Source organism: Pseudomonas extremorientalis (assembly GCF_024584605.1).
Taxonomy (GTDB): Bacteria; Pseudomonadota; Gammaproteobacteria; order Pseudomonadales; family Pseudomonadaceae; genus Aquipseudomonas; species Aquipseudomonas extremorientalis.
This window is the reverse complement of record NZ_CP089519.1, coordinates 5,613,365-5,668,611: the sequence shown is the minus strand read 5'-3', so window position 1 is coordinate 5,668,611 and position 55,247 is coordinate 5,613,365. Positions and strand designations below refer to the sequence as shown.

The 55,247-nt window shown below is 61.4% G+C and carries 60 protein-coding genes (3 of these 60 only partly in view); 35 read left to right on the top strand and 25 right to left on the bottom strand.

Annotated features, from left to right (window positions below; translation table 11 throughout):
- Position 1, top strand: a 1-nt sliver of a protein-coding gene (nrdR, locus tag LUU92_RS25680; RefSeq protein WP_010206843.1) for a transcriptional regulator NrdR. It extends 464 nt beyond the left edge of the window; only 1 of the gene's 465 nt is visible here; its start codon lies beyond the left edge, outside the window; only part of the stop codon is in view: it crosses the left edge, with 1 base visible at position 1.
- Positions 1 to 1,134: the 3' portion of a bifunctional diaminohydroxyphosphoribosylaminopyrimidine deaminase/5-amino-6-(5-phosphoribosylamino)uracil reductase RibD gene (ribD, locus tag LUU92_RS25675; protein ID WP_071489858.1), read on the top strand. Its footprint begins 3 nt before the window's first position; 1,134 of the gene's 1,137 nt are visible here — the last part of the coding sequence; the start codon falls outside the window, past its left edge; its stop codon occupies positions 1,132 to 1,134. The genes nrdR and ribD overlap by 4 nt, the downstream gene beginning before the upstream one ends.
- A gap of 47 nt (positions 1,135 to 1,181) precedes the next feature.
- Positions 1,182 to 1,844: a riboflavin synthase gene (locus LUU92_RS25670; protein ID WP_071489859.1), complete on the top strand. Its 663-nt coding sequence runs from the start codon at positions 1,182 to 1,184 to the stop codon at positions 1,842 to 1,844.
- Positions 1,845 to 1,859: 15 nt separating this feature from the next.
- The gene (gene ribBA / locus LUU92_RS25665) at positions 1,860 to 2,951 is read left to right on the top strand and encodes a bifunctional 3,4-dihydroxy-2-butanone-4-phosphate synthase/GTP cyclohydrolase II (RefSeq protein WP_092250569.1); all 1,092 of its coding nucleotides are present in this window, start codon (positions 1,860 to 1,862) and stop codon (positions 2,949 to 2,951) included.
- 90 nt (positions 2,952 to 3,041) lie between these two features.
- Positions 3,042 to 3,518 (top strand): 6,7-dimethyl-8-ribityllumazine synthase, encoded by a 477-nt coding sequence (gene ribH, locus LUU92_RS25660; protein ID WP_003176356.1) that lies wholly within the window; start codon positions 3,042 to 3,044, stop codon positions 3,516 to 3,518.
- The gene (gene nusB / locus LUU92_RS25655; RefSeq protein ID WP_010206836.1) at positions 3,515 to 4,015 is read left to right on the top strand and encodes a transcription antitermination factor NusB; all 501 of its coding nucleotides are present in this window, start codon (positions 3,515 to 3,517) and stop codon (positions 4,013 to 4,015) included. Before ribH ends, nusB begins: the two co-directional genes overlap by 4 nt.
- Positions 4,016 to 4,033: 18 nt before the next feature.
- Positions 4,034 to 4,999: a thiamine-phosphate kinase gene (gene thiL / locus LUU92_RS25650; RefSeq protein WP_257102825.1), complete on the top strand. Its 966-nt coding sequence runs from the start codon at positions 4,034 to 4,036 to the stop codon at positions 4,997 to 4,999.
- Positions 5,000 to 5,065: 66 nt separating this feature from the next.
- The gene (locus LUU92_RS25645; RefSeq protein WP_257102824.1) at positions 5,066 to 5,785 is read left to right on the top strand and encodes a substrate-binding periplasmic protein; all 720 of its coding nucleotides are present in this window, start codon (positions 5,066 to 5,068) and stop codon (positions 5,783 to 5,785) included.
- Between the two features lie 129 nt (positions 5,786 to 5,914).
- A complete protein-coding gene (gene ribA, locus LUU92_RS25640; protein ID WP_016978544.1) occupies positions 5,915 to 6,532 on the top strand; it encodes a GTP cyclohydrolase II in 618 nt (205 codons plus the stop codon).
- Positions 6,529 to 6,948, top strand: coding sequence for a nuclear FMR1 interacting 1 family protein (locus LUU92_RS25635; RefSeq protein WP_071493707.1), 420 nt, complete (start codon positions 6,529 to 6,531; stop codon positions 6,946 to 6,948). Before ribA ends, LUU92_RS25635 begins: the two co-directional genes overlap by 4 nt.
- On the top strand, positions 6,945 to 7,727 hold the full coding sequence (locus LUU92_RS25630; protein WP_071489864.1) for a cobalamin-binding protein: 783 nt from the start codon (positions 6,945 to 6,947) through the stop codon (positions 7,725 to 7,727). Before LUU92_RS25635 ends, LUU92_RS25630 begins: the two co-directional genes overlap by 4 nt.
- Here the strand turns inward: LUU92_RS25630 and LUU92_RS25625 are convergent.
- From LUU92_RS25625 to LUU92_RS25600, 6 genes are all read right to left on the bottom strand, one after another.
- The gene (locus LUU92_RS25625; RefSeq protein WP_257102823.1) at positions 7,724 to 9,613 is read right to left on the bottom strand and encodes a TonB-dependent receptor domain-containing protein; all 1,890 of its coding nucleotides are present in this window, start codon (positions 9,611 to 9,613) and stop codon (positions 7,724 to 7,726) included. The two genes, LUU92_RS25630 and LUU92_RS25625, sit on opposite strands and share 4 nt — an antisense overlap.
- 79 nt (positions 9,614 to 9,692) lie before the next feature.
- Positions 9,693 to 11,591 (bottom strand): 1-deoxy-D-xylulose-5-phosphate synthase, encoded by a 1,899-nt coding sequence (gene dxs / locus LUU92_RS25620; protein WP_257102822.1) that lies wholly within the window; start codon positions 11,589 to 11,591, stop codon positions 9,693 to 9,695.
- A gap of 110 nt (positions 11,592 to 11,701) precedes the next feature.
- A complete protein-coding gene (ispA, locus tag LUU92_RS25615; protein ID WP_222540492.1) occupies positions 11,702 to 12,589 on the bottom strand; it encodes a (2E,6E)-farnesyl diphosphate synthase in 888 nt (295 codons plus the stop codon).
- Complete coding sequence (locus LUU92_RS25610) at positions 12,586 to 12,828, bottom strand: exodeoxyribonuclease VII small subunit (RefSeq protein WP_003176346.1); 243 nt, start codon at positions 12,826 to 12,828, stop codon at positions 12,586 to 12,588. Before LUU92_RS25610 ends, ispA begins: the two co-directional genes overlap by 4 nt.
- A gap of 158 nt (positions 12,829 to 12,986) precedes the next feature.
- Positions 12,987 to 13,364, bottom strand: coding sequence for a MerR family transcriptional regulator (locus LUU92_RS25605; RefSeq protein ID WP_071489868.1), 378 nt, complete (start codon positions 13,362 to 13,364; stop codon positions 12,987 to 12,989).
- Positions 13,303 to 13,947: an NAD(P)H-dependent oxidoreductase gene (locus tag LUU92_RS25600; RefSeq protein ID WP_071489869.1), complete on the bottom strand. Its 645-nt coding sequence runs from the start codon at positions 13,945 to 13,947 to the stop codon at positions 13,303 to 13,305. The genes LUU92_RS25605 and LUU92_RS25600 overlap by 62 nt, the downstream gene beginning before the upstream one ends.
- A gap of 186 nt (positions 13,948 to 14,133) precedes the next feature.
- Between LUU92_RS25600 and LUU92_RS25595 the strand changes: the two genes are divergently transcribed.
- Positions 14,134 to 15,165, top strand: a complete 1,032-nt coding sequence (locus LUU92_RS25595) for a PDDEXK nuclease domain-containing protein (protein ID WP_071489870.1) — start codon at positions 14,134 to 14,136, stop codon at positions 15,163 to 15,165.
- A gap of 15 nt (positions 15,166 to 15,180) precedes the next feature.
- Here the strand turns inward: LUU92_RS25595 and LUU92_RS25590 are convergent, their stop codons facing one another.
- The 3 genes from LUU92_RS25590 to ycaC (LUU92_RS25580) all read right to left on the bottom strand — a co-directional run bounded on the left by LUU92_RS25590 (position 15,181) and on the right by ycaC (LUU92_RS25580) (position 16,993).
- Positions 15,181 to 15,615, bottom strand: a complete 435-nt coding sequence (locus LUU92_RS25590; RefSeq protein ID WP_071489871.1) for a hypothetical protein — start codon at positions 15,613 to 15,615, stop codon at positions 15,181 to 15,183.
- A 29-nt stretch (positions 15,616 to 15,644) separates the two neighbouring features.
- Positions 15,645 to 16,211: a hypothetical protein gene (locus tag LUU92_RS25585; protein ID WP_071489872.1), complete on the bottom strand. Its 567-nt coding sequence runs from the start codon at positions 16,209 to 16,211 to the stop codon at positions 15,645 to 15,647.
- A gap of 149 nt (positions 16,212 to 16,360) precedes the next feature.
- Entirely contained in the window at positions 16,361 to 16,993 is a 633-nt protein-coding gene (ycaC, locus tag LUU92_RS25580; protein ID WP_257102821.1) for an isochorismate family cysteine hydrolase YcaC, read from the bottom strand.
- A 208-nt stretch (positions 16,994 to 17,201) separates the two neighbouring features.
- Between ycaC (LUU92_RS25580) and LUU92_RS25575 the strand changes: the two genes are divergently transcribed.
- Both LUU92_RS25575 and LUU92_RS25570 read left to right on the top strand, forming a co-directional pair.
- The gene (locus LUU92_RS25575) at positions 17,202 to 17,966 is read left to right on the top strand and encodes a type IV toxin-antitoxin system AbiEi family antitoxin (RefSeq protein ID WP_093514304.1); all 765 of its coding nucleotides are present in this window, start codon (positions 17,202 to 17,204) and stop codon (positions 17,964 to 17,966) included.
- Complete coding sequence (locus tag LUU92_RS25570) at positions 17,956 to 18,888, top strand: nucleotidyl transferase AbiEii/AbiGii toxin family protein (protein ID WP_257102820.1); 933 nt, start codon at positions 17,956 to 17,958, stop codon at positions 18,886 to 18,888. The genes LUU92_RS25575 and LUU92_RS25570 overlap by 11 nt, the downstream gene beginning before the upstream one ends.
- A 66-nt stretch (positions 18,889 to 18,954) precedes the next feature.
- Here LUU92_RS25570 and ycaC (LUU92_RS25565) read toward each other — a convergent pair whose 3' ends face one another.
- The 10 genes from ycaC (LUU92_RS25565) to exaC all read right to left on the bottom strand — a co-directional run bounded on the left by ycaC (LUU92_RS25565) (position 18,955) and on the right by exaC (position 29,399).
- Positions 18,955 to 19,587, bottom strand: a complete 633-nt coding sequence (ycaC, locus tag LUU92_RS25565; protein WP_257102819.1) for an isochorismate family cysteine hydrolase YcaC — start codon at positions 19,585 to 19,587, stop codon at positions 18,955 to 18,957.
- A gap of 498 nt (positions 19,588 to 20,085) precedes the next feature.
- Positions 20,086 to 20,862, bottom strand: a complete 777-nt coding sequence (locus tag LUU92_RS25560; RefSeq protein WP_071489874.1) for a LexA family transcriptional regulator — start codon at positions 20,860 to 20,862, stop codon at positions 20,086 to 20,088.
- 214 nt (positions 20,863 to 21,076) lie between these two features.
- Positions 21,077 to 21,604, bottom strand: coding sequence for an inorganic diphosphatase (ppa, locus tag LUU92_RS25555; RefSeq protein ID WP_003219382.1), 528 nt, complete (start codon positions 21,602 to 21,604; stop codon positions 21,077 to 21,079).
- A 109-nt stretch (positions 21,605 to 21,713) separates the two neighbouring features.
- Entirely contained in the window at positions 21,714 to 22,529 is an 816-nt protein-coding gene (locus LUU92_RS25550) for a M90 family metallopeptidase (protein WP_222540491.1), read from the bottom strand.
- Between the two features lie 6 nt (positions 22,530 to 22,535).
- Positions 22,536 to 23,192, bottom strand: coding sequence for a DedA family protein (locus tag LUU92_RS25545; RefSeq protein ID WP_028618093.1), 657 nt, complete (start codon positions 23,190 to 23,192; stop codon positions 22,536 to 22,538).
- Positions 23,193 to 23,498: 306 nt separating this feature from the next.
- Positions 23,499 to 23,957 (bottom strand): GNAT family N-acetyltransferase, encoded by a 459-nt coding sequence (locus LUU92_RS25540; protein ID WP_017528964.1) that lies wholly within the window; start codon positions 23,955 to 23,957, stop codon positions 23,499 to 23,501.
- 92 nt (positions 23,958 to 24,049) lie between these two features.
- Positions 24,050 to 24,883: an ethanolamine ammonia-lyase subunit EutC gene (gene eutC, locus LUU92_RS25535; RefSeq protein WP_257102818.1), complete on the bottom strand. Its 834-nt coding sequence runs from the start codon at positions 24,881 to 24,883 to the stop codon at positions 24,050 to 24,052.
- Positions 24,880 to 26,274: an ethanolamine ammonia-lyase subunit EutB gene (locus tag LUU92_RS25530; protein ID WP_257102817.1), complete on the bottom strand. Its 1,395-nt coding sequence runs from the start codon at positions 26,272 to 26,274 to the stop codon at positions 24,880 to 24,882. The genes eutC and LUU92_RS25530 overlap by 4 nt, the downstream gene beginning before the upstream one ends.
- A gap of 52 nt (positions 26,275 to 26,326) precedes the next feature.
- Complete coding sequence (eat, locus tag LUU92_RS25525) at positions 26,327 to 27,760, bottom strand: ethanolamine permease (RefSeq protein ID WP_257102816.1); 1,434 nt, start codon at positions 27,758 to 27,760, stop codon at positions 26,327 to 26,329.
- 118 nt (positions 27,761 to 27,878) lie between these two features.
- Positions 27,879 to 29,399 carry an acetaldehyde dehydrogenase ExaC gene (exaC, locus tag LUU92_RS25520; protein WP_257102815.1) on the bottom strand — a complete coding sequence of 507 codons (1,521 nt, stop codon included), beginning with the start codon at positions 29,397 to 29,399 and terminating at the stop codon, positions 27,879 to 27,881.
- A gap of 272 nt (positions 29,400 to 29,671) precedes the next feature.
- Between exaC and LUU92_RS25515 the strand changes: the two genes are divergently transcribed.
- From LUU92_RS25515 to LUU92_RS25495, 5 genes are all read left to right on the top strand, one after another.
- Positions 29,672 to 31,588, top strand: a complete 1,917-nt coding sequence (locus LUU92_RS25515) for a sigma-54-dependent Fis family transcriptional regulator (RefSeq protein WP_257102814.1) — start codon at positions 29,672 to 29,674, stop codon at positions 31,586 to 31,588.
- A gap of 490 nt (positions 31,589 to 32,078) precedes the next feature.
- A complete protein-coding gene (locus LUU92_RS25510; RefSeq protein WP_257102813.1) occupies positions 32,079 to 32,816 on the top strand; it encodes a hypothetical protein in 738 nt (245 codons plus the stop codon).
- 97 nt (positions 32,817 to 32,913) lie between these two features.
- Entirely contained in the window at positions 32,914 to 34,263 is a 1,350-nt protein-coding gene (mpl, locus tag LUU92_RS25505; RefSeq protein WP_257102812.1) for a UDP-N-acetylmuramate:L-alanyl-gamma-D-glutamyl-meso-diaminopimelate ligase, read from the top strand.
- Positions 34,260 to 34,889, top strand: a complete 630-nt coding sequence (gene ubiX, locus LUU92_RS25500; protein WP_028618086.1) for a flavin prenyltransferase UbiX — start codon at positions 34,260 to 34,262, stop codon at positions 34,887 to 34,889. Before mpl ends, ubiX begins: the two co-directional genes overlap by 4 nt.
- Positions 34,882 to 35,166, top strand: coding sequence for a YceK/YidQ family lipoprotein (locus LUU92_RS25495; RefSeq protein ID WP_071489882.1), 285 nt, complete (start codon positions 34,882 to 34,884; stop codon positions 35,164 to 35,166). The genes ubiX and LUU92_RS25495 overlap by 8 nt, the downstream gene beginning before the upstream one ends.
- A gap of 52 nt (positions 35,167 to 35,218) precedes the next feature.
- Here the strand turns inward: LUU92_RS25495 and LUU92_RS25490 are convergent, their stop codons facing one another.
- The 3 genes from LUU92_RS25490 to LUU92_RS25480 all read right to left on the bottom strand — a co-directional run bounded on the left by LUU92_RS25490 (position 35,219) and on the right by LUU92_RS25480 (position 38,169).
- A complete protein-coding gene (locus LUU92_RS25490) occupies positions 35,219 to 35,860 on the bottom strand; it encodes an oxidoreductase (RefSeq protein ID WP_071489883.1) in 642 nt (213 codons plus the stop codon).
- 29 nt (positions 35,861 to 35,889) lie between these two features.
- Positions 35,890 to 37,608, bottom strand: coding sequence for a C13 family peptidase (locus tag LUU92_RS25485; RefSeq protein ID WP_257102811.1), 1,719 nt, complete (start codon positions 37,606 to 37,608; stop codon positions 35,890 to 35,892).
- Between the two features lie 105 nt (positions 37,609 to 37,713).
- Positions 37,714 to 38,169, bottom strand: a complete 456-nt coding sequence (locus tag LUU92_RS25480; RefSeq protein WP_071489885.1) for a MaoC family dehydratase — start codon at positions 38,167 to 38,169, stop codon at positions 37,714 to 37,716.
- 163 nt (positions 38,170 to 38,332) lie between these two features.
- Here LUU92_RS25480 and LUU92_RS25475 point away from each other — a divergent pair, with 163 nt between their 5' ends.
- The 3 genes from LUU92_RS25475 to LUU92_RS25465 are packed head-to-tail and all read left to right on the top strand — an operon-like array spanning position 38,333 to position 40,011.
- Positions 38,333 to 38,686 carry a CidA/LrgA family protein gene (locus tag LUU92_RS25475; RefSeq protein WP_015886074.1) on the top strand — a complete coding sequence of 118 codons (354 nt, stop codon included), beginning with the start codon at positions 38,333 to 38,335 and terminating at the stop codon, positions 38,684 to 38,686.
- Complete coding sequence (locus LUU92_RS25470) at positions 38,683 to 39,399, top strand: LrgB family protein (RefSeq protein ID WP_058427779.1); 717 nt, start codon at positions 38,683 to 38,685, stop codon at positions 39,397 to 39,399. Before LUU92_RS25475 ends, LUU92_RS25470 begins: the two co-directional genes overlap by 4 nt.
- Positions 39,400 to 39,420: 21 nt before the next feature.
- Positions 39,421 to 40,011, top strand: coding sequence for an LON peptidase substrate-binding domain-containing protein (locus tag LUU92_RS25465; protein WP_058427778.1), 591 nt, complete (start codon positions 39,421 to 39,423; stop codon positions 40,009 to 40,011).
- Here the strand turns inward: LUU92_RS25465 and LUU92_RS25460 are convergent.
- Both LUU92_RS25460 and LUU92_RS25455 read right to left on the bottom strand, forming a co-directional pair.
- A complete protein-coding gene (locus LUU92_RS25460) occupies positions 40,008 to 41,324 on the bottom strand; it encodes a bifunctional DedA family/phosphatase PAP2 family protein (protein ID WP_071489886.1) in 1,317 nt (438 codons plus the stop codon). The two genes, LUU92_RS25465 and LUU92_RS25460, sit on opposite strands and share 4 nt — an antisense overlap.
- A 16-nt stretch (positions 41,325 to 41,340) precedes the next feature.
- Entirely contained in the window at positions 41,341 to 42,024 is a 684-nt protein-coding gene (locus LUU92_RS25455) for a DNA-3-methyladenine glycosylase (RefSeq protein ID WP_071490027.1), read from the bottom strand.
- A 174-nt stretch (positions 42,025 to 42,198) separates the two neighbouring features.
- Between LUU92_RS25455 and LUU92_RS25450 the strand changes: the two genes are divergently transcribed.
- From LUU92_RS25450 to LUU92_RS25390, 13 genes are all read left to right on the top strand, one after another.
- On the top strand, positions 42,199 to 43,464 hold the full coding sequence (locus LUU92_RS25450; protein WP_257102810.1) for a glutamate-5-semialdehyde dehydrogenase: 1,266 nt from the start codon (positions 42,199 to 42,201) through the stop codon (positions 43,462 to 43,464).
- The gene (gene nadD, locus LUU92_RS25445; protein ID WP_071489888.1) at positions 43,464 to 44,108 is read left to right on the top strand and encodes a nicotinate-nucleotide adenylyltransferase; all 645 of its coding nucleotides are present in this window, start codon (positions 43,464 to 43,466) and stop codon (positions 44,106 to 44,108) included. Before LUU92_RS25450 ends, nadD begins: the two co-directional genes overlap by 1 nt.
- A gap of 69 nt (positions 44,109 to 44,177) precedes the next feature.
- Entirely contained in the window at positions 44,178 to 44,672 is a 495-nt protein-coding gene (gene rsfS / locus LUU92_RS25440) for a ribosome silencing factor (RefSeq protein WP_003176298.1), read from the top strand.
- Between the two features lie 9 nt (positions 44,673 to 44,681).
- The gene (rlmH, locus tag LUU92_RS25435; RefSeq protein ID WP_003176297.1) at positions 44,682 to 45,149 is read left to right on the top strand and encodes a 23S rRNA (pseudouridine(1915)-N(3))-methyltransferase RlmH; all 468 of its coding nucleotides are present in this window, start codon (positions 44,682 to 44,684) and stop codon (positions 45,147 to 45,149) included.
- 15 nt (positions 45,150 to 45,164) lie between these two features.
- Entirely contained in the window at positions 45,165 to 47,063 is a 1,899-nt protein-coding gene (gene mrdA, locus LUU92_RS25430; protein ID WP_071489890.1) for a penicillin-binding protein 2, read from the top strand.
- A 31-nt stretch (positions 47,064 to 47,094) separates the two neighbouring features.
- Positions 47,095 to 48,198: a rod shape-determining protein RodA gene (rodA, locus tag LUU92_RS25425; protein WP_042570827.1), complete on the top strand. Its 1,104-nt coding sequence runs from the start codon at positions 47,095 to 47,097 to the stop codon at positions 48,196 to 48,198.
- 17 nt (positions 48,199 to 48,215) lie between these two features.
- Positions 48,216 to 49,226 (top strand): lytic murein transglycosylase B, encoded by a 1,011-nt coding sequence (mltB, locus tag LUU92_RS25420; protein ID WP_071489891.1) that lies wholly within the window; start codon positions 48,216 to 48,218, stop codon positions 49,224 to 49,226.
- Positions 49,226 to 50,224, top strand: coding sequence for a septal ring lytic transglycosylase RlpA family protein (locus tag LUU92_RS25415; protein WP_071489892.1), 999 nt, complete (start codon positions 49,226 to 49,228; stop codon positions 50,222 to 50,224). The genes mltB and LUU92_RS25415 overlap by 1 nt, the downstream gene beginning before the upstream one ends.
- A 179-nt stretch (positions 50,225 to 50,403) precedes the next feature.
- A complete protein-coding gene (locus LUU92_RS25410; RefSeq protein ID WP_071489893.1) occupies positions 50,404 to 51,561 on the top strand; it encodes a D-alanyl-D-alanine carboxypeptidase family protein in 1,158 nt (385 codons plus the stop codon).
- 84 nt (positions 51,562 to 51,645) lie between these two features.
- Positions 51,646 to 51,927, top strand: a complete 282-nt coding sequence (locus LUU92_RS25405) for a DUF493 domain-containing protein (protein ID WP_071489894.1) — start codon at positions 51,646 to 51,648, stop codon at positions 51,925 to 51,927.
- A complete protein-coding gene (gene lipB, locus LUU92_RS25400) occupies positions 51,927 to 52,574 on the top strand; it encodes a lipoyl(octanoyl) transferase LipB (protein ID WP_071489895.1) in 648 nt (215 codons plus the stop codon). The genes LUU92_RS25405 and lipB overlap by 1 nt, the downstream gene beginning before the upstream one ends.
- Positions 52,575 to 52,600: 26 nt before the next feature.
- Positions 52,601 to 53,602 carry a lipoyl synthase gene (lipA, locus tag LUU92_RS25395; RefSeq protein WP_162276411.1) on the top strand — a complete coding sequence of 334 codons (1,002 nt, stop codon included), beginning with the start codon at positions 52,601 to 52,603 and terminating at the stop codon, positions 53,600 to 53,602.
- 148 nt (positions 53,603 to 53,750) lie between these two features.
- On the top strand, positions 53,751 to 54,671 hold the full coding sequence (locus tag LUU92_RS25390) for a S66 peptidase family protein (protein WP_257102809.1): 921 nt from the start codon (positions 53,751 to 53,753) through the stop codon (positions 54,669 to 54,671).
- Positions 54,672 to 54,782: 111 nt separating this feature from the next.
- Here the strand turns inward: LUU92_RS25390 and LUU92_RS25385 are convergent, their stop codons facing one another.
- On the bottom strand, positions 54,783 to 55,247 hold the 3' end of the coding sequence (locus LUU92_RS25385; RefSeq protein WP_071489898.1) for a lytic murein transglycosylase. The gene runs 861 nt beyond the window's last position; the window shows 465 of its 1,326 coding nt (coding positions 862–1,326); its start codon lies off the right edge, out of view; its stop codon occupies positions 54,783 to 54,785.

Genomic DNA, 55,247 nt, shown 5'->3' with positions numbered 1-55,247 from the left:
AACCCACCGTCTGCCGAACAAGCGGTGCTCGACGCCCATTACATGGCCCGCGCCTTGGAACTCGCGCGCAAAGGCTTGTACACCACCCATCCCAACCCGCGTGTAGGTTGTGTGATCGTGCGCGATGGGCAGGTTGTCGGCGAAGGCTGGCATGAGCGCACCGGCGAACCCCATGCCGAACCCAACGCCCTGCGTGCCGCCGGTGACAAGGCCCGTGGCGCCACGGTGTACGTAACCCTCGAGCCGTGCAGCCACCATGGGCGCACACCGCCCTGCGCCGATGCCCTGGTTACGGCCGGTGTCGCCCGTGTCGTGGCCGGCATGCAGGACCCTAACCCCGAAGTGGCCGGGCGCGGCATGCAGCGTCTGGCGCAAGCCGGGATCGAGGTCTTGAGTGGCGTGCTGGAAGCCCAGGCCCGCGCGTTGAATCCGGGATTCCTCAAGCGCATGGAGCACGGCCTGCCCTTCGTGCGGGTCAAGCTGGCGATGAGCCTGGACGGCCGCACTGCCATGGCCAGCGGCGAAAGCCAATGGATCACCGGCCCTGCGGCCCGCGCCGCCGTGCAGCGCCTGCGCGCCGAGGCCAGTGTGGTGCTGACCGGCGCCGACACGGTGTTGGCCGACGGCGCCCGCCTGACCGTGCGCGCCGCCGAACTCGGCCTGGACGAAGCCACCACTGCGCTGGCCATGTCGCGCCCGCCGTTGCGCGTGCTGATCGATGGCCGTTTGCGCGTGCCGCTCAACGCACCGTTCTTCAAGGCCGGGCCGGCGCTGGTCATCACCTGCGTGACCCCGGAAAACCAGTTTCCCCGTGGCCCCGAGTGCCTGGTGGTGCCCGGCGTCGATGGCCAGGTCGACCTGCGTTCGGCGCTGGTCGCCTTGGCCGCCCGTGGCGTCAACGAAGTGTTGGTAGAGGCAGGCCCAAGCCTGGCGGGGGCCTTTGCCCAGCAAGGCCTCGTAGATGAGTACGTGATATTCGTCGCCGGCAAGTTCCTGGGCTCCGCCGCCCGACCTTTGCTGGACTGGCCGCTTGAGAAACTGGCCGATGCCCCCCAACTCAAGATCACTGAAATGCGCGCTGTAGGCGACGACTGGCGAGTCACTGCCATCCCGCTTCCACCCGCGAGCGTATAATTCTGACCGGGCGCTCAAGTGCCCGTCCCGTTTTCCAGGAGAAGGCCATGTTCACCGGCATTATCGAATCCATCGGCAGCATCCGCGCCATGACCCCCAAAGGCGGCGACGTGCGCCTGCTGGTTGAAACCGGCAAGCTGGACCTGGGCGACGTCAAGCTGGGCGACAGCATCGCCGTCAGCGGCGTGTGCCTCACCGTCATCGACCTGCCGGGCAACGGCTTTGCCGCCGATGTCAGCCGGGAAACCCTGGACTGCACCGCGATGAACGACCTCAAGGCCGGCAGCCCGGTGAACCTGGAAAAAGCCCTGACCCCGACCACCCGCCTCGGCGGTCACCTGGTCAGCGGCCACGTCGACGGCGTCGGCGAAGTGGTAGCGCGCAGCGAAAACGCGCGTGCCGTGGAATTCCGCATCCGCGCGCCCAAAGAGCTGGCCAAGTACATCGCCCACAAAGGCTCGATCACCGTCGATGGCACCAGCCTCACCGTGAACGCCGTGAACGGCGCCGAATTTGAACTGACCATCATTCCCCACACCCTCAGCGAAACCATCATGGCGTCTTACCAGCCAGGTCGCCGGGTGAACCTGGAAGTGGACTTGCTTGCCCGTTACCTGGAGCGCCTGTTGTTGGGCGAAAAGGCCGCAGAGCCTGCAACCGGGAACATCACCGAAAGTTTTCTGGCCGCTAACGGCTACCTGAAATCCTGACCAAGGGGGTGCCGCGTGGCGCTCAATAGCATCGAAGAACTGGTTGAAGACATCCGCCAAGGCAAGATGGTCATCCTGATGGATGACGAAGACCGCGAGAACGAAGGCGACATCATCATGGCCGCCGAGGCCTGCAAGCCTGAGCACATCAACTTCATGGCCAAGTACGCCCGTGGATTGATCTGCATGCCCATGAGCCGCGAGCGCTGCGAGTTGCTCAAGCTGCCGTTGATGGCGCCGCGCAATGGCTCGGGTTTTGGCACCAAGTTCACTGTATCGATCGAGGCCACTACCGGCGTCACCACCGGCATTTCCGCCGCCGACCGCGCCCGCACCGTGCAAGCCGCTGCTGCCAAGGACGCCAAGGCCGAAGACATCGTCAGTCCCGGCCACATCTTCCCGCTGATGGCCCAGCCGGGTGGCACCCTGGCCCGTGCCGGCCACACCGAAGCCGCCTGCGACCTGGCGCGCATGGCCGGTTTCGAGCCCTGCGGCGTGATCTGCGAAGTGATGAACGACGACGGCACCATGGCCCGTCGTGCTGAACTCGAAGCCTTTGCCGCCGAACACAACATCAAGGTGGGCACCATTGCCGACCTGATTCACTACCGCATGATCCACGAACGTACCGTTCAGCGGATTGCCGAGCAGCCACTGGACAGCGAACTGGGCCAATTCAATTTGGTGACCTACCGTGATTCCGTGGAAGGCGACGTGCACATGGCGCTGACCCTGGGCACCATTTGCGCCGAAGAGCCGACCCTGGTGCGTGTGCACAACATGGACCCATTGCGCGACCTGCTGATGGTCAAGCAACCGGGTCGCTGGAGCCTGCGCGCTGCCATGGCTGCCGTCTCCGAGGCCGGCAGCGGTGTGGTGCTGCTGCTCGGTCACCCGCTGGATGGCGATGTGCTGCTGGCGCATATCCGCGAAACGGCGGACCACACGCCGGTGAAAAAACCGACCACCTACAGCATCGTCGGGGCCGGTTCGCAGATCCTGCGTGACCTGGGCGTGCGCAAAATGCGCCTGATGAGCGCACCGATGAAATTTAATGCGATATCCGGTTTCGACCTGGAAGTAGTAGAATACGTGCCCTCCGAATAAAGGCCGGCGATTTTCGCCCCTTGTTCGCGGTTCAAATATCACTAAGGGACGCGTCATACACGCGTCCCGGCTCTTTAAGAGATTTGTCGAATGACCCTGAAGACCATCGAAGGTACCTTCATCGCCCCCAAAGGCCGCTATGCCCTGGTGGTTGGCCGCTTCAACAGCTTCGTGGTTGAAAGCCTGGTAAGCGGTGCCGTTGACGCCCTGGTTCGCCACGGTGTGAGCGAAAGCGACATCACCATCATCCGTGCCCCTGGCGCCTTCGAAATTCCACTGGTTGCGCAGAAAGTTGCTCAACAGGGTGAATACGCGGCGATCATCGCCCTGGGCGCGGTCATTCGTGGCGGCACGCCGCACTTCGAATACGTGGCTGGCGAATGCACCAAGGGCCTGGCCCAGGTGTCCATGGAGTTCGGCGTACCGGTTGCGTTCGGCGTGCTGACCGTGGATTCCATCGAGCAAGCCATCGAGCGTTCCGGCACCAAGGCCGGTAACAAAGGCGCTGAAGCGGCCCTGTCCGCCCTGGAAATGGTCAGCCTGCTGTCGCAGTTGGAGGCCAAGTGATTTCCGACGAGAGCGACAACTTCAACCCGCGCGAGCCACGTCCAGCCGATGCTGGCAAGCCTTCGAAGAACGAGAAGCGTCGCGCTGCTCGTCAGTTGGCGACCCAGGCGCTGTATCAGCGTCACCTGGCGGGCGCGTCGTTGAACGAGATCGAAGCACAGTTTCGCGTCGACAACGATTTCACCTTTGCCGACCTGCCGTATTTCCACGACATCCTGCACGGTGTGCACGCGCACCTGACCGAGATCGACACCGCCCTGGCGCCTTGCCTGGACCTGACCATCGAAGAGCTGGACCCGGTTGAGCTGTGCGTGATGCGCCTGTCGGCCTGGGAACTGCTGTATCGCGTCGACGTGCCGTACCGCGTGGTGATCAACGAAGGTATCGAACTGGCGAAAGTCTACGGTTCGACCGACGGCCACAAGTTCGTCAACGGCGTACTCGACAAGCTGGCGCCGCGCCTGCGTGAAGCCGAAGTGAAGGCGTACAAGCGCTGAATCGCGCTTGAAACCTGAATGGGCGAGTTTGAGCTGATCCGCAACTACTTCGCCGCCGCGCCTTGTGCGCAGGGCGGCGAAGGCATTGCTCTGGGGATCGGCGATGACTGCGCCTTGCTGGCGCTTCCCGCTGGGGAGCAATTGGCAATCTCCACCGATACCTTGGTCGCCGGGGTGCATTTTGCCGACCCCTGTGACCCGTTCCTGCTGGGGCAGCGCTCGTTGGCCGTGGCGGTGAGCGACCTGGCGGCCATGGGCGCCAACCCCCTCGCATTTACCCTTGCCCTGACCACACCAACCGTCGATGCCGATTGGCTGCAACGCTATGCCCAGGGGTTGAACCTCATGGCGCAAAACTGTGGCGTGGGTCTGGTGGGCGGCGATACCACCCGTGGCCCCCTGAGTTTGACGCTGACCGTGTTCGGCCGCGTGCCGGCCGGGCAAGCCTTGACCCGCAGCGGTGCACAGCCGGGTGACCTGCTGTGTGTCGGCGGCGAGCTGGGCAATGCCGCCGGCGCCTTGCCGTTGGTATTGGGCCAGCGCAGCGCCGACGCAGCCATCGCCGAGCCGTTGCTCGCTCATTACTGGTCGCCCCGACCGCAGTTGGCCCTGGGTCTGGCGCTGCGTGGCAAGGCTACGTCTGCGATGGATATTTCCGACGGGCTCCTGGCCGATTGCGGGCATATCGCGATGGCGTCAAAGGTCAGCCTGTTGATCGAACGCGAGCGGTTGCCAATGTCCCAGGCACTGTTGGCGTTTGTCGGCGATGATGACGCGCGCGTGGCAGCCCTGAGTGGGGGCGACGACTATGTGCTGGTGTTCACCCTGCCACCTGTCGAACTGGCGCCGTTGCTGGCCGATGGCTGGCCGATCCATGTGATCGGCCGGGTCGACGCGGGGCAGGGCGTCACGTTGCTCGATGGCCGCGGGCAGGACATCACCCCGGCCATCCGTGGTTATCAGCATTTTCGCGAGACACCCTGAATCGGCAAGCTGCGCTACCCTTCGTAGCGTTATCACGGATGCAAGGCCCTGTAGGAGGTCGTCACCATGGATGTGCGCCGTTGGCTGCTGATCGCGCTGTGTGTCTTCACAGCGGTGGTCCAGGCGCAGGACGTGCCCGGCAAGGTCATGCTGGCGAGTGAGGAATGGAGCGACTACACCAACAAAGACGGCACGGGCCTGGCCTGGGACGTACTGCGTCAGGTCTTCGAGCCGGCCGGCATCAACTTGCAGACCCGTTCCGTGCCCTACACGCGCTCGGTCGGCCTGGCCCAGCGCGGCGAGGTGGATGGTTGGGTCGGTTCCTACCGCAATGAAGCCGAAGGTGTGTTGTACCCCCACTGGAACTTCGATTCCGACCACATCTACGCCCTGGGGCTGGCCAGCCTACCGACGCCCACCGTAGCCACGCTGGGTAACTACCGCCTGGCCTGGGTGCGCGGCTACAAGTACGAGGAGTACTTGCCCAATGTGCGCCGTTTCAACCAGGTGGAGCGTCGCGATGGCATTTTGGCAATGCTGCTACACGGCCGTGCGGACTTCTACATTGATGCGTTGGCCGAGGCCAAGTACGTGCTCAGTCAGGCGGATGATCCCTCGAAGTTCACGCTGACGCCGATTGCCGAACTGCCGTTGTACATCGGGTTTGCCGATAACGAGCGGGGCCGGGGCTTGATGGCTGTCTTTGACCAGCGCATGGCGGCCCTGGTGAAAAGCGGTGAGTTAAAGCCGATATTCGAGCGCTGGAAACAACCCTATCCGTTCTGACGTGCATAGAACCAGGTCGAAGGCCAATCGAACCTATTGATCTTTATCAGCGATAATTCAGCTTAAGCGTCTGTAGGAACCTGCTGTTACAATGGCCGCCTCTGTAAAAACTGAAATCAGGAGCACACGGTGCCCGTCGTTTTCGTCGCCGCTTCCAAGCTGCCTACCCCTTTTGCCACGTTCACCATGAACGGCTTTCTCGAAGAAGCCACCGGGCGCGAGCACGTCGTGCTCAGCCTGGGCGATATCGCCGATGGCGCACCGGTGCTTGGCCGGGTGCACTCCGAATGCCTGACCGGTGATGCGTTGTTCAGCCAGCGTTGCGACTGTGGTTCGCAACTGGAGGCCGCCATGCGCGCGATCGCCCGTGAAGGCCGTGGTGTGCTGTTGTACCTGCGCCAGGAAGGCCGTGGCATTGGCCTGATGAACAAGATCCGCGCCTACGAGTTGCAAGATGGCGGTGCCGATACCGTCGAGGCCAACGAGCGCCTGGGCTTTGCCGCCGACCAGCGTGACTACGCGATCTGCCTGCCGATGCTCGAGCACCTGGGCGTCAAATCCCTGCGCCTGATGACCAATAACCCGCGCAAGGTCAAAGCCTTGACCGAGATGGGCATCACTGTGGCCGAGCGTGTGCCGCTGCACACCGGGCACAACCCGCACAACAAACTCTACCTGGCCACCAAGGCCAGCAAGCTCGACCACATGATGGGCAACGAGCACCAGGGCGAGGTCGACCGCGCGTGACCCGAGGCCAGGTGAAACGGCGACTGTCCTTCAATTGGTGGCAGTACCTGGCCCTGGCGCTGCTCCCCCTGTTTGTGCTCAACCTGGTGTTCGGCCAGGCCGAATCCCTGCTGCCGGTGCTGGCCATGCCGTTCTTCATTGCCGGCGTGGCCTCGATGTTCCTCAGCCTGCGCTACTTCAACGGCTATAAACACGCGTTGATTGCCACCTCCAAAGCCCTCGATACCCCCGAAGAACCGGCTGCCTGGATCACCCTGGCGGCGCGTCGGCGCACGGCATTGCTGGTTGCTGCCGTACCGGCCTGGATCGGGGCGTTGTCGGTCTTCGTCGGGTTGGAAGCGGTGCCACTGTTTCTGTTGGCGCTGTCGACCGTGGTGCTGTTCTACCTCTACCGCATTCCCCGTCAACTGGGATGATTCGCCACTGGCTGGCCGTGTTGCTGGTATTCAGTGCCCAGGCGCTGGCGGCCGAGCGAGTGGTGAGCCTGGCGCCGTCCCTGTCTGAAATCGTGGTCGAACTGGGCGCAGCCGATGTGCTGGTGGGCGTGCTCGACGGCGGCGAACGCCCGGCGGCCTTGGCGCAAGTGCCGTCAGTGGGGCATTACGGTCAGTTGGACATGGAGCGCCTGATCAGCCTCAAGCCCGACCTGATCCTGCTCTGGCCCGGCAGCGTCGGCCCGGCCCAGCGTGAGCAATTGCAGCGCCTGAATATCCCGGTGTACGTCGCCGAACCCCATAGTCTTGAACAGCTCACCACCCAGGTCCAGGCCATTGCCGAGCAATTGGGCCGCGCTGACGCGGGTCGAGAGTTGGCCGCGCAGTTGCGCCAACGCCTGGCCGAGCTGCGACAGCGCTATCAGCGCGCCGAGCCATTGCGCGTGTTTTACCAGGTATGGAATAAGCCGCTGTTCACCGTGGGTGGCGGGCAGATCATCAGCGATGCGTTAAGGGTGTGCGGCGCGCGCAATGTATTTGATGACCTCAAGCTGCCGGCGCCGCAGGTGAGCATCGAATCAGTGTTGCAGCGTGACCCCGAGATGATTCTGGTGGGCGACCAGGCGCAGAAGGAGGCCTGGAAGGTCTGGCCGACGATGGCTGAGCGGGTGCGACGGGTGCCGGATAAAGGCCTGGAGCGGCCCAGCGGGCAGATGCTGGAAGCCGTAGCCCGATTGTGTGAGGTAATCGCGCCCCGCTAGAGGTCCGGCGTCCAGGTCACGCCAACCATCAGCGCCCGGCCTTCTTCCCGGTAGCCATATTGCTGGCCTTGGTACTGATACAGCGCCCGGCTGTAGGCCTTGTCCAGCAAGTTATCGAGCTTCATGCTCAGCGTGACTTCACGGTTCAGCGTCCAACTGGCGCGCAGCCCGAGCAATCCATAGCCAGCCAACGGTTGCTGGTTCTTCGCGTCGTCGTAGCTGCTGCTGACCGCTTGCCAACTGGCGCCGACGCCGAATTGGTCGAATTGGCGATCCAGGTCCAGGCTCACGGTGCGCCTGGCGCGACGCGCCAGCGTACGTCCGGAATCGCGGTCTCGTGGATCAATCAATGCCAGTCCCAGGCTGCCTTGCCAGCCGAACAGCTCTTGCTTGAGCGCGGCTTCGAAGCCGTTGATGCGCGCCGAACTGACGTTTTGCGGGCCGTCGCTGCCGAACACGATCGCATCCTGGATATCGGTGCGGTACAGCGAAGCTTCCAGGCGGCTGGTGTCGCTGAGTTGGCTACGCCATTGCACTTCGTAGCTTTTCGAGGTTTCGGGCTTCAGGTTTGGGTTGCTGTTCTTGAAGCCGTATTCGTCCGGGTAATACAGGTCATTGAACGTCGGGGCGCGGAAGCCCTCGCTGTAGCTCAGCAGCAGGTCGTTGTCCGGGTTGACTGGCAACGTGAGCGTGCCGCTCCAGCTGTTCTGCCCGCCAAACTGCTGGTTCTGGTCACGCCGCAGGCCCAGCTCGGTGGAAAACCATTCGCCATGGAAGCGATGCTGCACAAAGGCCGCGCGGTTCCAGCGACTGTTTTCGGTGAGGGTGGTGGAGCCGTGGAAGCGGTCCTCGTACCAGTCACCGCCGAGAATCAGGCTGTTCTGCTCATTCAGTGTCAGGTCGTTCTGCCAGTTGACCGAGTCGCGGTAAGTGTTGAACACACTGAAGTCATCACTGAGGGTGTCGCGCTTGGTGTCGCGGTTCTCGCTATGGCCCAGCTCCAGGCGCGATTGCCAGCGCTCGTTGAGCGTGGCGTCGACATAGCCGCTGGCGCTACTCAGGGTGTAGTCGGTGTAGGGCTTTTGCCCCACCGTTTGCCCGGTGGCGACGTCGTAGCGGCCAAAGCTGTTGTCGTACTCCGACTTGCCGCGGTTATCTAACAGGTTGAACCCCGCCTCCAGCGCATCGCTGAAGGAATGGCTGAGGTTCAGGCTGAGGGACTGGTTGCGGTAGGCGTCATGATCGCCATCGCTGGGGAATGAGGTGTGCGTCGAGTTGATGCCGGCGGTCTCATCCAGGCTCGCGCCTAGGTTGAAGCGCGTGTATTCATCGCCACCGGACAGGCCGAGGCTGCGCTCCCAGGTCTTGTTGCTGCCAAACCCGAGCTTCAGACGCGGTTGCAGGCCTTGCCCGGCATTGCGCCGGGTAAACACCTGGATCACCCCGCCAATCGCATCGCTGCCGTAGATTACCGAACGTGAACCGCGCAGCACTTCCACCCGTTCGATCTGGTCGACGTTCAGGTATTGCAAGCCGCTGTCGCCGGAGGTGCTATTGGCAATGCGCTGGCCGTCCACCAACACCAGGCTTTGTGCGGATTTGGTGCCACGGATATAAATTCCCGGCAGGCTGCCGCGACCACCGGTAGGCGCTACCTGCACGCCGGGTACGCGGCTGATCAGGTCAGTGAGGCTGGTGGGTTGCAGGCGGTCGATGTCGTCGCGGGTGAACACGGTGTTGGCGGCGCTGCTGTCGTTGCGCGCCTGGACCTGGCGGTTGGCGCTGATGACCACGTTGGGAAGTTTCAGTGCGTCGTCGCGGGTGTCGGCGAGTAGTTCCGGGGAGGTCAGCAGTAACAGAGGCAAGGTGAGACTAAGATGTTTCATCGGCTGTCCATGGCATTTGAAGGTGCCGCAAATCAAATGTGGAAGGGGGCAAGCCCCCTCCCACATGTTGATCCGGTTTCTACAGGCCCAGCAGTGCCATGCGCTCGCGCACCGATGCCTCAATGCCGGCCTCATCCAACCCACACTCGGCCAGCATCTGCGCCGGCTTGGCGTGTTCGACATACACATCCGGCAAGCCCAGGTGCAGCACCGACTTGAGGATATTCTCCCGCGCCAGGAACTCGCTGACCGCCGCACCGGCGCCACCCATTATTGCGTTTTCTTCGACGGTCACCAGCAGCTCATGGTTGCCGGCAATCTCGTGTACCAAGGCTTCGTCCAACGGTTTGACGAAACGCATGTCGACCACGGTGGCGTCGATCTTCTCGGCGACTTTCAGCGCTTCGGCCAATTGCACGCCGAACACCAGGAAAGCGGTCTTGCTGCCTTGGCGACGCACGATGCCCTTGCCGATCTCGATAGGCTCCAGGTCCTTTTCGATCACCGCATTCGGGCCATTGCCGCGCGGGTAACGTACGGCGGCCGGGCCGTTATACAGGTGGCCGGTGCTGAGCATCTTGCGCAGTTCGTTTTCATCACTTGGCGTCATCACCAGCATGCCGGGGATGCAACGCAGGTAGGACAGGTCGAAGCTGCCGGCGTGGGTCGGGCCGTCTTCGCCCACCAGGCCAGCGCGGTCGATGGCGAACAGTACGTCGAGGTTCTGCACTGCCACGTCATGCACCAACTGGTCGTAGCCACGCTGCAGGAACGTGGAGTAGATCGCTACTACTGGCTTGGCGCCTTCGCAGGCCATGCCGGCGGCAAACGTGACCGCGTGCTGCTCGGCAATTGCCACGTCGAAGTAGCGCAGCGGGAAACGCTCGCTGAACGCCACCAGGTCGGAGCCTTCCTTCATCGCCGGGGTAATGCCCACCAAGCGCGGGTCGGCGGTGGCCATGTCGCACAGCCATTCGCCGAACACACCGGAGTACTTCGGCCCGCTGGCCTTTTTCGGCGCGGCGGCAGGAGCGTCCAGGGGTTCCAGCTTGGTGATGGCGTGATAGCCAATCGGGTCGACTTCCGCCGGGGCGAAGCCTTTGCCTTTCTTGGTGACGATATGCAGGAACTGCGGGCCCTTGAGGTCACGCATGTTGCGCAGCGTGGCGATCAGGGTCGGCAGGTCGTGACCATCGATGGGGCCGATGTAATTCCAGCCCAGCTCTTCGAACAGCGTGCCGGGCACCAGCATGCCCTTGGCATACTCTTCGGTGCGCCGGGCAATTTCCCACGCGCCGGGCAGGCGCGAGAGCACCTTCTTGCTGCCTTCACGCATGCTCGCATACGTGCGGCTGGAGAGGATCTTGGCCAGGTAATTGGACAGGCCACCGACGTTGCGCGAGATCGACATATCGTTGTCGTTGAGGATCACCAGCATATTGGCGTCCACTTCCGGTGCATGGTTGAGCGCTTCGAACGCCATGCCGGCGGTCAGCGCGCCATCACCGATCACCGCGATCGCCTTGCGGTCGCTGCCTTGCAGGCGGGCGGCAATCGCCATGCCCAGCGCGGCACTGATGGAGGTGCTGGAGTGGCCGACGCCGAAGGTGTCGTACTCGCTCTCGGCGCGGCGCGGGAAGGCGGCAATGCCGTCCTTCTGGCGCAGGGTGCCCATTTGCTCGCGGCGGCCCGTGAGGATTTTATGCGGGTACGCCTGATGGCCCACGTCCCACACCAGCCGGTCGTCCGGGGTGTCGAACACGTAATGCAGGGCGATGGTCAGCTCGATGACGCCCAGGCCGGCACCAAAATGCCCACCGGTCTGGCCGACCGTGTAGAGCAATTCCAGGCGCAACTCATCTGCCAGGGTTTCCAGCTCGGCTTCACCGAGTCGACGCAGGCCGGCCGGCGTGACAGCACGGTCGAGCAGGGGCGTGGACGGGCGCTTGCGGGGAATCTCTTGAAACGTCGTGGGCATCAGGCGAATCGTTATAGGTATAGAAGAGGCGGCAGTTTACCTCAAGCATCGCAAACTGCCCACGCGGAGCGCCGAACTTGGCCGATATGCGGCCGCAAAGGCCGCCGTTATCAGTGCCGACGTTCGACGATATACCGCGCCAGGTCACGCAGTGGCTCGGCCGCCGCGTCGAAAGGTCGCAGGGCATCCAGGGCCTGGTCGCGCAGTTCCAGGGCATAGGCCTTGGCGGCTTGCAGCCCGAGCAGCGCAGGATAAGTCGGTTTGTCCCGAGCGATATCGGCGCCTTGGCGTTTGCCCAGGGTGGCCGTGTCACTTTCTACGTCGAGAATGTCGTCCTGCACCTGGAATGCCAGGCCAATGGCCCGCGCGTAGGTCTTCAGCGAGGCCAACTGAGCGGCTTCGGCCCGCCCGCTGGCAAGTGCTCCCAGGTGTACGGCGGCCTCGATCAGGGCACCGGTCTTGTGGCGGTGCATGTATTCCAGCGCCTGTTGATCAAGCTTCTGGCCGACCGAGCCGAGGTCGATGGCCTGGCCGCCGACCATGCCGGCCGGGCCTGCCGCCATCGCCAGGGCGGTGACCATGCGCAAGCGGATCTCGGCATTCACGCTGCTCAATGCCGGGTCCAGCAGTGCGCTGAACGCCAGGCTTTGCAGGCCATCACCGGCGAGGATCGCGCAGGCTTCATCGAAGGCTTTGTGGGTGGTGGGCTGGCCGCGACGCAAATCGTCGTCGTCCATCGCCGGCAAATCGTCATGCACCAGGGAGTAGGCGTGGATCAACTCCACCGCACAGGCCGCGCCGTTGGCCTGTTCGGCGGCTGCGCCCAAGGCTTCGCACGCTGCATAGGCCAGCAACGGACGCACGCGCTTGCCGCCATTCATCACGCTGTAGCGCATGGCTTCATAAAGACGCTTGAGTTCGGGGCTTGGCGCAACAAACAAGGGTTCCAACGCCGCATTGACCCGGGCTTGGCTACTGGCCTGATACGCGTCGATCATTCGGGCTGTTCCGCATCGAAAGGTTCTTCGGCCAACTCCCCGTCCCGTTCCAGCAACACCTGCACCTTCTGCTCCGCCTGCGCCAACGCGCTCTGGCAGTCACGGGTCAGGCCGATGCCTTGCTCAAACGCCGTCAGCGAGTCTTCCAGCGACAACTCGCCGTTCTCCAGCCGCTCGACCAGGGTTTGCAGGTCGGCGAGGGATTGTTCGAAATCGAGTGCAACTTTTTTGCGGGCCATGGCGGCTATTCCGGTAGACGGTAAACCGGCGGGACACTAGCAGACATGGGGATTCTGGGCAAATAAGCGGGGGAGGGTGTTCAGGCGGTGAGCCGAATAAGCGCCCTATTCGGCTCATCAAATGAGCCGTATACCCATTTTATTCGGCTCACCGCCGGTCAGGATCTTTGCGCCATTGACGAGCATTGTTCTTGTGATGTTTTCAACTGTGCTTCAAATGTCTGCAATCCCACGTGCATTTCCTGTAGCGCGGCAATTTTCAGGGCTAGTTCCTGCTTCTTGTCTGCGATTGCCTGGTCCGCCCGCTCCCAGGGCAATACATCGCCTACGTGACCTGCAAGAATCTCCTGCAACTCCTTGAGCTTGAACCCCAATTGCTGCGCGCACTTGATAAACATCAGCAGCTCAACGTTCTGCGCCGAATAGACCCGGTATTGGCCCTGACGCCGCGGTTCTGGCAGCAGTCCGATCGCCTCATAGTGACGAATCGCCTTGATGGTCGTGCCCGACAACTGCGCGGCTTTGCCGATGTACATGAAAACTCCTTTTTTCCGTTAAAGCGCCGGCCTGTTTCAGCCATTTATCCCGCTGCGCCGCAGTGGAGCCCAGCACCGGCCCGAACAGCAGCGTGTTTGCAGTCTTGACACCACAAAGCCCCAGCGTGGTCTTGCGCATCTGGTGAATGCCCGGCATGCGATAGAACCAACGGTAATACCATGGCGGCGTGTCCAGGGTCACCAGTAGATGTGCCGTTCGGCCGTGGAGCAGTTTGTCAGGAAAAGCCTTGCCCGCTCGGTATTTAAAGGCAAAACCGGGTAGGAAGATTCGGTCGATAAAGCCCTTCATCAACGCCGGGATGCCACCCCACCAGATCGGGAAGACAAATGTCAGGTGAGTGGCCCAGAGGATGTCGGATTGCGCGCTGAGCAGGTCGGGCTCCAGCGGCTGAATCTGGGTGTAACCGTGATGAAGGACGGGGTCGAAAGCCAGGTCGCCCAAGCGTACGACACGTACTTCATGGCCGGCGGTTTTTGCCGCCTGGATGTAGGTATCGGCCAGGGCTGAACAAAAGCTGGAGGCGGAAGGATGGCCGAGGATCACCAGGGTACGCGGGGTCATGGGGAGGTCCTGAACAGGGTGTTCCAGGGTAAAGGCTGCTGTATAGGGGAGAGTCAAGTCAGTAGTCCGCAATGGCCAGCAGGACGTTTCTGTGGTTATTGAAGGGGCCTTCCTGGAACGACCTTCGCCCCTTGTGACCGTCAATGCGCCTGACTAGCCTGCCTCAAACCTCCAGAGTGACATGGCATGAGCGAACCCTGTATCGGCTTGACCGCACCACCAGCGGGCTACAGTGACTGGCTGACCGACCTGAAAGGCCGTATTCATGCGGCGCAACAGCGCGCAACACTGGCGGTGAATCGGGAATTGGTGCTGCTCTATTGGCAGATTGGCCACGACATTTTGACCCGCCAGGCGGAGCAGGGTTGGGGCAGCAAAGTCATTGATCGACTTGCCCAGGATTTGCGTGCGGCCTTTCCCCGAATGAAGGGTTTTTCGCCGCGAAATCTCAAGTACATGCGTGCTTTTGCCGAGGCGTGGCCAGATGCTGAATTTGTGCAAGAGGTGCTTGCACAATTGCCCTGGTATCACCATTTGGCATTACTGGACAAACTCCCCGGCCCCGAAACCCGCCGCTGGTACATAGCCCAGGCGATAGAGAACAACTGGTCGCGTAACTCGCTGGTGATGCACATCGAAAACCGCTTGTTGGAGCGCAGTGGCAAGGCGGTCAGCAACTTCGAGACCCACCTGCCCAAACCGCAATCCGACCTGGCGCGTGAGTCGCTGAAAGACCCTTACCGTTTTGACTTCCTCAGCCTGGCCCTGGACGCGCAGGAGCGCGACATAGAAAACGCCTTGATCAAGCACGTCACCGACTTTTTGTTGGAGTTGGGCGCCGGTTTCGCCTTTGTCGGCCAGCAAGTACTGCTGGATGTCGGAGGCGATGAGTTCTTTGTCGACCTGCTGTTCTATCACGTGAAGCTACGCTGCTACGTGGTCATCGAACTGAAAGCCGGCAAGTTCAAACCCGAGCATCTGGGGAAACTGAGCTTTTATCTGGCTGCCGTCGATGCCCAGCTTAAACATCCACAAGACGGGCCCACCATCGGCCTGCTGTTGTGCAAGAGCAAGAACGAAGTCGTCGCCGAATATGCGTTGCGCGATAACAATCGGCCGATTGGTGTAGCGGAATATCAACTGGTTGAGTCGTTGCCCGCAGAGCTACGAACCAGCCTGCCAAGCATCGAGCAGATCGAGCGGGAGCTGGCGGGTTAAAACCGACTGATAGCCTCAAAACCCCGGCGGAATGTACCCCGGCACAAATGGCACATTCAGGCACTTGCCATGCAGGATCCGGCCATCCTCAATCCTGAACAGCACGATCTTCTTCGTCTTATCCACCGTGGCTTCCAGCTTGCAATCCGAACTGTGCCCGACCTGCTGGTAATACTCGGTGTACACCATCCCGTTCCCGGTGTGATTCATTGAAGTCCCGGCGGCTTCAGTGGTCGTCCATGAAGAGGATTTGTGCCAGGTCATCACCACCTGCGTGTCGCCATTGGGCGCATTCTGCTTCTTCATCGAGTCGGGCTTGCCGAACAAATCCAACGCCTCTTGCACGTCCCGGCCTTCCCAGCGCGATTGTGCAATAAGGTGGCACCCGTTGATAAACAGCACGGCGGGCAACCAAAGCCCAGCCAGCAACAGCCTTGTCCATTTAGGCATGGTGAATCCTTCTTGTAGGTGAGTGTTGCTCAGCGCTTGTTGCCCAGCATGTCGTCGAGGTCATCGATCATCTGGCTCTTCTCCTGAGTCGGCCCCAATTGCTGGAACATGGCCTTGGTGGTCTGGATCATCTGCAGGTGGGTCATCTTGCCCATGGCGATGGTGTCCTTGCTCTTGCCCGGTTCGCAGACATACGCGAGCGTGCGGTCGAGCCAGAACTCCTTCGGCGTCTGCCACGTGTTGGAGACCTTCAAGTGCGTAAGGGTGTAGGAAAATGGCGCAACCGACTGCCCGTTAAGAAAGCGCAGCTTGCGCGTGGAGCACTGCACTTCGATGTTGTACACATCGATCATGGGCTTGCCCGGTTCTTCATACACCACCGTGACGGCCACCAGTTTTGCGCCCTTGTTGTGGTTCGACGGCACCACCGAAGTGCGATCGGCCACATACATCACGTTTTTATGGGCCCGACCGCTGCCGTAGATGATCGACCAGTCGCCGATCGGTGTTTCTTCATCGGCCAATACCGACGTTGTGCTGATCAGCAAGACGGGCAGCAGTGCCAGGCAGCGCCCGATTTTGGTTAAGGTATTCAATAGCGTCCTTCCTTGAGACTCGAAATAAGCGAAGGACTTTAGTGGTGAGGCGGTGCCGTCTCAATTAGGGCGAGTGTGCTAATGGCGCATTGCTAGTTAACCAAAAAAGCCTGCGTTTCAAGGCAGGCTTAGTGTGTGCAGCGGTTGAATTAGTCCTTACGCGCCGTCAATGCCGCATACCCATTCATCAAGTTGCGATAGTTGGGAATGCGCTGGGACAACAGGTTCCCCAGGCCCTCGATATCGTTGCGCCAGTCGCGGTGCAACTCACACGCCACCGAGAACCAGTTCATCAACTGCGCACCCGCCTGGGTCATCCGGCTCCACGCCGCCTGCTGCACCGTGGTATTGAACGTGCCCGACGCATCGGTCACCACAAACACCTCAAACCCTTCCGCCAGCGCCGGCAGGGTCGGGAACGCTACGCACACATCGGTGACCACGCCGGCAATGATGATCTGCTTGCGACCGGTGGCTTTGATCGCCTTGACGAAGTCTTCGTTATCCCACGCATTGATCTGGCCTGGGCGGGCGATATACGGCGCGTCCGGGAACATCTCTTTGAGCTCCGGCACCAACGGGCCATTAGGGCCTTGCTCGAAGCTGGTGGTGAGGATGGTCGGCAGGTTGAAGAACTTGGCCAGGTCAGCCAGGGCGAGCACGTTGTTCTTGAACTCGTTGGGCGAGAAGTCCTGTACCAGGGAAATCAGGCCGGTCTGGTGGTCGACCAGCAGGACTACGGCGTCGTCTTTGTTCAAGCGGTTGTAGGTTGCAGTGCTCATGGTTGAATCCTTTTTTGTTCAGGTTGGTTGGGCGTTGCGTTCAACATGGGCACAGATTAATGGGTGGGCTGTGGGGGATAAATCGGTTGGGATAGGTAATACCGTCAACTCAAAGGAGACGATTGTTTATCTGTGGTTTATCGCAGAAATGATCTCAAGGATGGTTTAGTATTTATGGAAAATATAAACTTATAGGTGCTTATTTATCATGAAAATAAACCGCCTGCTGGCTGGTTGGGCACCGGGTTCCGTTGCGACGCAAGCCTGGCTGCATAGCCATGGCGTCGGCCCCAGCCTGATCCAAAAGTATCAGCGCAGTGGTTGGGTAGAGCGGGTGGGCCATGGCGCGTGGAAACGCTGCGGCGATGACCTGGATTGGCAGGGCGGGGTATTCGCTTTGCAGCAAGATGCATCGGCACGTATTTGGCCGGGCGGCGCGACGGCGTTGAGTTTGCTCGGCTACAGCCATTACCTCGCCTTTGGAAAACAGACCGTCGATCTGTTCGGAACACCGGGCGCTGTGCTTGCGGGCTGGTTCCGCAAGTACCCTTGGGATGTCGACGTGAACTTCTATCCCGGTGGCCTCTTCGCGGAAATGGAAGATATGGGGTTACAAGTTTTCCAGGTCCCTTACAGCCGATTTGAGTTAAAAATCGCAACCCCGGAACGCGCCGTACTCGAGCTTATTCATCAAACCGCTGACGAGATGCTCTTCAGTCATGTCGCTGATGTGTTCACTGGTTTGGGCTCACTGAGCCCCAGGCGCCTGCAGAAGTTGCTTGACGCGTGCAACTCGATTCGCGTCAAACGTGTTTTCCTCCTGCTGGCGCGAAACGCGCGGCACGTGTGGTACGAGCGAATAGACCTTTCCAGCATTGATCTAGGTAAAGGCAAGCGCCAAATCATCCGGGGTGGTCGACTCGATAAAGAGTTCCTAATCACCGTGCCGGAGAGTTTTGCCAGTGGCGCTTGATGCCCGTTATGCCGCTCAGGTTCGATTGTTGGTCCAGGTCATCCCTCACGTAGCGGCAGAGCGGTGTTTTGCCCTGAAAGGGGGGACGGCCATCAATCTGTTCATACGTGATCTCCCTCGTCTGTCGGTGGACATAGACCTGGCGTACCTGCCCAGTTCTGATCGCCAACAGGCATTAGGCGATGTCCGTCTGGCGCTCCAACGCATCGCTGATGCGGTTGGGCAAGGCTTACCTCACGTCGGTGCGACGGTCCAGGCAAATCGAGACGATGAACTGCGAGTGCTGGTACGCAGCCCGTCTGCTCAAATCAAGATCGAAGTTTCGCCTGTGATGCGGGGCACTGTTCACGCGCCGCAAGAGCGTGACGTCGTGGCGTTGGTTGAAGATCAATTCGGGTTCGCTGCTATCCCGGTGGTCTCGTTGCCCGATTTGTACGGTGGCAAGATTTGCGCTGCGCTGGATCGACAGCACCCCAGGGATCTTTTTGACGTGATGCTGATGCTTCGCGAGGAGGGGCTGACGCGGGAAATATTCGAGGGTTTTCTGGTGTACCTGATCAGTCATCGAAGGCCGATGAGCGAGCTGCTCGCTCCACGGTGGAAACCGCTAGCGGGCATATTCCAAGCGGAGTTTGCCGGCATGACGCGTGAGCCTGTCACGCTTGAACAGTTGGAGAGTACCCGGCATGGGTTGCTTGAAGCGATACGGCAGCAGTTTTGTGCGCAAGATGCTGCTTTTTTGCTTTCACTCAAGCGTGCAAAGCCTGATTGGGCGCTGCTGGCCCTGGACGGTATTGATAAGCTGCCGGCGGTGCAATGGAAGCTACGCAATATTGCTGGAATGTCTGTTGAAAAGCGTGAAGAGGCATTTGCAGTGCTGGACCGTGTAGCCGGACAAATGTTGGTCGGGGCACCGTTTTAACAGTGGCCTGCGCACAGCAACAAAAGCCTGCTTTTCAGGGCAGGCTTGTTGCGAGGTTCGGTTGATTTACTTCTGATTGGCTGTCAACGCCGAGTAACCATTCATCAAGTTGCGATAGTTAGGGATGCGCTGGGACAACAGGTTCCCTAGGCCCTCGATATCGTTGCGCCAGTCGCGGTGCAACTCACACGCCACCGAGAACCAGTTCATCAACTGCGCACCCGCCTGGGTCATCCGGCTCCACGCCGCCTGCTGCACCGTGGTATTGAACGTGCCCGACGCATCGGTCACCACAAACACCTCAAACCCTTCCGCCAGCGCCGACAGGGTCGGGAACGCTACGCACACATCGGTGACCACGCCGGCAATGATGATCTGCTTGCGACCGGTGGCCTTGATTGCCTTGACGAAGTCTTCGTTATCCCACGCATTGATCTGACCAGGGCGGGCGATGTAGGGCGCGTCCGGGAACATCTCTTTCAGTTCCGGCACCAGCGGGCCATTGGGGCCTTGCTCGAAGCTGGTGGTGAGGATGGTCGGCAGGTTGAAGAACTTGGCCAGGTCAGCCAGGGCGAGCACGTTGTTCTTGAACTCGTTGGGCGAGAAGTCCTGTACCAGGGAAATCAGGCCGGTCTGGTGGTCGACCAGCAGGACTACGGCGTCGTCTTTGTTCAAGCGGTTGTAGGTTGCAGTGCTCATGGTTGAATCCTTTTTTGTTCAGGTTGGTTGGGCGTTGCGTTCAACATGGGCATAGATTAATAGGTGGGCTGTGGGGGATAAATCGGTTGGGATAGGTAATACCGTCAACTCATAGGGGACAATGGTAGCTACGTCGCGGGTGCTTGGGGAGCCACTGGGTACGCCGCAGAGGGCGGTGTTGTATTTGATGGAGATGGAGAAGAGGGTGGCGAATCGGACTGTAAGCCGCCCGCTTTTGGTCATTCAATTGTCCAGCAGCTTGCTGGACAATTGACTTGGGATTTTCACGGGCATTAAAAAGCCGGCTTGTGGCCGGCTTCTCGGGGACTGCCTCAGCTTGTTTTTGACAAACCTCACCAGCCTTCAAATCGCTCAGCCCACAACACGTCTGGCTGGATAGTAGGGGCATCCGCGGGAACTCCTCCGCTTCGCCAGGCAAGGTGGATAGCGTAAAGCCACCCCCTGCCGAATGTGCGGCGCATGATACCCATATTCACCTCAGTTGCCCACCTCCGGGTCCGATTTAGAGCCTTCCCAGCCCAACAGATGTTCATCCAGTGGCACAGGCGGGCGTCGGTTATTCAGGGTGGACCACCAGAATACCCACCCCACAATCTGGAAGTTCTGCTCAAAGCGTTGTTCGTAGGTGAGGTATTCGTCGGGATGCTCGCCGGCATTGTGACTGCGCATGCGCAAACCTCCGCCGGGCCTGTTGTAGAGGTATTTGATGCGCAGCATGCCATCGTGTTCTACCGCGTAGATCTCGCCGTCGATGATTTGCGTGCGGCCTCGGTCGATGGCGAGGGTGGCGCCTTGTTGGATGATGTCGATCATGCTGTTGTCGACCATGTAGGCGCCCAAAGCGCGGTCGGGGTTTACGTTCAGGGCCTGAAGGGTGTGCAGCGAGAGGCGGATGCGCTCGTTGGAGGTGAATGAAGGGTGGAGATCGATCTCCACGTCGGTTTTTTCCGGGAGGCAGGCGGGGCCTGTGAGGTATTTGCCGCTGGCTTCGCGGGTGGTGGGCAGTCCTTTTCGTGAGCTCGGGCCATCCAGCAGGAAGTTGGCCGGTGGGTGTTTGGGGCCTTCGCCGGTGCGCAGCCAACGGCTGGAGATGCACAGCAGTTCTGCGATCTCGTTGAGTCGGCCCATGGGTACACCGCGCTTGAACCAGTTGTTCACGTGCTGGGGCGTGACACCGCGGTTCTTGGCGAAGTCGGAGGCGGAAAGATGAACTTCCTGTAGTAGCGCTTTTAAACGATCACCTGATGTATTCATAAACGCAGAGTTTACTGGCCGGAATTACAGATCAAATAAACCATGCGTTGAGTTGCGCTTGTAGGGATTTACTTAGTTGTAGCCTGATACTTCGGATTTTGATTTAAACTAAACGTTGTTTATAAATCATTGAACTTTCCGTTTAATTTTTCCCACAAAAAAAGCCCCGAATAATCGGGGCTTTTTCAATTGCCGGGGCAATGAGGAGCGGGTATCAGCCTTTGTAGGCGGCAACCGACTTCAGGATCTCGGCGCGGGCGGCGTCTGCGTTGCCCCAACCGTCGATCTTCACCCATTTGCCTTTTTCGAGGTCTTTGTAGTTCTCGAAGAAGTGTTTGATCTGCTCCAGCAACAGTGGCGGCAGGTCGGTGTATTCCTTCACGTCCACGTACAGCTGGGACAGCTTGTCGTGTGGAACCGCGATCACTTTAGCGTCGCCGCCGCCGTCGTCGGTCATGTTCAGGATGCCGACTGGACGCGCACGGATAACCGAGCCTGGGGTAACCGGGTAAGGGGTTACCACCAGCACGTCGAGGGGGTCACCGTCGTCAGCCAGCGTGTTGGGGATAAAACCGTAGTTGGCCGGGTAGAACATCGGGGTGGCCATGAAACGGTCAACGAACAGGCAGTCGCTGTCTTTGTCGATTTCGTATTTGATCGGCGCGTGGTTGGCCGGAATCTCGATGGCGACGTAGATGTCGTTCGGCAGGTCTTTGCCAGCCGGAATCTTGCTGTAGCTCATTGGGCGTTGCCCCCGTTAATTGGCCATGAAACATGGCCGGATTGGCCTAAAAGTGGCGGCGATTATAGGCACATTCTGACGCCGATGCCATGCGCCAGACGTCGTACGGTCATTCGCCCGGTGGCTGATAGCGCGGGTCGCTGGCTTGCAGTTGAATGAGGCGGGCCAGGGGATCCTGGCGATAAAAGCGGCTGAGTTGGGCGTACACCTGTGGATAACTGCTGACCAGCAAATCCGGGGCGCTGAAAAAATATTCGCTGGTGACGGCAAAGAATTCAGCGGGGTTTTCGGCGGCGTAGGGGTCGATCTCGGTCTCGGCATCCGGGTTGGCATCGAGTTGGCGATTGAGATCGTCGTAGGCGCTCTGCATCACGTTGGCCCACTCCTGCACGCGCATGTCATGGTGCAGCGGCGGCAGGCCGTTGGCGTCGCCGTTGAGCATGTCGAGCTTGTGGGCTAGTTCGTGGATGACCAGGTTGTAGCCTTCCCACTGACCGCTGGCCAGCACGCCGGGCCAGGCGAGGATCACCGGACCTTGTTGCCAGGCTTCGCCGCTGTGTTCGCCGTCCCACTCGTGTTCGACGCCGCTGCTGTCGCGGTGACGCTGGGGGCTGAGGAAGTCGTCGGGGTACAGCACGATTTCGTGGAAGCCCTGGTACCAGTCGAGGTCGCCCAGGTTCATCAGCGGCAATTGCGCCTGGGCGGCGAGCAGCAGGCGTTGTTCCTGATGCAGTTCGACGCCGGGCAGGGCGGTCAGGTGTTTTTCGGCGAGGAACAGCACGCAGGCTTCGCGCAGCCACTGGTCCTGCTCGGTGCTGATGCCGTCGAGGAAGGTCAGGTGATGGCGCACCCGTTGCCAGGTGTCATCGGCAATCGGGTGTTTGGCCAGCAAGCGCCGGCGACGCCAGGCGCTGAGCGACCACATCGCAGGTTACTGCGGCTTGGCTTCGGAGGATGTGCGGCCAAACCGGCTGCGGAACACCCCAATGATCATCGGCACGAGCGACAGCAGGATGATGAACACCACCAGCAGCGACAGGTTTTTCTTGATGAACGGCACATTGCCGAAGAAATAGCCCAGGGTTACCAGGCCGCCGACCCAGAGGATGGTGCCGAATACGCTGAAGCCGAAGAAGCGCGGGTAGGGCATTTTCGCGATGCCGGCAACGAACGGCGCGAACGTGCGCAGGATCGGCAGGAAGCGCGCCAGGGTCACGGTTTTGCCGCCGTGTTTGTCGTAGAAGTCGTGGGTCTTTTGCAGGTAGTCGCGACGGAAAATCTTCGAGTTCGGGTTGCTGAACAAGCGCTCCCCGGCCGTTCGCCCGATCACATAGTTGGTGCTGTCGCCGAGGATTGCCGCCAGCATCAGCAGGCCGGCCAACAGCACCGGGTCCATGCCGCCACCCGCAGCGACTGCGCCGGCGATGAACAGCAATGAATCGCCTGGCAGGAACGGCATGACCACCAGGCCGGTTTCGCAAAAGATGACCAGGAACAGAATGGCGTAGATCCACGGACCGTAATTGGTTACCAGCAGGTCGAGGTAGACGTCGAGATGCAGGATAAGGTCGAGCGGGTTGAAATCCATGGATGGCACCTGTGTGAATGGCCCGGCTCAGCAGGCCTGTGCGGAAGCTCGGGTAATAAGGCTACAAGTGTATGCCGCATTTCTTACAACCCTGAAAGGTCCGCATTATACGGATTGAGAGGTGAAAAGCGTGTTGGTTTTGTAGCGAAGGATGTCGTGGTAGTTTCAGGCAAACATCCAGTCTGAACGTGGGAGGGGGCTTGCCCCCGATGGGGTAGTGTCAGTCAACACATCTGATACTGACCCACCGCAATCGGGGGCAAGCCCCCTCCCACAGGGGATTTATGGTGTTTTTGATAGCGTTGATCAATCCTCGCTGATCGGCAGCGTGTAGTTCTTGAACTCCGTGTCTTCGCGAAACCCAATGGACTCATAGGTCTTCTGCGCCACTTCGTTGTCGCTGCTGGTCGACACGCGCAGTCGCACCGCGTGGGTCTCCTTGGCCATTTTCTTCGCCGTGCGCATCAGGTTGTCCGCCACCAATTGCCGGCGGGCGTCTTCAGCCACATAGATGTCATTGAGGATCCACACCCGCTTGAGCGACAGCGACGAAAAGCTCGGGTACAGCTGGCAAAACCCCAGCAGCTTCTTGTCATCATCATCCGCCAGGGCCAGGTAGATCACCGACTCCTTGCGCCGCAGGCGCTTCTCCAGGAAGGCCCGCGACGAATCCGGGAACGGCAACGCCCCGTAGAACTCACGGTATTTGACGAACAGCGGGGTCAACAGGTCCAGGTGTTCCAGGGTCGCTTGAGTAATCCGCATGCCAGGCCTCAACTTCCAAATGGGGGATGACCACACAAGCGGCCGTGACTCGATGCTGCCTAATGGCGCGAAAAAGCGCAATCGTGCAGCGTTCAGTCATCCGGTGAACTGAGCAGGAAATTGCCTTTCATCAGGTCCGGATCATCCGACTCGAGGGTCTGCACCTGCGCCTCGTCCTTGAGATTGACCCCCGACAGCTGCCGGCGACACGCCTCTCGCATCAAGTAAAGCAGGCGGTGGGCGGCCATGCCGTAGCTCAGGCCTTCCAGGCGCACATTGGAGATGCAGTTGCGGTAGGCGTCGGTGAGGCCGACCTTGGGGTTGTAGGTGAAATACAGGCCCAGGCTGTCCGGCGAGCTGAGGCCGGGCCGTTCGCCGATCAGAATGACGGTCATCTTGGCCCCGAGCAACTGGCCCACTTCATCCGCCACCGCCACGCGGCCCTGTTCCACCAGAATGACCGGCGACAAGGACCAACCGTCTGCGCTGCTCTGTTCTTCCAGGCGCGTCAGAAACGGCAAAGTGTGTTTATGCACCGCCAGTGCCGACAGGCCATCAGCGACCACCACCGCCAAGTCCACGCCGCCGGGGTTGGCCGATGCATGATCGCGCAGCAACTGGGCTGACTCATCGCTCAGGCGCCGCCCCAGGTCCGGGCGTTGCAGGTAAAGGTGACGGTCAGTGGCAGCACTGTGCAGCAACAGGCTGTCACGCCCGCGTTCGGCCAACTGACCGCGCAGGCCTGCATGGTCGAAGGGCAAGTGCACAGCATCCCGTGCCTGGGCGTGGGCAAATTGGAAATCCAGCTGCGCGCTAGTGGGGATGCTGGTGCCGGTGCGGCCCAGGGCTATTCGGGCTGGCGTCAGGCGGCGCAGTTCCAGCCAAGGGTTGTCAGGCAGGTCGAGTTGCACAGGCGGCTCCTTCATCCCAATTGCGCCAAGGCTTGGCGAAACGCCGGTGGCAGGCTGTTGCCGAAGTGCACCTTGCCGTCGGCTTGCGTGAAGATGCCCATCTTCGCCAGCCACTGTTCAAACTCCGGCGCCGGCTTTAAACCCAATGTTTGGCGGGCGTACAGGGCGTCGTGGAACGAAGTGGTCTGGTAGTTGAGCATGATGTCGTCGGAGCCGGGAATGCCCATGATGAAGTTGATCCCGGCCACACCCAGCAGGGTCAGCAGGGTGTCCATGTCGTCCTGGTCGGCTTCGGCGTGGTTGGTGTAACAGATGTCGCAACCCATCGGCACGCCGAGCAGCTTGCCGCAGAAGTGGTCTTCGAGGCCGGCGCGGATGATCTGCTTGCCGTTGTACAGGTACTCGGGGCCGATAAAGCCTACGACGGTATTCACCAAAAACGGTTTGAAATGTCGCGCCACCGCGTAGGCGCGGGTTTCGCAGGTTTGCTGGTCGACGCCAAAGTGCGCGTTGGCCGACAGGGCGCTGCCCTGGCCGGTTTCGAAGTACATCAGGTTCTGGCCCAAGGTGCCGCGATTGAGGCTCAGGCCTGCTTCGTAACCTTCCTGCAGCACACTCAGGCTGATGCCGAAGCTGGCGTTGGCCGCCTCGGTGCCGGCAATCGACTGGAACACCAGGTCCAGCGGCACGCCACGGTTGATCGCCTCGATGGAGGTGGTGACGTGGGTGAGTACGCAGGCCTGGGTCGGGATCTCGTAGCGCTGGATGATCGCGTCGAGCATCTCCAGCATGGCGCAGATGGAGGCGATGCTGTCGGTAGCCGGGTTGATGCCGATCATGGCGTCACCGTTGCCGTACAACAGGCCATCGAGAATGCTCGCGGCGATGCCGGCCGGCTCATCTGTAGGATGGTTGGGCTGCAGCCGCGTGGACAAGCGCCCGCGCAGGCCCATGGTGCCGCGAAACTGCGTGACCACGCGGATCTTCTGCGCCACCAGCACCAGGTCCTGCACACGCATGATCTTCGACACGGCGGCGGCCATTTCCGGTGTCAGCCCTGGCGCCAAGGCGCGTAGGGAATGTTCGTCGGCCGCGTCGCTGAGCAGCCAGTCGCGCAAGCCGCCGACGGTCAGGTGGCTGACCACGCTAAACGCCTGTTTATCGTGGGTGTCGATGATCAGTCGGGTGACTTCATCGCTTTCATAGGGGATCAGCACTTCTTCTAAAAAGTGTTTGAGCGGGATATTCGCCAACGCCATCTGCGCCGCCACGCGTTCACCGTCGTTCTGTGCGGCGACGCCGGCGAGAAAGTCACCGGAGCGTGCGGGGCTGGCCTTGGCCATTACGTCCTTGAGGCTGTCGAAGCGGTAGGTCTGTGCGCCCACCGCGTGGGAAAAACTTGCCATACAGTGTCTCCTTGGCGACGCAGGCACGCGCCTGCGTCGAGGTTTACGGCTATCAGTGCAAGGCGGCCTCTGCGGCCTGGATCGCCGCGAATTCCTCTTCGGGCGTGCCCGCTACCAAGTGATGCCGGCTGTAGAAAGCAAAGTAAGCAATTAATACTCCATAGATGATCGCGGCGCCAATCACCACCCGTGGATCCACCAGAAAGCCCGCTACCACGGCCACGCAGGCCAGCACGAGGGCAACGCCGGAGGTGAAGACGCCGCCCGGCGTGCGGTACGGACGGTCCATTTTGGGGCGACGGATGCGCAGGGTGATGTGCGCGGCCATCATCAGCACGTAGGAAATGGTCGCGCCAAACACCGCCACCAGGATCAGCAGGTCACCCTGGCCGGTCAGCGATAGGCCAAAGCCGATGATGCCGGGGATCACCAACGCCAGCACGGGCGCCTTGCTTTTGTTGGTCTCGGACAGTTTGCGTGGCAGGTAGCCGGCACGCGACAGCGCGAAGATTTGTCGCGAATAGGCGTAGATGATCGAGAAAAAGCTGGCGATCAGGCCCGCCAGGCCTACCAGGTTGACGAAGCTGCCCATCCAGGTCGAGCCGCCATAGGACAAGGCCAGCGCCTCCACCAGCGGGTTGCCGGACTTGATCAACGCGTACGTGCCGGCGCCGCCCGGTGCTATTACCAGGATCAGCAGGGCAAAGCTGGTCAGCACCACAATGGCGCCGATCAGGCCGCGCGGCAGGTCGCGCTTGGGGTTCTTGGTTTCTTCGGCGGCCAGCGGCACGCCCTCGACGGCCAGGAAAAACCAGATGGCATAGGGGATTGCCGCCCACACACCCACATAGCCGAACGGCAGGAAGGTGCTGGCACCCTTGGCCTCGGTCACCGGGATGTCCAGCAGGTTGGCAACACTGAAGTGCGGCACCATCGCCACCAGGAACACGCCCAGGGCAATCGCAGCCACGGCGGTAATCACGAACATCAGCTTCAAGGCTTCGCCGACACCAAAGATGTGGATGCCGATAAAAATGATGTAGAACGCCAGGTAAATCATCCAGCCGCCAATGCCGAACAGCGACTCGCAATACGCGCCGATAAACACCGCGATGGCGGCGGGGGCGATGGCGTATTCGATCAGGATCGCGGTGCCGGTGAGAAACCCGCCCCAGGGACCAAAGGCGCTGCGGGCGAAGCCGTAGCCACCGCCGGCGGTGGGGATCATGGAAGACAGCTCGGCCAGGGAAAAACACATGCACAGGTACATGGTGGCCATCAGCAATGTGGCCAGGAACATCCCGCCCCAGCCACCTTGGGCCAGGCCGAAGTTCCAGCCGGCGTAGTCGCCGGAGATCACGTAGGCGACGCCAAGGCCGACCAGCAGTACCCAGCCGGCGGCGCCTTTTTTCAGTTCGCGTTGTTGGAAGTATTGGGAGTCGACTTTTTCGAAGTCGACAGAAGATCCAGTCGGTTCGCTAGGCATGGGAAAGTACCTTTCATTCTTATTGTTTTTAATTTGGCGTCTTTGTGTCGAACGCAAAATGTGGGAGGGGATAAGCCCCTCCCACATTTGATTGCCTTTCAAATGTGCGAGGGGGTAATTAGAAGAAGCCCAGCGGATTAATGTCGTAACTCACCAGCAAGTTCTTGGTCTGCTGGTAGTGATCCAACATCATCTTGTGGGTTTCACGGCCAACGCCGGACTTCTTGTAACCACCGAACGCGGCATGGGCCGGGTACAGGTGGTAGCAGTTGGTCCACACGCGGCCCGCCTTGATCGCGCGGCCCATGCGGTAGGCGCGGTTGATGTCGCGGGTCCATACGCCGGCGCCCAGGCCGAACTCGGTATCATTGGCAATCGCCAGGGCTTCGGCTTCGTCCTTAAAGGTGGTGATGCTCACCACCGGGCCGAAGATTTCTTCCTGGAACACGCGCATTCTGTTGGTGCCTTTGAGCAGGGTCGGTTGGATGTAATAGCCGCCAGCCATGTCTCCGGTAAGCTTCTCGACTTTGCCGCCGGTCAGCAGTTGCGCGCCTTCGCCCTTGGCGATTTCCAGGTAGGACAGGATCTTGTCGAACTGCTGCTCGGACGCCTGGGCGCCGACCATCGTGTCGGTATCCAGCGGGTCGCCGCGTTTGATCGACTCGATCTTCTTCATCACCACTTTCATGAAGTCGTCGTAGATCGATTCTTCCACCAGTGCACGGGAAGGGCAGGTGCACACTTCGCCCTGGTTGAAGAACGCCAGCACCAGGCCTTCGGCGGCCTTTTCGATGAACGAAGGTTCGGCTTTCATGATGTCAGCGAAGAAGATGTTCGGCGACTTGCCGCCCAGCTCAACGGTCGACGGAATAATGTTCTCGGCCGCCGCATGCATGATGTGCGAACCCACCGGGGTGGAGCCGGTGAAGGCAATCTTGGCGATGCGCTTGCTGGTGGCCAGGGCTTCGCCGGCTTCCTTGCCGAAACCGTGCACCACGTTCAGCACGCCCGGTGGCAGCAGGTCGCCGATCACTTCCAGCAGCACGTTGATGCCCAGCGGGGTTTGCTCGGCGGGCTTGAGCACCACGCAGTTACCGGCGGCCAGCGCCGGGGCGAGTTTCCACGCGGCCATCAGCAGCGGGAAGTTCCACGGGATGATCTGGCCAACCACGCCCAGCGGTTCGTGGAAGTGGTAGGAGGCGGTGTGTTCGTTGATCTCGGCGCTGGTGCCTTCCTGGGCGCGAATGCAGCCGGCGAAGTAGCGGAAGTGGTCGGCCGCCAGCGGGATGTCGGCGTTGAGGGTTTCACGCACGGCCTTGCCGTTGTCCCAGGTTTCGGTGATGGCCAGCAGTTCGAGGTTCTGTTCGATGCGGTCGGCGATCTTCAGCAGCACCAGCGAACGGTCCTGGGCCGAGGTCTTGCCCCAGGCGTCGGCGGCGGCGTGGGCGGCGTCCAGGGCTTTGTCGATGTCCTTGGCGGTGGAGCGCGGGAATTCGGCAATTGCCTTGCCGTTGACCGGCGAAGTGTTGGTGAAATAGTTGCCATCGACCGGCTCAACGAATTCGCCACCGATGTAGTTGCCGTACTTGGCCTTGAACGAAACGATGGCGCCTTCAGTACCGGGGTGTGCGTAACGCATGGTGGGTATCTCCTGGCTTTTATGTTTATTGGGAGCGCAGCGCAACGAGCGCTTGATAAGCGTAGAGCAAAGGTTGGGCCACCGCTGTGTGAGCCAGCTAAATCAAGGGGTTGGGCATTGTTGCAAGGCGTTGCTGTGGCAGGGTTGATACAGCCTGTGTGACAGTTTGTGCCGTAAACGGTACAGCCCGTGACCGGCGGGTCGGCACGGGATTGCATTGCCTGGATGGCTGGGGGATGCTGGGGGTTCTCACGCAGGGAGAATAATAAGAAATGCACAACGATCATTTCAGTCGCCATGCCCAGCAAGTGCTCACCGTGGCCCATGGTCGCGACCCGTCCAGCGATCCCTCCATCGCCCGCTCCTGGCTGCGCTGCCTGGAGGACTATCACCTCGACCCTGCGCAAACCATTGCCCCCACCGTGCTTGAACATGGCCGCCTGCTGGAAAGCCGCGAGCGCCTGCAACAAGTGCTGCATATCGCCGGCAGTGAGATGAACAGCCTGCACCAGCAGCTCTCGGGCGCCGGCCATGCGGTGTTGCTGACCGATGCGCGGGGCGTGATCCTCAACTGTGTCACCGCGCCATCCGAACGCAAGATCTTCGAGCGCGCCGGGCTGTGGCTCGGTGCCGATTGGAGCGAAGCGTGCGAAGGCACCAATGGCATCGGCACCTGCCTGGTGGAGCGCCAATCCCTGACCATTCACCGTGATGAGCATTTTCGTGGCCGGCACACCGGGCTGACCTGTTCGGCCAGCCCGGTGTTTGATCCCCATGGCGATCTGCTGGCGGTGCTGGATGTGTCCTCGGCGCGCGAAGCGGTGTCGCGCCAGAGCCAGTTCCACACCATGGCGCTGGTCAACCTGTCGGCGAAGATGATCGAGAGTTGCTATTTCCTGCGCCACTTTGAAAATCACTGGTTGCTGCGCTTTCACCTGCAGGCTGAGTCGGTGGGGTTGTTCAGTGAAGGATTGCTGGCGTTCGATGGCGATGGGCGCATCTGCGCGGTGAACCAAAGTGCGCTGAACCTGTTGGGGCAGTTGCGTGGCGGCCTGCTGGGCCAGCCGGTGGAGGCATTTTTCGAATGCACCCTCGATCAGTTGCTCGGCCGCGCCAGCGCCAATGCCACCGCCAGTTGGCCGTTGCGTACCCGCGATGGCCGGCATTTGTTCGCGGCGCTGCGCGGTCAGGCGCGCAGTATTCCCACACCCGTTGCCAAACCTGCGGTGGTGGAACGGCCGCGCCTGCCCGGCATCTGCCTGGGCGATCCGGCCCTGCAACAGGACTTCAGCAAGGCGTTGCGGGTTTTCGAGCGCGATGTGCCGTTGCTGATCAATGGCGAAACCGGTTCCGGCAAAGAGGCCTTTGCCAAGGCCGTGCATCAGGCCAGCCAGCGGGCCGACAAGGCATTTGTGGCACTCAACTGTGCCGCCATCCCGGAAAGCCTGATCGAGAGTGAATTGTTCGGCTATCGGGGAGGCAGCTTTACCGGTGCGCGCAAAGAAGGCATGCAAGGCAAGTTGCAGCAAGCCGATGGCGGCACCCTGTTTCTCGACGAAATCGGCGATATGCCCCTGGCGCTGCAAACCCGTCTGCTAAGAGTGCTGGAGGACCGGCTGGTGGTGCCGCTCGGCGGTGAGCCCCAGGCGGTAAACGTACGAATTATCAGCGCCACCCATCGGAATTTGTTGGCGCGTGTGCAGGACGGCACCTTTCGCGAAGACTTGTACTACCGGCTCAATGGTCTGGAAATTTCCCTGCCGGCACTGCGTGATCGCGCGGACAAATCCCAGTTGCTGGATTTTCTGCTGGGCCAGGAGGCGGGTGAGCAACCGGTCGCGCTGGATCCTGCTGCACGCCGAGTGTTGTTGGCGTTCGCCTGGCCGGGCAATGTGCGACAACTGCGCATGGTGCTGCGCACGTTGATTGCGTTATGTGCGGACGGCCTCGTTCGGCTTGAAGACGTGCCCGCCCGTGTCCGTGATTCGCAGACCGCACAGGTAAACGACACCCTGCCATCGGCTGATTCATCGCTTGATGTTGCCGAACGTGGCGCGTTGCTGGCCGCCTTGGCGCAGCAACACTGGCACATGAGCCAGACCGCAGTTTTATTGGGCATCAGTCGAAATACGTTATATAGAAAGTTGCGCAAGTACGGAATCGCTCGTCAATTGCGCCAGGAGTGTTAGTTGCCGGTTGCTTATTAACTGCGGTGTGTAAGTCACGGTTATTACTCACCGTCCGAGGGATCGGCTTTGTTTGCGCGGCATTGGTTTTCTGGAACTGGTGGCGGGTTTTTCAAGACGCAGAGGATAAGGCCAATGTGCAATTTGGCCTTGCCTGTCTCAACAACTATCCGTTTCAGAAGCTATTAGGGTGAAGGTTATGCGCATAACAGGTCAGACTCCGTCAATACCTATGCAAACTGAACAACCGTCCACTGAGTTATCAAAAGAGCCCACTGCACCGACCATTAATTATCCCAGTGATGAAGCCCAAAACGGGCAAGAGGTACACAGCCGTCGCAAGAGGGACTTGTTTTTCAACCCGTTCAGGCGGCGTCCGCCATCACCACCGACACGGGGATCCAGCGTTGGAGGCTCACCGCCACGCCTCAATCCCCCGCCTGCAAGCCCAGCGCCGCCGACGGGGTCTGTGGGAAGTGCCTTCAGGAGTATTTTGCCAAAGATCACTGGCCAGCCGGTGGCCAATGTGATTCCGTCCCAGAGCCATGCTGCTCCCAAGACCTTGGCCGAGGTGACGCAAAACCTGATCGTCGCGGACCGATTGCACAAGGCGGGTGTGTTTTCCACTTCCCCCCAACTCGGCACGGTGGCCCGTGATGCCTTTGTAAATGCGGGGATCAATGGGTTTGTCAGTGCGCCACTCAGTATTGCAACCTACGCAGGGTCCGCTTGGACAGGAGAGGCGATCAAAGGCCAGTACACCTCGCAGACCCCGATTCTGCCACCGGTGCACCAACCGGCCCCCAGCACTCAGGGAGCAACGTACGCGGGCAGTGTTTCGACGCAGAATGCCAATGTGGACACGCGACTGGCCCTGGCCGAACTGCGTATCGAGGTCGTGGCGAATAACATCATGGCAATACGGGAGGGGACGGATGCGAAGGCCCTCAAATTGGTTGAACGTGATTCACAGTCTCCGGGTGAGCGACTGGCCGCGCTTGAGGCCTTGTACGACGTCGCCGAAAATCAACTCAAGATGATCGGTGAGGAAAACGACATGATCTTGCGACCTTACAAAGGCGCTTCCGGCGCAACGGCTGGTACCGACGGCAGCCGGCTGGACAGCCTGGATAAGCGTTTTGAGGCGGTGAACAAGTTCATCGGCAAACTCATCGTGCTCAAGGCCACCGACCTACCCGCTGAACCAATGGCTGATACGCCGACTGTCTGAGTTCCTGGGCGGCCTTCCGGGGCCGCCACCTGACAGCTAAAGAGTGCGATTTTCGCCCCCCTGCGCTAACCTGCCTCGATGTTTTACGAGGTCGACTATGCACATTCATATTCTCGGTATTTGCGGCACATTCATGGGCTCGATGGCCGTTCTGGCCAAAGAACTGGGCCACCATGTCACCGGCTCCGACGCCAACGTCTACCCGCCCATGAGCACGCAACTCGAGGCCCAGGGCATCGAGCTGACCCAAGGCTACGACCCGGCGCAATTCGACCCGGTCCCTGACCTGGTGGTTATCGGCAATGCCATGTCTCGTGGCAACCCGGCGGTCGAATACGTCCTCAATAAAGGTTTGCCTTATATGTCCGGCCCGCAGTGGCTGGCGGATCATGTGCTGCAAGGTCGTTGGGTCTTGGCGGTCGCCGGCACCCACGGCAAGACCACCACCAGCAGCATGCTGGCCTGGGTACTGGAGCACGCGGGCATGAGCCCGGGCTTTTTGATCGGCGGTGTGCCGCAGAACTTTTCGGTGTCGGCACGCCTGGGCGACACGCCGTTCTTCGTGATCGAGGCGGATGAATACGACAGCGCCTTCTTCGACAAGCGCTCCAAGTTCGTTCACTACCGCCCGCGCACGGCAATCCTGAACAACCTGGAATTCGATCACGCTGACATCTTCCCCGACCTGGCGGCCATCGAGCGCCAGTTCCACCACTTGGTGCGGACCATTCCAAGCGAAGGCCTGGTGATCCACCCGACCACCGAGCCTGCCTTGCAGCGCGTGATCGAGATGGGCTGCTGGACCCCGGTACAAACCACCGGCGCGGGCGGGCAATGGCAGGTCAGGTTGCTCAGCGAAGACGGTTCCCGCTTTGAAGTGCTGTTCGAGGGCGAGGCCCAAGGCATCGTCGAGTGGGACATGACCGGCCAGCATAACGTCGCCAACGCTTTGGTGACCCTGGCGGCTGCGCGGCATGTAGGCGTAGTGCCGTCCATGGGTATCGCCGCGCTGAGTGCATTCAAGAGCGTGAAACGGCGTATGGAAAAGGTCGCCGACGTGAATGGGATTACCATCTACGACGACTTTGCCCACCACCCGACGGCGATTGCCACCACCCTGGATGGCCTGCGCAAGCGCGTTGGCGATGCGCCGATCATTGCGATTGTCGAGCCGCGCTCCAACTCCATGAAGCTTGGCGCGCACCGCGACGGCCTGCCGGAAAGCGTCAACGATGCCGACCAGGTGGTCTGGTACGCACCGGCCAATCTCGGCTGGGACCTGCCGGCGATTGCCGCCCTGTGCACGGTGCCGTCCAGCGTCTGCGACTCCATCGAAGGCATCATCGAACACGTCAAGCACCAGGCCAAGCCCGGCACTCACGTAGTGGTCATGAGCAACGGCGGCTTTGGCGGCCTGCATGGCAAGTTGGCCGAGGCGCTGAAATGAGCGGCCCGGAGCGCGTCACCCTGGCGATGACCGGTGCATCCGGCGCACCCTATGGTTTGCGTCTGCTCGATTGCCTGGTGCGTGAAGACCGCGAAGTGCATTTCCTGATCTCCAAGGCCGCGCAGCTGGTGATGGCCACCGAGACCGACGTGGCGCTGCCGCCCAAGGTGCAGACCATGCAGGCCTTCCTCACCGAATACACCGGTGCGGCGGCGGGGCAGATCAAGGTCTACGGCAAAGAGGACTGGATGTCGCCGGTGGCGTCCGGCTCGGGAGCGCCGGCGGCGATGGTGGTGGTGCCGTGTTCCACGGGCACCTTGTCGGCGATTGCCACGGGGGCCTGCAACAACCTGATCGAGCGGGCGGCGGACGTCACGCTGAAGGAGCGCCGCCAGTTGATCCTGGTGCCGCGAGAAGCGCCGTATTCGAGCATTCACCTGGAGCACATGCTCAAGTTGTCGAACATGGGCGTGACCATTCTGCCGGCCTCGCCGGGTTTCTATCACCAGCCGCAGACCATCGATGACCTGGTGGACTTTGTGGTGGCGCGCATTCTCAACCTGCTGAACATTCCCCAGGACATGCTGCCACGTTGGGGCGAGCACCATTTGAGCAGCGATGAATAAGGCGCTGCTGGTCCTGCTGGCGCTGCAACTGACGGGCTGCGCCACCGCGCGTACGTTGGACGCGGCGCAACCGGGTGCGCCGGTGGTGTATGCCGGCACGCGCTTGGATTTGTATGCAATGAATGGTGGCTGCTGCGCCAAGGACAGGTTTGGTGCCGAGGCGCCGAGTTATCCTGGGGTGGATCTGCCGGCGAGTGCGTTGCTCGATACCTTGTTGTTGCCGCTGTCGGTGTTGACGGTGTTGGGCGTTGGTTTCAACGCCACGGGCGGCCTGTAACCCTGTGGCGAGCCCGCTCGCCACAGCAAGCCCTTCAGTGGGAAGGGACCGGTTATTTGCCGAGTTTGCGCAACTCGTCCGACTCCACTACCCGCACCCCATCCTGCTCTTCCAGCGCCAGGCGCCACATGGCGCGGGCCAGTTCGCACACTTCAATGCCGTGGTATTTGCCCGGAATCAACCGCGACAGCGGCCCGGCCAATTGCTCCGCCAGGCGCGGTTGCAAGCGTTCCCCCAGCAACAACGACGGCCGCACGATGGTCAGCTGTGGCCAGTCCTGGGCCCTCAAGGCTTGTTCCATTTCCCCCTTGACGCGGTTGTAGAACACCGAGGATTTGGAGTCGGCGCCAATCGCGCTGATCACGATCAGGTGCCGCGCACCCATTTCCCGCGCACGCTTGGCGAAGGCCACGACCATATCCAGGTCAACCGCGCGAAAGGCGGCTTCGGAACCGGCTTGTTTGAGGGTGGTGCCCAGGCAGCAGAAGGCGATATCTACCCGGCCGCTCAGTTGTGGCAGGAGCACCGCCGGGTCGCCCACCGGGTTGTCCAAATGCGGGTGTTGGGCCAGCGGCTTGCGGCTGGGCGCAAGCACGCGGGTCACGGTGGGTTCGTTGAGCAGGCGGTCGAGCAGGTGTTCGCCGGTAAGGCCGGTGGCTCCGGCGAGCAAGATATGCTGAGGCGTCAGGTACATGGTGTTTCCCCCTTGTTACACGTTACAGCTTAGTTGCCTTTGGCTTCCTTGCTATTCATTGAGACGCTTTCCAGCGCCTTTCGTGCCTGCTGTTTGCGTAATAATTGCCAGTGGGCGATCACACCCTTGGGGGCCCAGATCTGCGGTTCGGAGGCTTCGAAGTTGTCCGCCTGTTCGCGTTCGGCCACATGCAGTTGCGCCAGCTTGAAGGCTTGCTGCAAGTCGTCGGTCTGGTTGAGGGCTTGGGCGAAGAGGGCGTCGCCGAAGTAGGTGAAGTCGGCTTCCTCGGAGCAGCCGAAGGACACGCGGTCGGCCCGGGACGCGGTCATGATCAGCGTGTGCTCATCCTTCAAGGCCGGGATGAAGCCGCCGGAGTAGCAGGCCGAAATCACCACGATCTTGTCGCGGTTCTTCAGCGGTGCCAGCACGGCCGCCAGCTCATCGGCTGGCAGGTCGGCCAGCTCCATACGCGGCTGGTCCAGCACCAATTCGTGTTCGTGGGTACCGTGGCTGGTCATGTAGATGAACACCAGGTCTTCCGGGCCGGTGCGCTCGGCCAGGGTTTGCACGGCGCGCCGCAGGCTTTCGCGGGTGGCCAGGGGGCGATCGGTGATGTGGTCGCGGTGATTGACCAGGCGAATCTGCCCGCGTGCTCCGAAGCGGGTGGCGAGCATATTGCTGACGTAATCGGCTTCGCGCAGGAACACGCTTTGTTTACCGTCGCCAGCCACGGCCAGGGTGTACAGCTCCACGGCGGGGGTGGAGGCGGGCACGGCGGCGAGGGCTGTATCCAGCAGGCGGCCTTGGGCCAGCACGCCGATTTCCAGGGGGTCGGGCAGCAGTTTGCCGTCGGCGTCACGCACGCGCATGCCATTGACCCAGGTACCGGCCTGCACGGTGCCGTCGGTGAGGACCAGGGTGCCTTTGCCTTGATAGTTGTCGCCGTCGAAACCGCCGATATAGAAGCTGCCATCGGTGAGGTTCAGGCGGCCTTCACCGGTAAAGCGCCAGTCGCTGAACTGGCCGACATAGTGGCTGCCATCCACACCGATCAATTCGCCCTTGCCGCTGAGCGCGCCTTCCTTGAATTGGCCGATCCACACGTCGCCGTCGGCGTTCTCGTAGCGGCCCTTGCCGTTGAGTTGGTTCTGCTTGAACTGGCCGACATAGATGTCGCCGTCGGCGCTGTTGAAGGTGCCGTTGCCTTCCAACTGGCCATCGACGAAATGGCCGCTGAACTGGTTGCCGCTGTCGTCGTTGCGCTGGCCTTCGCCATTGGGCTTGCCGTGGGCGAACTGGCCCTGGTACTGGCTGCCGTCCGCCAGCTCCAGGCGACCAAGGCCGGAATACTGGTCGTCCTTGAATTCGCCGCGATAGGTCATCTGCCCCTCTTTGAGGGTGCCTTCGCCATTGCGTCGTCCGTTCTTGAAGCCGCCCACGTAGTGGCTGCCCGCCGTGGTCAGGCTGCCCTGGCCGTCGAACAGGCCTTGCTGGAACCGGCCTTTATAGACTTCGCCGTTACTGCCATGCCATTCGCCCTGGCCGTGCCACTGGCCCTTGTCGAACTGCCCGGCGTACCAGCTGCCGTTGGGGTAGTCCACGCGGCCCTGGCCCTGCAGCAAGCCATCGACCACATCACCCCGGTAGCGGCCGCCATCAGGCAGGCGCGCATCGGGCGGCAACAGCGATTCGCCATCTCCGCAAGCGGTGAGCAACAGGGCAAGGGCGAGGGGAGCGAGTGGGCGCATAGCGGGATCCGGATAATTGAGCGCCGAGTATGCCGCAGCTGCGAGTTTCATACATAAATTTACATACGCTGTGGTGAGGTTTATTTCCCCACCACAGGCACGGCCTTATACAAAGCAGAGTGACAACGACTCGGCAATGTAAGCCGGTTTTTCCTGGCCTTCGATTTCCAGGGTGCAGGTTGCCTTGAGCAACCACTGGCCGGGCTTTTTCTCGGACACGTCGGTGAGGGTGACCGCCAGGCGCACGTTGGAGTTGACCTTCACCGGCTGGATGAAACGCACGCTGTCCAAACCATAATTGACTGCCATCTTCAGGCCTTCGGGCATGATCAGGATGTCTTCGATCAGCTTGGGAATCAGCGACAACGACAGGAAGCCGTGGGCGATGGTGCTGCCGAATGGCGTTTGCGCGGCCTTGACCGGGTCGACGTGGATGAACTGATGATCGCCCGTGGCCTCGGCGAACAGGTTGATGCGTGCCTGGTCGATGGTGAGCCATTCGGAACGTCCCAGTTCCTTGCCGACATAGTCTTTGAGCTGCGCTACGGGTACATGGGGCATTGCGTCTCTCCTTGGTTCATCGGTGCTGTTTTTATCGATTACAGAGAACCAATGTAGATCATCATGGCCAATCGGCTCGGTCAACCCACCATGCTTTTGGCGAATGCCGGTGCATAGGGCGGGCATGCTTATAATGCGGGCGAGTTTCGAGGGGGAAGAACGGATGCTGTTACGGGGCCTGACCTGGCTGGTGCTGTTTCAATTGATCGGCACCGCGATCAATCATTTGCTGTTGCCGGTACTGCCGGGGCCGATCATCGGGCTGCTGCTGATGCTGGGCTTCCTGGTCTGGCGTGGCGAAGTCGGCGAGCCATTGAGCCTGGCCGCCAGCAGCCTGTTGCGCTACTTGCCGTTGCTGCTGGTGCCGCCGGCGGTAGGCGTGATGGTGTATGCCAAGGACATCGCCGCGGACTTCTGGGCCATTGTCGGTGCGCTGGTGTTGTCACTGGTGATTGCCATGGGCTTTGTCGGCGTGTTGATGCAGCAGATGGTCAAGCGCAAGGAGAAGGATCAATGACTGTCGACTGGCAGGGCGCCTGGACGGCGGTGATCCATCACCCGCTGTTCGGCATCGGAATCACCCTGGGTGCCTATCAACTGGTACTGGCCGGTTTCGAGAAAACCCGCTGGATCTTCCTGCAGCCTGTACTGGTTTCCATGCTGCTGGTGATCGGCGTACTGATCAGCTGTGGCCTGAGCTACGCCGAGTACCGCAAGAGCACCGAGATCATGGGCATCCTGCTGGGCCCGGCGACGGTGGCCCTGGCGGTGCCGCTCTATTTGAACCTGCGGCGCATTCGCCAATTGTTCTGGCCGATTTTTACTACGCTGGTGATAGGCGGGGTGTTGGCCACCGGCCTGTGTGTACTGCTGGGCTGGTGGTTTGGCGCCGAACACAGGATGTTGATGACCATGGCGCCCAAGTCGGTGACCTCGCCGATCGCCATGCTGGTGGCCGAGCAGATTGGCGGTGTGGCGGCATTGGCGGCGGTGTTTGTGCTGATCACCGGGGTGATCGGCGCGATGATCGGCCCGGCATACCTGTCGCGCCTGGGCGTGCACAGCCCTGAGGCGCGGGGCATGGCCCTGGGCATGACCGCCCACGCGGTCGGCACCTCAGTGGCGTTGCAGGAAAGCGAAGAGTGCGGCGCCTTTGCGGCGCTGGCCATGAGTCTGATGGGCGTGGCCACGGCAGTGTTCCTGCCGCTGGCTGTGTCGGTGATCGTTTAAACCGGGTTTAAGGAAACCTTTATGAGTCTGGCGCTGTTCCCACTCAATACCGTGCTGTTCCCAGGCTGCACCCTCGACCTGCAATTGTTCGAGGCGCGCTATCTGGACATGGTCGCCCGCTGCATGAAAAAGGGCGAAAGCTTCGGCGTGGTGTGCATCCTCGACGGCAAGGAAGTGGGTCTGGCCCCGGACGGCTACGCGCTGATCGGCTGTGAAGCGCTGATCCGCGACTTCAAGCAGCAGGACAATGGCCTGCTGGGGATTCGTGTCGAAGGCGGTCGCCGGTTCCGGGTGCGTGACGCGGGCGTGCAGAAAGACCAACTGCTGGTGGCTGATGTGCAGTGGCTCGAAGAACTGCCGGATCAACCGCTGGAAGAAGAGGACGCCGACCTGCTGGCATTGCTCCAGGCGTTGGCCGAGCATCCGATGGTGGCCTCGCTGGACATGGACGCCCACGCCGACGGGCAGCAAGCCTTGGGCAATCAACTGGCGTATCTGCTGCCATTCACCGAGGCCGACAAGATCGACCTGCTGCAACTCGACGACCCGCAGCAGCGCCTGGATGCGATCCAGATGCTGCTCGATGAGTTGCAGGGTGAGTTGTTCACTTAATAGGCATAACGCAGCAGGGCGTGGGGCGTGCCGGTGAGGGCGATAAAGCTGAGCACCGCCACCAATGCTGGCAGCAACAGCCACCAGGCTTTTTGCGGCATCGCCGGCAGCGGGCTGCGGTACTGGCTGACCCCCAGGCTGAACGCACATACCGTCATCGCCAGCAGCGTGCCGGCCAGGATGTCTGTGGGCCAATGCGCGCCCAGGTAGACCCGCGACAATGCGATAAAGGCGGCGGGAATGCAGCCCAGCAGCATCCAGGTCAGGCGTAGTCGGATGGGTTGCCCGCGCCCGGCCAGGACCGCCAGGGCCAGGAAAAACGCAAACGCGCCGGATGCATGGCCGCTGGGCATACTGAAACTGGTCAGTGGGTCTGTGAGGATTTCCGGGCGGCCACGGGCGAAAAACAACTTGGTTCCGGTGTTGATCACCGCCGCACCGGCGAGGGTCGCGCCGACAAACACCGCATGGCGCCATTGCCGAGCCACTAGCAGCAAGCCGGTAAACACGGCGCTGGCGACGAACATCTTCTTGAATTCGCCCAGTTGGGTGATGCGCACCATCACTTCGTCCAGCCAGGGGCTGCGGTGCTCCTGTACCAGGGCGCTCAGGCCCTGGTCAAAGTCATTGAGGTGGGGGTAGCCGATAAACAAGGCGATCAACATCGTCAGGCTGGCGCAACCGATCCAAAGGGTGGCGCGACGATGGCCGCGCAGGCTGCTGTTCAAGCTCAGGCCCACCACCACCGCGATACAGGCTGCTACCACTCCCGCTTCAGGCCAGAAACCCTCCGGCAATGGCAGGCGGAACGCGGCGCCGGTCGCCCAGCCTGGCAGCAGGTACGCCACCGACCAGCCCGCCGCCGCCACGAGGCTGACAATCGCAAAACGCGGGAAGGGCATGTCGCACATCCCGGCCACCATCGGCAGCATGGGCCGCAGCGGGCCGATGAAGCGCCCGACCAGCAGGCTGGCAATGCCGTACTTGTGGAAGTAGGTTTCGGCGCCGTTCATCCATTCCGGGTGATGACGCAAGCCGGGCAAGCGCCGGATGTTCTGGTGGAAATGTCGCCCCAAGTAGTAGGAAACCCCGTCACCCAACAATCCGCCGAGGAAGCCCAGCAGCAGGGTCTCGCTCAGTGACAGCGCGCCGCTGCCGGCGAGGGCGGCAATGGCAAACAACAATACCGTGCCCGGCACGATCAGCCCGGCGATGGCCAGGCACTCCACGCAGGCGACAATAAACACCGCGACCGCCAGCCATTCGGGGTTCAGGGTCAACCAGCCGGTAATGCTATCGAGCCATTGGCCCATACAATCCACTCCATGCTCAAATCAAAAAATAATCGCGGCCTTCGACCTGGCCCCTGCGCAGCGGGTTCCGCGTGCAATAAGGCGCGTAGCCGGCATCGACGAAGCGGTACATCAGGTGTTCATCACGCCCGCTGGGGATCCCCAGGCGGGTGGTCTGGATGATCTGGGTCGGGGTCTGCCCCACATCCTCCACGTAGAGCCGTTCCTGATCGAAGCGCTTGGCATCCCACATCGGCACCTTCAGGCCCAAGGCCTTACACAGCAGGGTCTGGCCGGCGCACAGTTTTTGCGAGGCGCGGGGGCTGCCGTCGGGGTTCGGGTTGTTCAACAACATCTGTGCCAGGCTGGCCGGGCCTGATACGTCATCGACCCATGGATAGGCCGATTTGATCAACACGGCATTGCCTGGTCCATGGGCGCTGAAGTTCAGCGAATCGCCACCCCGGGCGTAGTACATGTAGATATGCCCGCCATCCAGAAACAAAGCCTTACGCTTTTCTGTGTAGCCCAATGAGGCGTGACTGCCTTTTTCCGCCACGTAATAGGCTTCGGTTTCAATAATCCGTGCTGAAAGCCAGGTTTCACCGACGCGATGGCGGATGACTTTGCCGAGCAATTCCTGCGCAAGCAGTTGCGCGTCACGGTCGAAGAAGCAGTCGGGCAGGGCGCTGGCGGGGAGTTGCGGCGATGAACTGGGCATGGCGGTCAGGGTAAATACGGCTAAATGTGACGGAATCATAACAACTCCCACCTTAATTACCGCTGAACCCCAGGTTTTTACAGTTCATTTCGACCATCCGCCCCTCACCGCTGTCAGTCGGGCGGCGGCACAGCTATAATCTGCCGCTTTCCTCCCTGCCAAGACTCCCTGACCATGACTGAGTCCGTTCTTGACTACATGACCCGCCTGGGTCGCGCTGCCCGTCAGGCCTCGCGGTTGATCGCCCGTGCGAGCACTGCGCAGAAGAACCGCGCCCTGCTGGCCGCCGCCGATGCCCTGGATGCTTCGCGCTCCGAGCTCAGCGCCGCCAACGAGCAAGACCTGGCCAACGGCCGCGCCAATGGCCTGGAGCCGGCCCTGCTGGACCGCCTGGCACTGACCCCGGCACGTATCGACGACATGATCGAAGGCCTGCGTCAGGTGGCCAAGCTGCCTGACCCCATCGGTGAAATCCGCGACATGCGTTACCTGCCGTCCGGCATTCAGGTCGGCAAGATGCGCGTGCCCCTGGGCGTGATCGGTATCATTTACGAGTCGCGTCCGAACGTGACCATCGACGCCGCGAGCCTGTGCCTGAAGTCTGGCAACGCCACCATCCTGCGCGGCGGTTCCGAGGCGATCAATTCCAACCGTGCCATCGCGGCCTGCATCCAGCAGGGCCTGGCCGTGGCCGAGTTGCCCGCCGAAGTGGTGCAAGTGGTGGAAACCACCGACCGCGCCGCCGTGGGTGCGCTGATCACCATGCCGGAATTCGTCGACGTGATCGTGCCGCGTGGCGGCAAGAGCCTGATCGAGCGCGTCAGCCGCGATGCCAAGGTGCCAGTGATCAAGCACCTGGACGGCGTGTGCCACGTGTACATCGACATCGCCGCCGACATCGACAAGGCGATCCGCATCGCCGACAACGCCAAGACCCACCGCTACGCCCCGTGCAACACCATGGAAACCCTGCTGGTGCACGTCGGCATTGCCGAGCGCGTGCTACCGCCGCTGGCTGCCATCTACCGCGACAAGGGCGTCGAGCTGCGCGGTTGCGGGCGTACCCGTGCGCTGCTGGGCGCGGACGTGATCGAGGCGACCGAGCTGGACTGGTACACCGAATACACCGCGCCGATCTTGTCGATCAAGATCGTCGATGACCTCGACGAAGCCATCGAACACATCAACACCTACGGCTCGAAGCACACCGACGCTATTGTTTCCGAGCATTTCAGCGATGCCCGGCGCTTCCTCAACGAAGTGGATTCCGCCTCGGTGATGATCAACGCTTCGACACGCTTTGCCGACGGCTTCGAATACGGCCTGGGCGCAGAGATCGGCATTTCCACCGACAAGCTCCACGCCCGTGGCCCGGTCGGGCTGGAAGGCCTGACCAGCGAGAAGTACGTGGTGTTCGGCGACGGTCATGTGCGCACTTGATGGGTAAACGCATCGGGCTGCTCGGCGGTACCTTCGACCCCGTGCACATCGGCCATTTGCGCAGTGCCCTGGAAGTTGCGGATGCCCTCGCGCTGGACGAGCTGCGCGTGATGCCCAATGCGCGGCCGCCCCATCGCGATACGCCGCAGGTATCGCCGCAGCAGCGCCTGGAAATGGTGCGCCTGGCGGTGGAAGGCATAACGCCGCTGGTGGTGGACGACCGCGAGCTCAAGCGCGATAAACCGTCCTACACTGTTGACACCCTGGAGCTGATGCGCGCCGAGTTGGCCGCGGATGACCAGTTGTTTTTGCTTCTGGGCTGGGACGCTTTTTGCGGCCTGCCCTCTTGGCATCGCTGGGAGGAACTCCTCCAGCATTGCCACATCCTGGTTCTGCAACGCCCGGATGCCGACAGCGAACCGCCGGATGCCTTGCGCAACCTGCTGGCCGCGCGGTCGGTAAGTGACCCCTTGGCCCTGACCGGGCCGAACGGGAATATTGCATTCGTCTGGCAGACCCCGCTTGCGGTGTCCGCCACCCAGATCCGTCAACTGCTGGCCAGCGGGAAGTCGGTACGTTTCCTGGTGCCTGACGCGGTCCTGGCCTACATCGATGCGCACGGGCTTTACCGTGCGTCGAACTGAAAAGGCGCGCTTGAACGCACGAAAAATCGTACGGCAGGCGCCCGAACATACGAGCAAAACGAGTTTTATATGACGAACAAAGACGTAAGCAAAGTTAAGCGCAAAGGCACTTTCAAAAGCGCGCCGTTGCCGGTTGAAGCCCACGTAGGCCCGGAACTGGCCGGCGAAGAGCTGGTAAAGGTTGCCGTGGCTGCCCTGGAGGACGTCAAGGCCCAGGATATCCAGGTGCTGGACGTGCGCGACAAGCAGAGCATCACCGACTTCATGATCATCGCCACCGGTACCTCGAACCGCCAGATCGGCGCGATGCTCGACAAGGTCCGCGAAGCCGTCAAAGCCCAAGGCGTGAAGCCGCTGGGTGAAGAAGGCAAGGGCGACAGCGACTGGGTGCTGCTGGACATGGACGATGTGATCGTTCACATGATGACCTCCAACGCCCGCCAGTTCTACGACCTGGAGCGTCTGTGGAAAGGCGCCGAGCAGAGCCGTGCCGCCGATGGCAAGCACCACAGCCCGGAAGTGGGCCACGCGCACTTCGACAAGCTGAACAAAGACCAGGAATAAGGAACGGCTGTGCGCCTGCGTCTGATTGCTGTCGGTTCACGCATGCCCAAGTGGGTGGAAGAAGGCTGGCACGAGTATGCCAAGCGTCTGCCCGCCGAGCTGTCGCTGGAACTGGTAGAGATACCGCTCAATACCCGGGGCAAGAATGCCGACGTGGCGCGCTTTATCCGTCAGGAAGGCGAAGCCATGCTGGCCAAGGTCGGCCCCAACGAGCGCATCGTCACCCTCGAAGTGCACGGCAAGCCCTGGAGCACCGAGCAGCTGGCGGTGGAACTGGATCGCTGGCGCCTGGACTCGCGTACGGTCAACTTCATGGTCGGCGGCCCCGAAGGGCTGGCGCCGGAAGTCTGTGCGCGGGCGGACCAGCGCTGGTCGCTGTCGGCGCTGACGCTGCCGCACCCGTTGGTAAGGATCCTGATCGGTGAACAGCTGTATCGCGCCTGGACAGTCCTGTCCGGGCACCCTTACCACAAATAATCTGCGCCCCTCCCGATGACCCAACCGATCCGCATCAAGGACCACGAGAAAGACGCACGTCTCGTACGCGCACGCGTGGTGTTTGGCGCGATCATGGTGGTGGCGTTGTTGGGCGTGCTGATCGCCCGTCTGTATTTCCTGCAGGTGATCCAGTACGACTATCACTCCACGCTGTCGGAAAACAACCGGGTGCATGTGCAGCCGATCCCGCCGACCCGTGGGCTGATTTTCGACCGTAATGGCGTGGTGGTGGCGGACAACCGGCCCAGCTTCAGCCTGAGCATGACCCGCGAGCGCTCTGGCGACTGGCAGCAGATCCTCGATGTGATCGTCGAGGTGCTGCAGCTGACGCCGGAAGACCGGGTGATCTTCGAGAAACGCATGAAGCAGGGGCGCCGGCCTTTCGAGCCGGTGCCGATCCTGTTCGAGCTGACCGAAGAGCAGATCGCGCGGATCGCGGTGAACCAGTTCCGCCTGCCGGGTGTGGAAGTGGTGGCGCAGTTGGTGCGGCATTACCCGCAGGGGCCGCACTTTGCTCACTCCGTCGGCTATATGGGGCGGATCAACGAGAAAGAGCTGAAAACCCTTGATCCGGTGAATTACAGCGGCACCCACCATATCGGCAAGACCGGCATCGAGCGTTTTTATGAGCCCGAGCTGCACGGCCAGGTGGGTTACGAGGAAGTCGAGACCAACGCCCGTGGCCGCGTGCTGCGGGTGCTCAAGCGCACCGACCCGGTACCGGGCAAGGACATCGTGCTGAGCCTGGACATCAAGTTGCAGGAAGCGGCGGAGATGGCCTTGGGCGGGCGTCGCGGCGCGGTGGTTGCCCTGGACCCGGCTACCGGTGAAGTCCTGGCGATGGTCAGCCAGCCGAGTTTCGACCCCAACCTGTTTGTGACCGGGATCAGCTTCAAGGCCTACGCCGAGTTGCGCGATTCCATTGATCGTCCGCTGTTCAATCGCGTGCTGCGCGGCCTGTACCCGCCGGGTTCGACCATCAAGCCGGCGGTGGCGATTGCCGGCCTGGACGCGGGTGTGGTTACCGCTTCCAGCCGCGTGTTCGACCCGGGCTACTACATGCTGCCCAACTACGATCACAAATACCGTAACTGGAACCGCACCGGCGACGGCTTTGTCGACCTGGACACCGCAATCATGCGCTCCAACGACACCTATTTTTACGACCTGGCCCATAAGCTCGGGATCGATCGCCTCTCTGCCTACATGGGCAAGTTCGGCCTCGGCCAGAAAGTCTCCCTGGACATGTTCGAAGAGTCCCCCGGCCTGATGCCGTCGCGGGAGTGGAAGCGCGCAACCCGCCGCCAGGCGTGGTTCCCGGGCGAAACTCTGATCCTCGGTATCGGCCAGGGCTACATGCAGGCCACGCCGCTGCAACTGGCCCAGGCCACGGCGTTGGTCGCCAACAAAGGCATCTGGAACCGTCCGCACCTGGCCAAGACCATCGAGGGCGAGAAGCCCCTGGATGAAAACCCGATCCCGAACATCGTGCTGCGCGATCCGTCCGACTGGACCAAGGTCAACCATGGCATGCAGCAAGTGATGCACGGTGCACGCGGCACCGCACGCAAGGCGGCCATTGGTGCGCAGTACCGCATTGCCGGCAAGAGCGGTACTGCCCAGGTGGTGGCGATCAAGCAGGGCGAAAAATACGACCGCTCCAAGGTTCAGGAACGCCACCGCGACCACGCCTTGTTTGTCGGCTTTGCCCCGGCGGACGACCCGAAAATCGTGGTCGCGGTGATGGTCGAGAACGGCGAGTCCGGCTCCGGCGTCGCGGCGCCCGTGGTGCGCCAGGTGATGGACGCCTGGCTGCTGGCCGACGACGGCAGGCTCAAGCCCGAATATGGCGGCCCCCCTTCAAGCACCGAGGTTACGGCCCGTGAAGAGTAATTTTGACCGCATCCTCTCCAGTGAGGATGTGATGCGTCGCCGTGCGACGTTGCTGCAACGCATGCACATTGATGGCCCGCTGCTGATCCTGCTGCTGACCCTGGCGGCCGGCAGCCTGTTCGTGCTGTATTCGGCCAGCGGCAAGAACTGGGACCTGCTGATCAAGCAGGCGTCGTCGTTCGGCCTGGGCTTGTTGTCGATGGTGGTGATCGCCCAGCTCGAGCCGCGTTTCATGGCGCGCTGGGTGCCGTTGGGCTACGTCGCCGGGGTGTTGTTGCTGGTGGTGGTCGACGTGATGGGCCACAACGCCATGGGTGCGACCCGCTGGATCAACATCCCGGGGGTGATTCGCTTCCAACCGTCGGAATTCATGAAGATCCTGATGCCCGCGACCATTGCCTGGTACCTGTCCAAGCGCACCTTGCCGCCGCAGCTCAAACATGTGGGCATCAGCCTGATCCTGATTGGCGTGCCGTTCATCCTGATCGTGCGCCAACCCGACCTCGGCACCTCGCTGCTGATCCTGGCGGGTGGCGCGTTCGTGCTGTTCATGGGCGGCTTGCGCTGGCGCTGGATCCTCAGCGTGCTTGCCGCTGCCGTGCCGGTGGCCGTGGCCATGTGGTTCTTCTTTATGCACGACTACCAGAAGCAGCGGATCCTCACGTTCCTCGACCCGGAAAGCGATCCGCTGGGTACCGGCTGGAACATCATCCAGTCGAAGGCCGCCATCGGCTCCGGCGGGGTATTTGGTAAGGGTTGGTTACTGGGCACCCAGTCGCACCTGGACTTTTTGCCCGAGAGCCACACCGACTTCATTATTGCGGTGATGGGCGAAGAGTTCGGCCTGGTGGGCATTTGCGCGCTGTTGCTGATCTATCTGCTGTTGATTGGTCGCGGCCTGGTGATCACCGCGCAGGCGCAGACGCTGTTCGGCAAATTGCTCGCCGGCGCCCTGACCATGACTTTTTTTGTTTACGTTTTCGTCAACATCGGTATGGTCAGTGGCCTGTTGCCGGTGGTTGGGGTGCCGTTGCCATTCATTAGCTACGGCGGAACTTCGCTGGTGACATTGCTGTCAGCGTTTGGGGTTTTGATGTCGATTCATACGCATCGCAAATGGATCGCACAGGTTTGAATAAGGTGAAGATGTCAATGCAAGTAATGCGCGGCTGGGCGACTCGGCACGCGTCCTGGATGGGCCTGATTGGGCTGCTGGGCGCAACGCAGGAGGCGCAGGCCGGTGACTATGATGGTTCACCCCAGGTCGCCGAATTTGTCGGTGAGATGACCCGCGACTATGGTTTCGCCGGTGAACAGCTGATGGGCGTGTTCCGCGAAGCCCAGAAAAAGCAGGCGATCCTCGACGCCATCTCGCGCCCCGCCGAACGTGTGAAGCAGTGGAAGGAATATCGCCCGATGTTCCTCACCGACGCCCGCGTGGCCCGTGGTGTGGACTTCTGGCGCCAGCACGAGGCCGTGCTGGCCCGCGCCGAGCAGGAGTACGGCGTGCCGGCCCAGGTCATCGTTGCGATCATTGGCATTGAAACCTTCTACGGGCGCAATACCGGCAGCTATCGGGTGATCGACGCCTTGTCGACCCTGGGCTTCGATTATCCGCCCCGCGCCGAGTTCTTCCGCAAGGAACTGCGCGAATTCCTGCTGCTGGCCCGCGAAGAGCAGGTCGACCCGCTGAGCCTCAAAGGTTCCTATGCCGGTGCGATGGGCTTGCCGCAGTTCATGCCGAGCAGCTTCCGCGCCTATGCAGTGGACTTCGACGGCGACGGGCATATCAATATCTGGAGCAACCCCGACGACGCCGTCGGCAGCGTGGCCAGCTACTTCAAGCGCCATGGCTGGGTCGCCGGCGAGCCGGTGGTGATCCGCGCCGATGTCAGTGGGGACCGCGTCGATGAAGGTCTGACTCAGGGCATCGAGCCGGCCAAGACGGTCGGGGAGTTGCGGGCGCTGGGCTGGTCGAGTCAGAATGCGCTGCCTGACGATATGCCGGTCACGGCATTCCGCCTTGAGGGCGAAAACGGCCCGGAATACTGGATGGGCCTGAAGAATTTCTACGCAATCACGCGTTATAACCGCAGTGTGATGTACGCCATGGCCGTGCATCAGCTGTCAGACATGCTGGTCCAAGCACGGGGCACTAAGTAATGCGGGCATCGCCGTTCAATCAACCGCTCAAGCTGGTGGCGTTCGTCGCGTTGTCCCTGCTGGTCGTCAGTTGCTCCACCAGCCGCGGTCCGGCGCAGAAGTCCGGGGGCACCGCAGTTCGTTCCCAGCCGGGCCTGGACATCAACCGTGCGCACAAAGACGGCGCGCCGTGGTGGGATGTCGATGTGTCGAAGATCCCGGACGCCACGCCCACCCTGCACACCGGTGCCTACAAGGCCAACCCGTACACCGTGCTGGGCAAGACCTATTTCCCGTTGCAGGACTCCAAGACCTACGTGCAATCGGGCACGGCGTCCTGGTACGGCACCAAGTTCCATGGCCAGAACACTGCCAACGGCGAAGTGTATGACCTGTATGGCATGAGTGCGGCGCACAAGACCCTGCCGCTGCCGAGCTATGTGCGGGTGACCAACCTGGACAACAACCGCACGGTGATCCTGCGCGTCAACGACCGTGGCCCGTTTTACTCGGACCGTATCATCGACCTGTCCTACGCCGCCGCCAAGAAACTCGGCTACGCCGAAACCGGCACTGCGCGGGTCAAGGTCGAAGGCATCGACCCGGCGCAGTACTGGGCCCAGCGCGGCAAGCCGGCGCCGTTGATGCTCAACGAGCCGCAGACACCACAACCGCAAATTACCGCATCGGCCGGCAAGGTCGAGCAGTGGACACCGCCGCCACAGCAGCACGCCCCGGACACCGTGGCTGTGCCGCAGGCTGCCCAGGGCGCGTCGCTGGCTGGCGGCCAATACTTGCAGGTGGGCGCTTTCGCCAACCCGGATGCGGCAGAACTGTTAAGGTCCAAGCTCAGCAGCATGGTCAACGCGCCGGTCTTCATCAGTTCCATCGTGCGTAACCAGCAGACATTGCACCGTGTGCGCATGGGCCCGATCGGCTCGCCGAGCGAAGTGGCGCAAGTGCAGAACAGCGTGCGCCTGGCCAACCTGGGGCAACCCAGCGTGGTCACCGCTGAATAAACAGAATTGATGGTTCTGGCCCGTGTGCGGGGCAGGGCTGTGGTTGTTGGCTCGTTGAACAATAAAAACCCGGGGGCAAGGGGTGAGCGGGCAACCGAACACGTGACAGTCTGGTAGCGGGCTGTCTGAATAAGTTTTGCCCGCGAGGGCAAGTTTCCATAAGCAATTTCGAGAGACGGATGAACATCACCACCTTAGCCAAACGCACGTGCCTGCTTCTTTCGCTGATCATCACCCCGGCCGCCTGGGCGGTTGAAATGGTGCCGGCTTCCCCGCAACTGGCTGCCAAGGCCTGGGTCCTCATGGATGCCGCCAGCGGCAACGTGCTGGTCGAGAACAACGGTGACCAGCGCCTGCCACCGGCCAGCCTGACCAAACTGATGACCGCCTACATCGCGACCCTGGAAATCCGTCGCGGCCAGATCGGCGAGAACGACCCGGTTACCGTCAGTGAAAACGCCTGGCGTACCGGCGGTTCGCGGATGTTCATCAAGGTGGGTTCGCAGGTGACTGTGAGCGACCTGCTGCACGGCATCATCATCCAGTCCGGTAACGACGCCAGCGTCGCCCTGGCCGAGCACATCGCCGGCAGCGAAGACGCGTTCGCCGACATGATGAACAAAACCGTGGCCGACCTGGGCATGACCAACAGCCACTTCATGAACCCGACCGGCCTGCCGAACCCGGAGCACTACTCGTCGGCGCACGACATGGCGATCCTGGCGCGCGCGATCATTCGTGTCGACCCGGTGCACTACGCGATCTACTCCCAGAAGGAGTTCTTCTGGAACAACATCAAGCAGCCTAACCGCAACCTGCTGCTGTGGCGCGACAAGACCGTCGACGGTCTGAAAACCGGCCACACCGAAGAAGCCGGCTACTGCATGGTGTCGTCCGCTGTGCGCGACGGCCAACGCCTGATCGCCGTAGTCTTCGGCACCAACAGCGAGCAGGCCCGTGCGGCCGAGACGCAGAAACTGCTGACCTACGGTTTCCGTTTCTTCGAAACCCAGACCTTCTACCAGAAGGGTACTGAGCTGGCGACCGCGCCGGTGTGGAAGGGCGCTACCTCCCAAGTCAAGGCTGGCCTGGCTGAAGACCTGACCCTGACCATGCCTAAAGGCCAGCTGAAGAAGCTGGCTGCCAGCATGACCATGAACCCGCAACTGGTTGCGCCCATCGCCAAGGGCGACGTGATCGGTAAAGTCGAAGTGAAGCTGGACGACAAGGTGGTGCACAGCGCCGACCTGATCGCCCTGGACGCCGTCGACGAAGGTGGTATCTTCCGCCGCGTGTGGGATAGCATCCGTCTATTCTTCTACAGCCTGTTCAACTGATTGTGTGCACCTGCAAAGCCCCGTGTTGATCCGACGCGGGGCTTTGCCCGTCGCCACGGCTTACGCTTACGAGGCCGTTACGCCATGACCGATAAAGAAGCAGAAGTAAAGGCGCCCAAGATCGAATTCCCAGTGACGGATTATCCCGTCAAGGTGATCAGCGATACCGGCGTGGGCCGTAAGGACACGATTCTCGCGATCGTTCGCAAATACGCGACGATCAATGACAACCGCGTGGACGAGCGTCAAAGCTCCACCGGCAAATACACCACGATCCAGTTGCACATCGTTGCGACGGATCAGGACCAGCTCTACAACATCAACAGCGAACTGCGGGCCACCGGCTTCGTGCACATGGTGCTGTGATGTCACAGGTTCTGGGCTTTCGCGAGCTCGGCCGGATGGACTACGAGCCCGTCTGGCACGCCATGCAGCGCTTCACTAATGAGCGCGGCACGTCGGCCCCCGATGAGATCTGGCTGGTGGAACACCCGCCCGTGTTCACCCAGGGCCAGGCCGGCAAGGCCGAACATCTGCTGCTGCCGGGGGAAATTCCGGTGGTGCAGGTCGACCGAGGTGGCCAAGTGACTTACCATGGGCCCGGCCAACTCGTGGCTTATTTGCTGCTGGATGTGCGCAAGCTGGGGTTTGGCGTGCGCGACCTGGTCAGCCGCATGGAGGCTTGCCTGATCGAGCTGCTGGCCAGTTACGGAGTGACTGCTGCGGCCAAGCCGGATGCGCCGGGTGTGTACGTTGATGGCGCGAAGATCGCCTCCCTGGGGCTGCGGATCCGCCACGGTTGCTCTTTTCATGGCCTGGCCCTGAACGTGGACATGGACCTGGCACCGTTCCGGCGGATCAACCCGTGTGGCTATGCCGGGTTGGCGATGACGCAACTGAGCGACCACGCCACACCGATTAAATTTGCCGAGGTAAGTGCCCGGCTGCGTGCGCAGCTCGTCAAACACCTCGACTATGCTGAGCAGACGACCCTTACGGGCGGAATCGACTGATTATGACTACTGATGCAGTGCAAACCATGATCCCGACGGTGGACGTTACCGAACGCCCAGCCCCGGTCCCGCGTGCCAAGGTAGAAGCCGGCGTCAAGCTGCGCGGCGCCGAGAAGGTTGCACGCATCCCGGTGAAGATCATTCCGACCACCGAACTGCCGAAGAAACCCGACTGGATCCGCGTGCGCATCCCGGTTTCGCCGGAAGTCGACCGTATCAAGGCGCTGCTGCGCAAACACAAGCTGCACAGCGTCTGCGAAGAGGCCTCCTGCCCGAACCTGGGCGAGTGCTTCTCCGGCGGCACCGCCACCTTCATGATCATGGGTGACATCTGCACCCGTCGTTGCCCGTTCTGCGACGTTGGCCACGGTCGTCCGAAGCCACTGGACGTCAACGAGCCGGAAAGCCTGGCCATCGCCATCGCCGACCTGCGCCTCAAGTACGTGGTGATCACCTCGGTAGACCGCGACGACCTGCGTGACGGCGGTGCCCAGCACTTTGCCGACTGCATCCGCGAAATCCGCAAGCTGTCGCCGAACGTGATGCTCGAAACCCTGGTGCCGGACTACCGCGGTCGCATGGACGTGGCGCTGGAAATCACCGCAGCCGAGCCGCCGGATGTGTTCAACCACAACCTGGAAACCGTGCCACGCCTGTACAAGGCCGCGCGTCCGGGTTCGGACTACCAGTGGTCGCTGACCCTGCTGCAGAAATTCAAGCAGATGATGCCGCACATCCCGACCAAGTCCGGCTTGATGCTGGGCCTGGGCGAGACCGACGAAGAAGTCATCGAAGTCATGAAGCGCATGCGCGAACACGACATCGACATGCTGACCCTCGGCCAGTACCTCCAACCGTCCCGCAGCCACTTGCCGGTGCAGCGTTTCGTGCACCCGGACACCTTCGCCTGGTTCGCCGAGGAAGGCTACAAGATGGGCTTCAAGAACGTGGCGTCTGGCCCGCTGGTGCGTTCTTCGTACCATGCGGACGAGCAGGCCAAGCTGGTCAAGGCAAGCCTGGTTTCCTGATAGCGCTGTGAGCGGCACCGCAGGTTAATGTGGGAGGGGGCTTGCCCCCGATAGCGGACTGTCAGTCAGCACTTCTGATACTGATACACCGCCATCGGGGACAAGCCCCCTCCCACAGTTGTTTCGCGTTAGCCAAGGAGAGTCGTGGATGACCGCTGCAGTACCTGCCCTCCGTAGCGAAGGCACCATCGCCCTGATCGCCCCCGCCGGCCCCGCGACCCTGGACGTTGAAAGAGCCGGCCAATGGATGCGCACCCGCGGCTACGACCTGCGCATCTTCCCGGGTGTCTATGAACGCGACGGCTACCTCGCCGGCAGCGATAAAACCCGCCTCAACGACCTGCACAAAGCTTTCGCCGACCCTGAAATCGACGCCATCTTCTGCCTGCGTGGCGGCTACGGCACGCCGCGCCTGCTCGATAGCCTGGACTTCGACCTGCTACGCGCCAATGCCAAACCCTTCGTGGGTTACAGCGACATCACCGCGCTGCACCTGGCAATCAGCCGTTACGCCGGCTTCGTGACCTTCCATGGGCCGATGCTCAACGCCGATCTCTTGGGCGACAAGCAACCACCTACCGAGTCTTCATTGTTCGGCATGCTGCGCGGCCAGTTGGGCGCTGGTAGCGAGTTGATGCACCCCGTGGCGTACCCGCTGACCACAATCGAGCCTGGCATTGCCTGTGGACGCTTGCTGGGTGGCAATCTGTCGATGATCGCGGCAGTCATGGGCACACCCTTTGAGATCGACGCAGATGGCATCATCCTGTTGATCGAGGACGTCAACGAGCCGATCTACCGTATCGACCGCCTGCTGACGCACCTGCGCCTGGCGGGCAAGCTGGAGCAGGTCGCCGGCGTGCTGGTAGGGGACGTGGCGGGTGTAGATCAGGGTGCGCTGGAGCGCTTGCTCAAGCAGACCTTCGAGCCATTGCGCATCCCGGTGTTGTCCGGTTGGCGCAGTGGGCATTGCGACCCGAACCTGACGTTGCCGATGGGCGCATTGGTGCGGTTGGATGCGGGGGAGCAGCGGGTGGTGTTGGAGCAGGATGTGGTGTTCAAAGCCTGAGCTTTTTAGTCTGTCAGTCCGTCATCGGGGGCAAGCCCCCTCCCACAATGGAGTGCTGTTGGAATGTGGGAGGGGGCTTGCCCCCGATAGCGATAGCCGCCATAGGCAGATCTATCGATTCTGCAACGACTCCAGCAGCTTCACCGTCGGATACCCATCCGCCGGCCAGCCCAAGGCCTGCTGCGCCGCACGAATCGCCTTGCGCGTATTGGCGCCGATAATCCCATCCGGGTTGCCCGCGTCATAGCCGTTGGCACTCAAGGCCGTCTGCAAGTCGATGCGCTGCGAGCGGCTCAATGGCAGCTCATCCTTCGGCCAATCGCCACGAATCACTCCACCGCCACCAAAGCGTTCCGACAACAAGCCAACCGCCAGTGCATAGGACGAAGAGTTGTTGTACTTGAGGATCGCACGGAAGTTATCCAGCACCAGGAACGCCGGGCCACGGTAGCCGGCCGGCAACAGCAGCGCAGCTGAGAGTTGGTCGACGTTGGGCGGCATGCTTGCGCCTGGCGGCAGTTGGATACCCAGTTTCAGCCATTCTGCGACCGTCTTGCGGATGCCGCCATCGGCCAG

Coding starts and splice junctions, on each gene's coding strand:
- dxs (WP_257102822.1), bottom strand. CDS start 11,591: ATGCCCACGACGTTTCAAGAGATTCCCCGCAAGCGCCCGTCCACGCCC.
- mrdA (WP_071489890.1), top strand. CDS start 45,165: ATGACCCAACCGATCCGCATCAAGGACCACGAGAAAGACGCACGTCTC.
- ubiX (WP_028618086.1), top strand. CDS start 34,260: ATGAGCGGCCCGGAGCGCGTCACCCTGGCGATGACCGGTGCATCCGGC.
- LUU92_RS25540 (WP_017528964.1), bottom strand. CDS start 23,957: ATGCGGATTACTCAAGCGACCCTGGAACACCTGGACCTGTTGACCCCG.
- lipB (WP_071489895.1), top strand. CDS start 51,927: ATGTCACAGGTTCTGGGCTTTCGCGAGCTCGGCCGGATGGACTACGAG.
- LUU92_RS25550 (WP_222540491.1), bottom strand. CDS start 22,529: ATGTGGTCGCTCAGCGCCTGGCGTCGCCGGCGCTTGCTGGCCAAACAC.
- LUU92_RS25485 (WP_257102811.1), bottom strand. CDS start 37,608: ATGCGCCCACTCGCTCCCCTCGCCCTTGCCCTGTTGCTCACCGCTTGC.
- LUU92_RS25415 (WP_071489892.1), top strand. CDS start 49,226: ATGCGGGCATCGCCGTTCAATCAACCGCTCAAGCTGGTGGCGTTCGTC.
- LUU92_RS25605 (WP_071489868.1), bottom strand. CDS start 13,364: ATGTACATCGGCAAAGCCGCGCAGTTGTCGGGCACGACCATCAAGGCG.
- LUU92_RS25495 (WP_071489882.1), top strand. CDS start 34,882: ATGAATAAGGCGCTGCTGGTCCTGCTGGCGCTGCAACTGACGGGCTGC.
- LUU92_RS25625 (WP_257102823.1), bottom strand. CDS start 9,613: ATGAAACATCTTAGTCTCACCTTGCCTCTGTTACTGCTGACCTCCCCG.
- nadD (WP_071489888.1), top strand. CDS start 43,464: ATGGGTAAACGCATCGGGCTGCTCGGCGGTACCTTCGACCCCGTGCAC.
- LUU92_RS25590 (WP_071489871.1), bottom strand. CDS start 15,615: ATGCCTAAATGGACAAGGCTGTTGCTGGCTGGGCTTTGGTTGCCCGCC.
- LUU92_RS25560 (WP_071489874.1), bottom strand. CDS start 20,862: ATGAATACATCAGGTGATCGTTTAAAAGCGCTACTACAGGAAGTTCAT.
- lipA (WP_162276411.1), top strand. CDS start 52,601: ATGATCCCGACGGTGGACGTTACCGAACGCCCAGCCCCGGTCCCGCGT.
- eutC (WP_257102818.1), bottom strand. CDS start 24,883: ATGAAGGAGCCGCCTGTGCAACTCGACCTGCCTGACAACCCTTGGCTG.
- LUU92_RS25575 (WP_093514304.1), top strand. CDS start 17,202: ATGAAAATAAACCGCCTGCTGGCTGGTTGGGCACCGGGTTCCGTTGCG.
- LUU92_RS25490 (WP_071489883.1), bottom strand. CDS start 35,860: ATGTACCTGACGCCTCAGCATATCTTGCTCGCCGGAGCCACCGGCCTT.
- LUU92_RS25405 (WP_071489894.1), top strand. CDS start 51,646: ATGACCGATAAAGAAGCAGAAGTAAAGGCGCCCAAGATCGAATTCCCA.
- LUU92_RS25390 (WP_257102809.1), top strand. CDS start 53,751: ATGACCGCTGCAGTACCTGCCCTCCGTAGCGAAGGCACCATCGCCCTG.
- LUU92_RS25515 (WP_257102814.1), top strand. CDS start 29,672: ATGCACAACGATCATTTCAGTCGCCATGCCCAGCAAGTGCTCACCGTG.
- mltB (WP_071489891.1), top strand. CDS start 48,216: ATGCAAGTAATGCGCGGCTGGGCGACTCGGCACGCGTCCTGGATGGGC.
- LUU92_RS25475 (WP_015886074.1), top strand. CDS start 38,333: ATGCTGTTACGGGGCCTGACCTGGCTGGTGCTGTTTCAATTGATCGGC.
- ispA (WP_222540492.1), bottom strand. CDS start 12,589: ATGATCGACGCGTATCAGGCCAGTAGCCAAGCCCGGGTCAATGCGGCG.
- exaC (WP_257102815.1), bottom strand. CDS start 29,399: ATGCGTTACGCACACCCCGGTACTGAAGGCGCCATCGTTTCGTTCAAG.
- LUU92_RS25595 (WP_071489870.1), top strand. CDS start 14,134: ATGAGCGAACCCTGTATCGGCTTGACCGCACCACCAGCGGGCTACAGT.
- ppa (WP_003219382.1), bottom strand. CDS start 21,604: ATGAGCTACAGCAAGATTCCGGCTGGCAAAGACCTGCCGAACGACATC.
- thiL (WP_257102825.1), top strand. CDS start 4,034: ATGGGCGAGTTTGAGCTGATCCGCAACTACTTCGCCGCCGCGCCTTGT.
- LUU92_RS25455 (WP_071490027.1), bottom strand. CDS start 42,024: ATGCCCAGTTCATCGCCGCAACTCCCCGCCAGCGCCCTGCCCGACTGC.
- mpl (WP_257102812.1), top strand. CDS start 32,914: ATGCACATTCATATTCTCGGTATTTGCGGCACATTCATGGGCTCGATG.
- ycaC (WP_257102821.1), bottom strand. CDS start 16,993: ATGAGCACTGCAACCTACAACCGCTTGAACAAAGACGACGCCGTAGTC.
- LUU92_RS25610 (WP_003176346.1), bottom strand. CDS start 12,828: ATGGCCCGCAAAAAAGTTGCACTCGATTTCGAACAATCCCTCGCCGAC.
- rodA (WP_042570827.1), top strand. CDS start 47,095: ATGCGTCGCCGTGCGACGTTGCTGCAACGCATGCACATTGATGGCCCG.
- LUU92_RS25460 (WP_071489886.1), bottom strand. CDS start 41,324: ATGGGCCAATGGCTCGATAGCATTACCGGCTGGTTGACCCTGAACCCC.
- LUU92_RS25545 (WP_028618093.1), bottom strand. CDS start 23,192: ATGGATTTCAACCCGCTCGACCTTATCCTGCATCTCGACGTCTACCTC.
- eat (WP_257102816.1), bottom strand. CDS start 27,760: ATGCCTAGCGAACCGACTGGATCTTCTGTCGACTTCGAAAAAGTCGAC.
- LUU92_RS25480 (WP_071489885.1), bottom strand. CDS start 38,169: ATGCCCCATGTACCCGTAGCGCAGCTCAAAGACTATGTCGGCAAGGAA.
- LUU92_RS25530 (WP_257102817.1), bottom strand. CDS start 26,274: ATGGCAAGTTTTTCCCACGCGGTGGGCGCACAGACCTACCGCTTCGAC.
- LUU92_RS25450 (WP_257102810.1), top strand. CDS start 42,199: ATGACTGAGTCCGTTCTTGACTACATGACCCGCCTGGGTCGCGCTGCC.
- LUU92_RS25465 (WP_058427778.1), top strand. CDS start 39,421: ATGAGTCTGGCGCTGTTCCCACTCAATACCGTGCTGTTCCCAGGCTGC.
- LUU92_RS25470 (WP_058427779.1), top strand. CDS start 38,683: ATGACTGTCGACTGGCAGGGCGCCTGGACGGCGGTGATCCATCACCCG.
- LUU92_RS25670 (WP_071489859.1), top strand. CDS start 1,182: ATGTTCACCGGCATTATCGAATCCATCGGCAGCATCCGCGCCATGACC.
- LUU92_RS25600 (WP_071489869.1), bottom strand. CDS start 13,947: ATGACCCCGCGTACCCTGGTGATCCTCGGCCATCCTTCCGCCTCCAGC.
- ycaC (WP_257102819.1), bottom strand. CDS start 19,587: ATGAGCACTGCAACCTACAACCGCTTGAACAAAGACGACGCCGTAGTC.
- rsfS (WP_003176298.1), top strand. CDS start 44,178: ATGACGAACAAAGACGTAAGCAAAGTTAAGCGCAAAGGCACTTTCAAA.
- LUU92_RS25630 (WP_071489864.1), top strand. CDS start 6,945: ATGATTCGCCACTGGCTGGCCGTGTTGCTGGTATTCAGTGCCCAGGCG.
- LUU92_RS25410 (WP_071489893.1), top strand. CDS start 50,404: ATGAACATCACCACCTTAGCCAAACGCACGTGCCTGCTTCTTTCGCTG.
- ribH (WP_003176356.1), top strand. CDS start 3,042: ATGACCCTGAAGACCATCGAAGGTACCTTCATCGCCCCCAAAGGCCGC.
- LUU92_RS25645 (WP_257102824.1), top strand. CDS start 5,066: ATGGATGTGCGCCGTTGGCTGCTGATCGCGCTGTGTGTCTTCACAGCG.